The sequence below is a fragment of the Bradyrhizobium canariense genome (assembly GCF_019402665.1).
Lineage (GTDB): Bacteria > Pseudomonadota > Alphaproteobacteria > Rhizobiales > Xanthobacteraceae > Bradyrhizobium > Bradyrhizobium canariense.
In genome coordinates this window covers 1-45,612 of sequence record NZ_VSST01000097.1, presented here as the reverse complement: position 1 = coordinate 45,612, position 45,612 = coordinate 1, and the positions used below count along the sequence as shown (strand labels likewise).

Annotated in this window: 44 protein-coding genes; 23 read left to right on the top strand and 21 right to left on the bottom strand. The window is 64.2% G+C overall.

Annotated features, from left to right (window positions below):
* Window positions 1-117 precede the first annotated feature (117 nt).
* Window positions 118-480: a hypothetical protein gene (locus FXB41_RS38695; RefSeq protein ID WP_007590660.1), complete on the top strand. Its 363-nt coding sequence runs from the start codon at window positions 118-120 to the stop codon at window positions 478-480.
* A 103-nt stretch (window positions 481-583) separates the two neighbouring features.
* Window positions 584-1,369 (top strand): 5'/3'-nucleotidase SurE, encoded by a 786-nt coding sequence (gene surE, locus FXB41_RS38690; protein WP_219685501.1) that lies wholly within the window; start codon window positions 584-586, stop codon window positions 1,367-1,369.
* A gap of 18 nt (window positions 1,370-1,387) precedes the next feature.
* On the opposite strand, the gene FXB41_RS38685 is transcribed toward surE, so the two are convergent.
* Entirely contained in the window at window positions 1,388-1,759 is a 372-nt protein-coding gene (locus FXB41_RS38685; protein WP_007590670.1) for a response regulator, read from the bottom strand.
* Window positions 1,760-1,985: 226 nt separating this feature from the next.
* On the opposite strand from FXB41_RS38685, the gene FXB41_RS38680 reads away from it, so the two are divergent.
* Entirely contained in the window at window positions 1,986-2,636 is a 651-nt protein-coding gene (locus tag FXB41_RS38680; RefSeq protein ID WP_219685500.1) for a protein-L-isoaspartate(D-aspartate) O-methyltransferase, read from the top strand.
* 109 nt (window positions 2,637-2,745) lie between these two features.
* Entirely contained in the window at window positions 2,746-4,134 is a 1,389-nt protein-coding gene (locus tag FXB41_RS38675) for a LysM peptidoglycan-binding domain-containing M23 family metallopeptidase (RefSeq protein WP_007590672.1), read from the top strand.
* 155 nt (window positions 4,135-4,289) lie between these two features.
* On the opposite strand, the gene FXB41_RS38670 is transcribed toward FXB41_RS38675, so the two are convergent.
* On the bottom strand, window positions 4,290-5,318 hold the full coding sequence (locus tag FXB41_RS38670; protein WP_007590673.1) for an ATP-binding protein: 1,029 nt from the start codon (window positions 5,316-5,318) through the stop codon (window positions 4,290-4,292).
* 180 nt (window positions 5,319-5,498) lie between these two features.
* Here FXB41_RS38670 and yajC point away from each other — a divergent pair, with 180 nt between their 5' ends.
* From yajC to FXB41_RS38640, 6 genes are read left to right on the top strand one after another with little or no spacing between them, the layout of a single operon-like run.
* The gene (yajC, locus tag FXB41_RS38665) at window positions 5,499-5,864 is read left to right on the top strand and encodes a preprotein translocase subunit YajC (protein ID WP_007590674.1); all 366 of its coding nucleotides are present in this window, start codon (window positions 5,499-5,501) and stop codon (window positions 5,862-5,864) included.
* A 59-nt stretch (window positions 5,865-5,923) separates the two neighbouring features.
* The gene (gene secD, locus FXB41_RS38660; RefSeq protein WP_007590675.1) at window positions 5,924-7,528 is read left to right on the top strand and encodes a protein translocase subunit SecD; all 1,605 of its coding nucleotides are present in this window, start codon (window positions 5,924-5,926) and stop codon (window positions 7,526-7,528) included.
* Between the two features lie 16 nt (window positions 7,529-7,544).
* Window positions 7,545-8,570, top strand: a complete 1,026-nt coding sequence (gene secF / locus FXB41_RS38655; protein ID WP_007590676.1) for a protein translocase subunit SecF — start codon at window positions 7,545-7,547, stop codon at window positions 8,568-8,570.
* Between the two features lie 60 nt (window positions 8,571-8,630).
* Window positions 8,631-9,014 (top strand): Mth938-like domain-containing protein, encoded by a 384-nt coding sequence (locus FXB41_RS38650; protein ID WP_007590678.1) that lies wholly within the window; start codon window positions 8,631-8,633, stop codon window positions 9,012-9,014.
* Window positions 9,011-9,874, top strand: coding sequence for a phytoene/squalene synthase family protein (locus FXB41_RS38645; protein WP_007590680.1), 864 nt, complete (start codon window positions 9,011-9,013; stop codon window positions 9,872-9,874). The genes FXB41_RS38650 and FXB41_RS38645 overlap by 4 nt, the downstream gene beginning before the upstream one ends.
* 45 nt (window positions 9,875-9,919) lie before the next feature.
* A complete protein-coding gene (locus FXB41_RS38640; RefSeq protein WP_007590682.1) occupies window positions 9,920-11,164 on the top strand; it encodes a threonine ammonia-lyase in 1,245 nt (414 codons plus the stop codon).
* Window positions 11,165-11,181: 17 nt separating this feature from the next.
* Here the strand turns inward: FXB41_RS38640 and FXB41_RS38635 are convergent, their stop codons facing one another.
* The 8 genes from FXB41_RS38635 to FXB41_RS38600 all read right to left on the bottom strand — a co-directional run bounded on the left by FXB41_RS38635 (window position 11,182) and on the right by FXB41_RS38600 (window position 18,701).
* Complete coding sequence (locus FXB41_RS38635; protein WP_035992621.1) at window positions 11,182-12,360, bottom strand: aminotransferase class V-fold PLP-dependent enzyme; 1,179 nt, start codon at window positions 12,358-12,360, stop codon at window positions 11,182-11,184.
* Window positions 12,361-12,389: 29 nt separating this feature from the next.
* On the bottom strand, window positions 12,390-12,803 hold the full coding sequence (locus FXB41_RS38630) for a GFA family protein (protein WP_007590685.1): 414 nt from the start codon (window positions 12,801-12,803) through the stop codon (window positions 12,390-12,392).
* A 92-nt stretch (window positions 12,804-12,895) separates the two neighbouring features.
* Window positions 12,896-13,453, bottom strand: coding sequence for a CAP domain-containing protein (locus FXB41_RS38625; protein WP_007590687.1), 558 nt, complete (start codon window positions 13,451-13,453; stop codon window positions 12,896-12,898).
* Window positions 13,454-13,557: 104 nt separating this feature from the next.
* A complete protein-coding gene (locus FXB41_RS38620; RefSeq protein ID WP_219685499.1) occupies window positions 13,558-14,652 on the bottom strand; it encodes a serine/threonine protein kinase in 1,095 nt (364 codons plus the stop codon).
* Between the two features lie 7 nt (window positions 14,653-14,659).
* Complete coding sequence (gene trmFO, locus FXB41_RS38615; RefSeq protein WP_007590691.1) at window positions 14,660-16,087, bottom strand: methylenetetrahydrofolate--tRNA-(uracil(54)-C(5))-methyltransferase (FADH(2)-oxidizing) TrmFO; 1,428 nt, start codon at window positions 16,085-16,087, stop codon at window positions 14,660-14,662.
* A 125-nt stretch (window positions 16,088-16,212) separates the two neighbouring features.
* Window positions 16,213-16,365 (bottom strand): DUF1127 domain-containing protein, encoded by a 153-nt coding sequence (locus FXB41_RS38610; protein WP_007590701.1) that lies wholly within the window; start codon window positions 16,363-16,365, stop codon window positions 16,213-16,215.
* A 472-nt stretch (window positions 16,366-16,837) separates the two neighbouring features.
* On the bottom strand, window positions 16,838-17,662 hold the full coding sequence (locus tag FXB41_RS38605) for a lytic murein transglycosylase (RefSeq protein WP_035992624.1): 825 nt from the start codon (window positions 17,660-17,662) through the stop codon (window positions 16,838-16,840).
* Window positions 17,663-17,792: 130 nt separating this feature from the next.
* Entirely contained in the window at window positions 17,793-18,701 is a 909-nt protein-coding gene (locus FXB41_RS38600) for a DUF2189 domain-containing protein (RefSeq protein WP_219685498.1), read from the bottom strand.
* Between the two features lie 333 nt (window positions 18,702-19,034).
* Here FXB41_RS38600 and FXB41_RS38595 point away from each other — a divergent pair, with 333 nt between their 5' ends.
* Window positions 19,035-19,424 carry a DUF3597 domain-containing protein gene (locus tag FXB41_RS38595; RefSeq protein WP_219685497.1) on the top strand — a complete coding sequence of 130 codons (390 nt, stop codon included), beginning with the start codon at window positions 19,035-19,037 and terminating at the stop codon, window positions 19,422-19,424.
* A 53-nt stretch (window positions 19,425-19,477) separates the two neighbouring features.
* Here the strand turns inward: FXB41_RS38595 and FXB41_RS38590 are convergent, their stop codons facing one another.
* Window positions 19,478-19,753 carry a GNAT family N-acetyltransferase gene (locus tag FXB41_RS38590; protein ID WP_219685496.1) on the bottom strand — a complete coding sequence of 92 codons (276 nt, stop codon included), beginning with the start codon at window positions 19,751-19,753 and terminating at the stop codon, window positions 19,478-19,480.
* Between the two features lie 103 nt (window positions 19,754-19,856).
* Here FXB41_RS38590 and FXB41_RS38585 point away from each other — a divergent pair, with 103 nt between their 5' ends.
* Entirely contained in the window at window positions 19,857-20,786 is a 930-nt protein-coding gene (locus FXB41_RS38585) for a tetratricopeptide repeat protein (protein ID WP_219685495.1), read from the top strand.
* 63 nt (window positions 20,787-20,849) lie between these two features.
* Here FXB41_RS38585 and FXB41_RS38580 read toward each other — a convergent pair whose 3' ends face one another.
* Window positions 20,850-21,206 carry a hypothetical protein gene (locus FXB41_RS38580; RefSeq protein WP_007590711.1) on the bottom strand — a complete coding sequence of 119 codons (357 nt, stop codon included), beginning with the start codon at window positions 21,204-21,206 and terminating at the stop codon, window positions 20,850-20,852.
* A 179-nt stretch (window positions 21,207-21,385) separates the two neighbouring features.
* Here FXB41_RS38580 and FXB41_RS38575 point away from each other — a divergent pair, with 179 nt between their 5' ends.
* Both FXB41_RS38575 and FXB41_RS38570 read left to right on the top strand, forming a co-directional pair.
* A complete protein-coding gene (locus FXB41_RS38575; RefSeq protein WP_219685494.1) occupies window positions 21,386-22,993 on the top strand; it encodes an acyl-CoA synthetase in 1,608 nt (535 codons plus the stop codon).
* A gap of 9 nt (window positions 22,994-23,002) precedes the next feature.
* Window positions 23,003-23,863 (top strand): PCC domain-containing protein, encoded by an 861-nt coding sequence (locus FXB41_RS38570; RefSeq protein ID WP_007590713.1) that lies wholly within the window; start codon window positions 23,003-23,005, stop codon window positions 23,861-23,863.
* Window positions 23,864-23,879: 16 nt separating this feature from the next.
* On the opposite strand, the gene FXB41_RS38565 is transcribed toward FXB41_RS38570, so the two are convergent.
* The gene (locus FXB41_RS38565) at window positions 23,880-25,952 is read right to left on the bottom strand and encodes a DUF1217 domain-containing protein (RefSeq protein WP_219685493.1); all 2,073 of its coding nucleotides are present in this window, start codon (window positions 25,950-25,952) and stop codon (window positions 23,880-23,882) included.
* A 1,158-nt stretch (window positions 25,953-27,110) separates the two neighbouring features.
* Here FXB41_RS38565 and FXB41_RS38560 point away from each other — a divergent pair.
* Both FXB41_RS38560 and FXB41_RS38555 read left to right on the top strand, forming a co-directional pair.
* Window positions 27,111-27,692: an SRPBCC family protein gene (locus FXB41_RS38560; RefSeq protein ID WP_007590716.1), complete on the top strand. Its 582-nt coding sequence runs from the start codon at window positions 27,111-27,113 to the stop codon at window positions 27,690-27,692.
* A gap of 2 nt (window positions 27,693-27,694) precedes the next feature.
* Window positions 27,695-28,648 (top strand): YVTN family beta-propeller repeat protein, encoded by a 954-nt coding sequence (locus tag FXB41_RS38555; RefSeq protein WP_007590717.1) that lies wholly within the window; start codon window positions 27,695-27,697, stop codon window positions 28,646-28,648.
* Between the two features lie 48 nt (window positions 28,649-28,696).
* On the opposite strand, the gene FXB41_RS38550 is transcribed toward FXB41_RS38555, so the two are convergent.
* The 5 genes from FXB41_RS38550 to FXB41_RS38530 form a co-directional block, all read right to left on the bottom strand.
* Window positions 28,697-29,371, bottom strand: coding sequence for an HAD family hydrolase (locus tag FXB41_RS38550; protein ID WP_007590720.1), 675 nt, complete (start codon window positions 29,369-29,371; stop codon window positions 28,697-28,699).
* 18 nt (window positions 29,372-29,389) lie between these two features.
* Window positions 29,390-29,953, bottom strand: a complete 564-nt coding sequence (locus FXB41_RS38545; RefSeq protein WP_007590721.1) for a DinB family protein — start codon at window positions 29,951-29,953, stop codon at window positions 29,390-29,392.
* A gap of 47 nt (window positions 29,954-30,000) precedes the next feature.
* Complete coding sequence (gene uvrA, locus FXB41_RS38540; protein ID WP_219685492.1) at window positions 30,001-32,982, bottom strand: excinuclease ABC subunit UvrA; 2,982 nt, start codon at window positions 32,980-32,982, stop codon at window positions 30,001-30,003.
* 278 nt (window positions 32,983-33,260) lie between these two features.
* Window positions 33,261-33,950 (bottom strand): outer membrane protein, encoded by a 690-nt coding sequence (locus FXB41_RS38535; protein WP_035992628.1) that lies wholly within the window; start codon window positions 33,948-33,950, stop codon window positions 33,261-33,263.
* Between the two features lie 227 nt (window positions 33,951-34,177).
* Window positions 34,178-34,960 (bottom strand): outer membrane protein, encoded by a 783-nt coding sequence (locus FXB41_RS38530; RefSeq protein ID WP_007590725.1) that lies wholly within the window; start codon window positions 34,958-34,960, stop codon window positions 34,178-34,180.
* Window positions 34,961-35,419: 459 nt separating this feature from the next.
* On the opposite strand from FXB41_RS38530, the gene FXB41_RS38525 reads away from it, so the two are divergent.
* On the top strand, window positions 35,420-35,917 hold the full coding sequence (locus tag FXB41_RS38525; RefSeq protein ID WP_007590726.1) for a single-stranded DNA-binding protein: 498 nt from the start codon (window positions 35,420-35,422) through the stop codon (window positions 35,915-35,917).
* A gap of 372 nt (window positions 35,918-36,289) precedes the next feature.
* Window positions 36,290-39,034 (top strand): DNA gyrase subunit A, encoded by a 2,745-nt coding sequence (gyrA, locus tag FXB41_RS38520; protein WP_007590727.1) that lies wholly within the window; start codon window positions 36,290-36,292, stop codon window positions 39,032-39,034.
* Window positions 39,035-39,171: 137 nt separating this feature from the next.
* On the opposite strand, the gene FXB41_RS38515 is transcribed toward gyrA, so the two are convergent.
* Together FXB41_RS38515 and FXB41_RS38510 are read right to left on the bottom strand one after the other, a co-directional pair.
* Window positions 39,172-41,025 (bottom strand): potassium transporter Kup, encoded by a 1,854-nt coding sequence (locus tag FXB41_RS38515; protein ID WP_051058391.1) that lies wholly within the window; start codon window positions 41,023-41,025, stop codon window positions 39,172-39,174.
* A gap of 199 nt (window positions 41,026-41,224) precedes the next feature.
* Window positions 41,225-41,482, bottom strand: coding sequence for a hypothetical protein (locus FXB41_RS38510; protein WP_007590731.1), 258 nt, complete (start codon window positions 41,480-41,482; stop codon window positions 41,225-41,227).
* Between the two features lie 248 nt (window positions 41,483-41,730).
* Between FXB41_RS38510 and coaD the strand changes: the two genes are divergently transcribed.
* The 5 genes from coaD (at window position 41,731) to queA (ending at window position 44,937) form a co-directional block, all read left to right on the top strand.
* Window positions 41,731-42,225, top strand: coding sequence for a pantetheine-phosphate adenylyltransferase (gene coaD / locus FXB41_RS38505; RefSeq protein ID WP_007590732.1), 495 nt, complete (start codon window positions 41,731-41,733; stop codon window positions 42,223-42,225).
* 41 nt (window positions 42,226-42,266) lie between these two features.
* On the top strand, window positions 42,267-42,830 hold the full coding sequence (locus FXB41_RS38500; protein ID WP_007590733.1) for a peptidylprolyl isomerase: 564 nt from the start codon (window positions 42,267-42,269) through the stop codon (window positions 42,828-42,830).
* Window positions 42,831-42,838: 8 nt separating this feature from the next.
* Window positions 42,839-43,264 carry a UCP034077 family protein gene (locus FXB41_RS38495; protein WP_007590735.1) on the top strand — a complete coding sequence of 142 codons (426 nt, stop codon included), beginning with the start codon at window positions 42,839-42,841 and terminating at the stop codon, window positions 43,262-43,264.
* Window positions 43,261-43,725, top strand: coding sequence for a peptidylprolyl isomerase (locus FXB41_RS38490; protein ID WP_007590736.1), 465 nt, complete (start codon window positions 43,261-43,263; stop codon window positions 43,723-43,725). The genes FXB41_RS38495 and FXB41_RS38490 overlap by 4 nt, the downstream gene beginning before the upstream one ends.
* 141 nt (window positions 43,726-43,866) lie before the next feature.
* A complete protein-coding gene (gene queA, locus FXB41_RS38485) occupies window positions 43,867-44,937 on the top strand; it encodes a tRNA preQ1(34) S-adenosylmethionine ribosyltransferase-isomerase QueA (protein ID WP_007590737.1) in 1,071 nt (356 codons plus the stop codon).
* Window positions 44,938-45,033: 96 nt separating this feature from the next.
* Here the strand turns inward: queA and FXB41_RS38480 are convergent.
* On the bottom strand, window positions 45,034-45,612 hold a 579-nt coding region (locus tag FXB41_RS38480; protein ID WP_283843504.1), incomplete at its 5' end, for an aspartate-semialdehyde dehydrogenase.

Here is a 45,612-nt window from a genome sequence, read left to right as displayed (position 1 = left end):
GAAGGTGGTCGCACGCGACTAGGCGTGCTGCCAATCTGAAACGGTCGAAACGTTTGGTTGCGAAGATCGGGCGGCCGGTTATCCTGCCGGCCACCCGACAACGCGAACCCCTCGTTCATGGCCTTGCACCGCGACATCTTCTGGGTCGGCAGACAATGGGCGGTGACGGGTGCCGGCATCCAGGCTCTCGATCAGCGGCTGCGTGGCGTGTTCGACATCGGGATCACGCGGCTCTGGGACGACGATCTGGTCCAGAGCCGGCGGGCCAAGCCCGGTGTGAATGCCGCGGATTTCGACCAGGCACTGTCGCTGGCACGCGAACGCTTTCCGCAGGCGTCGGTAGCGGACCCGTTCGTCGCACAGCTGGAGACGCTCGGCGTCATCGAGGCGCCGATCGTGAGCCCGGTCGTGCCGGCGATGAAATTGCACGCCGAGGGCCGGCTGGCGCGCTTCCTGCCGCAATGGCGCGTTCGCCGATAGCCGGCCAAGCCGGTACCGGCAGCCGGCCCCGATCGGCCGGTTTGCCTGATCGGCCCCGGCCGGATAAGACGGCTGAGACCCGCTTCAGGAATCGACCTTTCCCATGCGCATTCTCTGCACAAATGACGACGGCATCCACGCCCCCGGCCTCAAGGTCCTGGAGGAGATCGCGCGCGCATTGTCCGATGACGTCTGGGTGGTCGCGCCTGAACTCGACCAGTCCGGCGTGTCGCATTCGCTGTCGCTGAACGATCCGCTGCGGCTGCGCGAGGTCGGCCCGCGGCACTTTGCGGTGCGCGGCACGCCGACGGACTGCGTCATCATGGGCGCGCGCCACATCCTCGGCGCCAAGCTGCCCGATGTCGTGCTGTCCGGCGTCAACAAGGGCCGCAACGTCGCCGAGGACGTGGTCTATTCCGGCACCATCGCCGGCGCGCTGGAGGGAACCATCCTGGGACTACCGTCTTTCGCCCTGTCGCAGGAGTTCAGCGTCGAGACCCGCGACCGACCGCTGTGGGACACCGCGCGCAAATTCGGGCCCGACATCCTGCGCAAGGTGATCGCCGCCGGCATCCCGAAGGACACCGTCATCAACGTCAACTTCCCGGCTTGCGCGCCGGAGGATGTGCTGGGCATTCGCGTGACGCGGCAGGGCAAGCGCAATCTCGGCTTCCTCAAGATCGACGAGCGCAAGGACGGCCGTGGCAATCCCTATTTCTGGATCGGCTTCGAGCGCACCGCGATGATTGATACACCCGCCGATGGCACCGATCTCGCGGCGCTGCGCGAACGCTACGTCTCCGTCACGCCGCTCCGGCTCGACCGCACCAACGAGGCGTTTTCGGAGGCGCTGAGTGCGACGCTTGAAGTAAGTCCGACGCTGAAGTAATCCGACTTGGAACGGGGCCTAGCCGCCGCGAAGCGCGGCTTCGATGGTCTTGCCGAGGGCGTCGAGCTGAAATGGTTTCTGAAGCGCCGGCCGATCGCGGTACTGCTCGGGCAGGCCGGAGGAACCGTATCCGGTGGCGAAGATGAACGGGCAGCCCTTTGCCTTGATGACGTCGGCGACCGGCGAGATGACCTTGCCGTTGACGTTGACGTCGAGAATGGCGATGTCGAACTCGGTTGCCTGGGCGAGCCGCATGGCTTCGGTGATGTCGCCAGCCTCGGCTGCGATCTTGTAGCCAAGCTCTTCGAGCATGTCCGCGACCATCATCCTGATCATCACCTCGTCTTCGACGAGGAATACAGAGCGGCCGGTAAGCCCCGTCGCGGTCATGGTCGAGTCCTTGCCCATTGTCAAAAACGTTCGCAGATAACATGAATCGACGCAATGCGCGTTTTGACGAACGGATGCATGAAAATGGCCGTCGCGGCTTGCCCGTTGCAAGCCAATTTGTGGTCAACTACTCCCATCCGAAGCCTATCATGGGTTCCCTGAGCCGGAACAAGAATCTAGCGCCCCAGCTCGGCGTCCCGGACCGCAAAGACAGCACAAGCAGGCAATGACTTCCCATCAGCACCCGCCGGAAAAGATGATGTTTCAGCTCACGCTGAGGCGTCGGGGCATCAGCGACCAGGCGGTCCTGCGGGCCATGGAGGAGGTGCCGCGCGATCAATTCGTCGACGACGCCGATCGCGACGGCGCGTATCGCGACAGCGCGCTGCCGATCGCCTGCGGGCAGACCATCAGCCAGCCCTTCGTCGTCGCCTACATGACCGAGCAGCTCCAGCTTCAGAAGAGGCACCGCGTGCTCGAGATCGGTGCCGGCTCGGGCTACCAGGCGGCGGTGCTGTCGCGGCTCGCCGCCCAGGTGTTGACGGTCGAGCGCTACCGCAAGCTTGCGGATGCCGCACGGATCAGGCTTGAAAAGCTCAACTATCACAACGTCGAGGTGATGCTGGGCGATGGCCTCAATCTGCCTCCCAATATCGGCCCGTTCGACCGCATCATCGTCACGGCCGCGATGGAGCAGCTCCCGGAGAACCTGGTCGAGCGGCTGGAGGTGGGCGGCATCCTGATCGCGCCCGTCGGTCCGCATCAGGGGGTGCAGACGCTGATCCGCCTGAGCCGGACGGAAGCCGGGATCGAGCGCAAGGAACTCGTCGAAGTCCGCTTCGTGCCGGCGCTGCCCGGCGTGGCGCGGGAGCTGTAGAATTCCGGATTGGCTGTGCTGCCAACATCTTATTGGGAGGGTTAAGCCGTTATTTACTCGGCGCGTGTTTACTTAAAACACCAGTTCTGTTGCGTACGAGTGAGTAACCATGTCCGTTGCCGCCGAGTTGCTTTACTCGCGCCGGGTGCCGCAGGTCGCGGTGCTGGCGCTGATCTCCTTCAGCTTCGCAGGGTGCAGCGCCGACATGTCGTCGCGCATGTCCCAGTCGAACTTCTCCAATCCCTTCGCGCAGGAATCGACCGGTTCGGTGCAACAGGCACCGCCGCCGCAGCGTGAGTTGCCGCAATATTCGCGGCCGCAGACCCAGTCCGGTTATTATCAGTCGCAGCCTTTGCCGCCGGCGGTGTCCGCGCCGCAATCCTACCCCGTTGCGGCAGGCGGCGTGTCCGGAGGCGGTCGCGGTGTCGGCTCCTACGCACCCCCGGCGCAGCCGCATCTGGAGACCACGGCCACCGTGCCGCCGCGCTCGGTCGCAGCCGCCCAGCCGGTCGGTGGAACCAAAATCATCGTCGGCACCAGCGATACGCTCGACCTGCTTGCCAAACGCTATCGCGTCACGCCGCAGGCGATTCTCGCCGCCAACGGCTATAAGGGGCCGCGCGCGCTCTCGCCCGGCCAGCAACTGATCATTCCGCACCAGGCTACGGCCGCTGCGCCCGCGCCGCTCATGGCTCCCGTTGCCGCTGCCCCCGCGATGGCGCCTGCTGCGAAGCCGGTTGCAGCCGTTGCCGCGCCGTCAAGCACGCACTTCGTGAACCACGGCGACACGCTCGCCAGCATCGCCCGCAAGAACCATATCTCGGCGGCTGAACTGGCCCGCGCCAATGGGCTCGATCCCTCTGCGAAACTGAAGCTCGGCACCAGGCTGGCCGTGCCCGGCGCCAAGACCGCCGCCGTCGCAGCACCGCTTGCCGCGGCTCCGGTCGGAGCCGCTCCCGTTGCCGGAACGCTGCAACCCGTTGCGGCCGCGCCTGCGCCCGCCACCAAGATGGCGGCCGTCGCGCCGGTGCAAAGCGCGCGCCTGGCCCAGGCCACTGCCAATGTCGAAGAGAAGACCGCTGAAGCTCCGGCGAAAGCTGCGGAGACCACCAGCGCGCTGCCGACTTTCCGCTGGCCGGTGCGCGGCAAGGTGGTCACGAGCTACGGCGCCAAGACCAATGGCAAGTCCAACGACGGCATCAATCTCGCGGTGCCCGAGGGTACGCCGGTCAAGGCGGCTGAAGACGGTGTCGTTGCCTATTCCGGCAACGAGCTGAAAGGTTATGGCAATCTCGTCCTGGTTCGGCACTCCAACGGCTACGTCACCGCATATGCCCATGCGAGTGAGCTGATGGTGAAGCGCGGCGATACCATCAAGCGCGGCCAGGTCATTGCCAAGTCGGGTCAATCCGGGGAGGTGGCGTCGCCGCAGCTCCACTTCGAGATCCGCAAGGGATCGAGCCCGGTTGACCCGCTTCAATTCCTGAACGGGGCGTGAGGCCAGCGTTGCCTCGGCACGAAAGCTGTCGTCGCACGGCTTGACCGGGCGACCCAGTACGCCGCAGCGTCTCGATCGATCAAAACTGTCTCTGGAATACTGGATTCCCCGCTTGCGCGGGGAATGACAGGTGTGAGTGCGGCTCTTAGCTCCCGCTACGTCGCCGTCAGCTTGACGCCGAGCCGTCCCGCAAGCTCCTGCACGAACTGCCAGGCGACGCGGCCGGAGCGCGAGCCGCGCGTCGTCGACCATTCAAGGGCCTCGCGCTCCAGCGCGTCATCGTCGACCTTGACGCCGAAATGGCTGCAATAGCCCCGCACCATCGCGAGATATTCGTCCTGGCTGCAGCGGTGGAAGCCGAGCCAGAGACCGAAGCGATCCGATAGCGAGACCTTCTCCTCGACGGCTTCGCCGGGATTGATCGCGGTCGAGCGCTCGTTCTCGATCATCTCGCGCGCCAGCAGATGGCGGCGGTTGGAAGTGGCGTAGAGGATGACGTTCTCCGGCCGACCTTCGATGCCGCCTTCGAGCACCGCCTTGAGCGATTTGTAGGACGCATCATTGCCGTCGAAGGAGAGATCGTCGCAGAACACGATGAAGCGGAAGGATGAGGCGCGAAGCTGCTCCATGAGCGCGGGCAGGCTCTCGATGTCCTCGCGATGGATCTCGATCAGCTTCAGTCTGTCGGCCGGTTTGCGCTCCGTGTTGATGCTGGCATGCGCCGCCTTCACGAGCGACGACTTGCCCATGCCGCGCGCGCCCCAGAGCAATGCGTTGTTGGCGGGCAATCCGTTGGCGAAACGCTCCGTGTTCTCCATCAGGATGTCGCGCATCCGATCGACGCCCTTAAGCAGGAACAATTCGACGCGGCTGACCCGCGGCACCGCGGCAAGACGGCCGTCCGGGTGCCAGACGAAAGCGTCCGCCGGCTTGAACGACTCGCGTTCGACGGCGGGCTTGCCTTGCGCGGAGAGGTGCGCCGCAATCGTCTCCAGCGCGCGAACGATGCGCTCCTGGGAGACGCTTTGGTTGGCCTTGGAAGTCGCCTTGGAAATCGTCTTGAAAGTCGCTTTGGAAGCAGCTTTGAGGGCTGCCTTGGGACGTTTTGCCGCGACGCGGGCTGGCTTCGCGGCAGGGGTGCGGGGGCCTTTGCCGGCCGGGCTTTTGCTTGGTTTTTGGGGCATGTCCGAAGTTCCTGAGAATGCAGCCTTATCGGGCCTGAGCGCGCGCCGCAAGGTGGCTAAAAGGGCGGTCTGGCAGCGTTGCAATTGGGGCAATGGCCGCTATAGTCCGCGCGAATTTGACCGAACCGGTCGCCATTTGGGCCTGACCGGTTTTCCCCCGTTCTCACGAGGATCGTCCGAATGTTGATTACCCCTGCGTATGCCCAGGCTGCGGGCGCCGGCGACACCAGCGGCATGCTGATGTCGCTGCTGCCATTCGCCCTGATCTTCGTGATCATGTACTTCCTGATTCTGCGTCCGCAGCAGAAGAAGGTCCGTGACCACGCTGACCTCGTAAAGAACATCCGCCGCGGCGACACCGTCGTGACCTCGGGCGGTCTCGTCGGCAAGGTCACCAAGGTCGTCGACGACGACCAGATCGAGTTCGAGATCGCCGATGGCGTGCGCGTGCGGCAGATGCGCTCGATGGTCTCCGGCGTGCGCGCCAAGGGCGAGCCGGCCAAGGAATCCAAGGAAAGCGCCAAGGACGACGCCGCGGCGAAGTGAGCGCTTCCGCGAGTCTCTCAAGTCTTCCTGCAAGTCTCCTGATCTGACAGGTCCAGTCGATGTTGTATTTCACGCGGTGGAAGGCGCTCGGGATCATCCTGACGGCGCTGATCGTGTGCCTCTGCGCGGTCCCGAACTTCTTCCCCGAAGCGCAGGTCAAGACCTGGCCCGCCTGGGCGCAGCGGCGGCTGGTGTTGGGTCTCGACTTGCAGGGCGGCTCCTCTCTGCAGCTCGAGGTCGATTCCAACTATGTGAAGAAGGAAAAGCTCGACCAGATCCGCGACGACGTCCGTCGCGTGCTGCGCGAGGCCAAGATCGGCTTCACCGGTGGCGTCACCGTGCGCAACGACGCGGTCGAGGTTCGCATCACCAAGGACACCGACGCGCAGCCGGCGCTCGCCAAGTTGCGCGAGCTTGCGCAGCCGATTGGCGGCCTGATGGGGTCCAGCGGTCAGCGCGACCTTGAGGTCGCCGATGCTGGTGGCGGATTGATCCGCCTCAGTATTCCAGAGGCCGCGATGCTCGACCGCATGCGCAAGACCATCGAGCAGTCGATCCAGATCGTTGAGAAGCGCGTCAACGAGCTCGGCACCGTCGAGCCCATCATCCAGCGTCAGGGTAATGACCGCATCCTGGTGCAGGTGCCGGGCTTGCAGGATCCCACCCATTTGAAGGAACTGTTGGGCAAGACCGCGAAAATGGAATTTCGCATGGTCGATCCCTCGGTGCCGCCGGACCAGGCGCAGCAGGGCCGGATTCCACCGGATTCCGAACTGCTGCCGGCGGCCACGCCGCCGCCGCCCAACTATGTGGTCAAGAAGCAGGTGCTGGTTGCTGGCGGCGACCTGACCAACGCCCAGGCGACCTTTGACCAGCGTACCAACGAGCCGGTCGTTAGCTTCACGTTCAATACCTCTGGAGCGCGCAAGTTTGCGCAGGCCACGCAGGAGAATGTCGGGGTGCCCTTCGCGATCATCCTCGATGGCAAGGTGATCTCGGCGCCGGTCATTCGCGAGCCGATCACCGGCGGCCAGGGCCAGATCTCCGGCAGTTTCACCGTGCAGTCGGCCAACGACCTCGCGATCCTACTGCGCGCCGGCGCCCTGCCTGCGCCGCTCACGGTGGTCGAGGAACGCACCGTCGGTCCGGGTCTCGGCCAGGACTCGATCGAGAAGGGCGAGCTTGCGGCTTACGTCGGCTCGATCCTGGTCGTCATCTTCATGCTCTTGACCTACCGGCTGTTCGGGGTGTTCGCCAACATCGCGGTGGCCATCAACGTCGCAATGATCTTCGGCCTGTTGTCGCTGCTCAGTGCCACGCTGACGCTTCCCGGCATCGCCGGCATCGTGCTCACCGTCGGCATCGCGGTGGACTCAAACGTGCTGATATATGAGCGCATCCGCGAGGAGTTGCGCGGCGGGAGAAGCCCGATCTCGGCGATCGATGCAGGCTTCAAGCGGGCGCTTGCGACCATTCTCGATTCCAATATCACGACCTTCATTGCCGCTGCCGTGCTGTTCATGATCGGCACCGGACCGGTGCGCGGCTTCGCAGTGACGTTGGGCATCGGAATCATCACCACGGTCTTCACCGCCTTCACCATGACCCGCCTGATCGTCGCATGGTGGGTGCAGTGGACGCGGCCGAAAACTGTGCCGATTTGATCATTCGAGGCCGGCTGTGACCACTACTCAACTCGTTCTCATTTCTCTCGGCGTCCTGATTGCCGTGCTGACCGTGGTCAGCGTGCTTGGCCTCCTGCCGTCGCTGCGCATCGTGCCAGACGAGACGCATTTCGACTTCACGCGCTTCCGCCGTATCAGCTTCCCGATCTCGGCGGCGCTGTCGATCGTCGCCATCACGCTGTTCTTTACCCATGGCCTGAACTTCGGCATCGACTTCAAGGGCGGCACCTTGATGGAGGTGAGGGCCAAGTCGGGCTCCGCCGATCTTGCGCAGATGCGCACGACCCTTGGCAGCCTGGGACTCGGCGAAGTCCAGCTGCAGCAATTCGGTGGCCCCGCTGACGTGCTGCTTCGCGTTGCTGAGCAGCCGGGCGGCGACAAGGCGCAGCAGGCAGCCGTGGACAAGGTCCGCACTGCGCTCGGCGAGTCCGTGGAGTATCGCCGCGTCGAGGTGGTGGGGCCGCGTGTCTCCGGCGAACTGCTGAGTTGGGGCATGCTCGGCCTGATGCTCGCGATCGTCTCGATCCTGGTCTACCTCTGGTTCCGCTTCGAGTGGCAGTTCGCGCTCGGCGCCATGATCGCTAACGTGCACGACATCGTGCTGACGATCGGGTTCATGTCGATCAGTCAGGTCGATTTCGACCTGACCAGCATCGCGGCGCTTCTGACGATTTTGGGCTATTCGCTCAACGACACCGTTGTCATCTACGACCGTATCCGTGAGATGCTGCGGCGCTACAAGAAGATGCCGATGCCGCAGCTCCTCAACGAATCGATCAACTCGACGCTGTCGCGCTCGATCATCACCCACTTCACCGTGACGTTGGCGCTGCTGGCTCTGCTGCTGTTCGGCGGCCATGCCATCCACAGCTTCACCGCGGTCATGATGTTCGGCGTGGTGCTGGTCGGCACTTATACCTCGATCTTCATTGCAGCCCCGATCCTGATCTATCTCGGCGTCGGCGAGCATCGCGAAGATGCGGTCGATAAGGCTACGCCGGCGAAGAAAAGCAAGGCATGATCCGAACCGCATGCCCTCGCAGGAGTTTGCGAGGGCAGTAAGCTCATTCGGACGAAGCTCATGGCCGGCGATCCCAACGCACCGCATTTCCCCCGCTCGGCGCCGATCGAAGCCTATGGCAAGGGCGGCTTTGCCTTTGCCGGCATGTCGCATCGGGGATCGCTGCTTTGCCTGCCCGACGCGATCTGGGCCTGGGACATAACGGACCCCGCGAAGATCGACCGCTATTCGCTGGATCGAGTCTTCAAGTCCGCCAACAGCATCGACACGCTCCTGATCGGCACCGGAACCGGGGTCTGGCTGCCGCCGGCGGAACTGCGCCAGGCGCTTAAAGCGGCGAGGGTGGTTCTGGACACGATGCAGACCGGTCCCGCCGTGCGTACCTACAACATCATGATCGGCGAACGGCGGCGCGTGGCGGCCGCGCTGATCGCCGTGCCATGAGCGGCTCCGCGCCGCCGCCGGATTCTGCCGCGTTCTGTGCTGACCTCGTGCGCAGCCACGACTTTGCTCGCTATGCCGCGACCCTGTTCGCGCCCGCTGCCGAGCGCCGCGCGCTGCTGGCGCTCTATGCTTTCAATGTCGAGATCGTCCGCGTCCGTGACCAGGTAAGCCAGCCCTTGCCTGGTGAAATCCGCCTGCAATGGTGGACCGACATGCTGTCGGGCCAAGTCCATGGCAGCGCCGAGGGCAATCCGGTGGCGGCGGAGCTGCTCCGCGCAATCCGTGATTTCGACCTGCCGGTCGAACCGCTGTCGCTGCTCGTCGACGAGCATCAATTCGATCTCTACAACGACCCAATGCCGACCATGACGGCTCTCGAAGGCTATCTGGCCGCGACCTGTTCGGCGTTGTTTACTCTTGCGGCGCGGATCATGGCGTCACCCTTGGACCCAGCCGAGCATCTCGCGCGGCATGCGGGGTTGGCTCAAGGCATCGCGCAAGTCATCACGAACTTGCCGCGTGATGCGGCGCACCGGCAATTGTTCCTGCCGCAGCAAGTTCTGGCAAGCCACGATTGCAACATGGAGGACGTGTTCGCCGGCAAGGAGACGCCGAATTTGCGCGCCGTCCTGGACCAGCTCGTGGGCGAGGCCGGGCAGCATTTGACCACGGCCTTGTCGCTGTTGCCCGAGGTGCCGGTGTCGGCTCGGCCAGCGTTTCTGCCGCTGAGCCAGGTAAGGGCCGACCTTGAGCGCCTGTCGCAACCCGGGCGCAATCCATTTGCGCCGCAACCGTCATCGCGGCTGCGTACGCTGTGGACGCTTTGGCGGGCTTCACGTTCGCGGGAATTTACCAAATAGCGGTTGGCTTATCGCCGGAGCCGGGCAAATGCTCTATGCTGTCCTATGGCTGAGTTGTCCCAAACCATATCTTCCGATCTGGGCGGCCTTCCGGTCGCACCGGCCGACATCCATGCCGCCGCCGAGACGATCCGCGGCGCCGTCGTCGAGACGCCCTGTAGCTACAGTCGCACGCTGAGCAATATCTGCGGCTGCGATATCTGGCTGAAATTCGAGAACCTCCAGTTCACCTCCTCGTTCAAGGAGCGCGGCGCGCTCAACCGCCTCACGGCGCTGACGCCGGAGGAGCGCGTGCGGGGCGTCGTCGCGATGTCGGCGGGCAACCACGCGCAGGGCGTCGCCTATCACGCCAAGCGGCTCGGCATTCCCGCCACCATTGTCATGCCGGTCGGCACGCCCATGGTGAAGGTCGAGAACACCAGGCATCACGGTGCCGAGGTGGTGGTGACGGGCGCCACGCTAGAGGAGGCGGCCGCGTATGCGCGCAGCCACGGCGAAGCGCGCGGCATGATCTTCGTCCATCCCTATGACGATCCGCTTGTCATCGCGGGGCAGGGAACGGTCGGGCTGGAAATACTCAAGACAGTGCCGGAGCTCGATACACTGGTCGTCCCGATCGGCGGCGGTGGTCTGATCAGCGGGATCGCCATTGCCGCGAAATCGATCAAGCCGTCGCTGCGGATCCTCGGCGTCGAGGCCTGGCTCTACCCCTCGATGTACAACGCCATCCACGACGGCAATCTGCCGGCACGTGGCGACACACTCGCCGAAGGTATCGCGGTGAAAACGCCCGGCAAGATCACAACCGAAATCGTCCGCCGCCTCGTCGACGACATTGCGCTGGTCAACGAAGCCGAACTCGAGCGCGCGGTGGCGACCCTGATCTCGATCGAGAAGACGGTCGTGGAAGGCGCCGGTGCCGCTGGCCTCGCCGCGCTGATGTCCGACCCGTCCCGTTTCGCCGGCCAGAAGGTCGGGCTGGTGCTGAGCGGCGGCAATATCGACACACGGCTGATCGCATCGGTCCTGACCCGCGAGTTGGCGCGCGAGGGGCGGCTCACCCAATTGTCGCTCGACATCCCCGACAGGCCCGGCCAACTGGCTGCTGTCGCGGCACTGCTGGCGGAGGCCGGCGCCAATATCATCGAGGTCTCGCACCAGCGCACCTTCTCGGATCTTCCGGCCAAGGCGACGTTGCTGCAATTGGTGATCGAGACCCGCGACAGCGCCCATCTCGACGAGGTCATGGCGAAGCTTGGCGCATCCGGATTGAGTGCGCGCTGTACCTGAGCTGTGCGCGCCCGCCGCTATCGCGGCGTCAAACCCGCCAAATGGGCGATCAGCCGATCGATCTCGGCTTCCGTATTGTAGTAGTGCGGGGAGGCGCGCACCACCGGCGGCAGCGAGCGAATTTCGGCATCGATGCGCGTGCTCGACGGATCTGAGGCGCCGATCGTGATGCTGGCTGCGGCCGCGCCGCTGACGACCGCCTCCGCCTCGTAGCCGTCCACCGTGAAGCTGACGATGGCTCCCGGAGTGCGTCCGAGGTCGCGAATTCTGATGCCGCGAATGGACGCAAGGCTGCCCCTCAGGCGGTCCGCCAGCATGCGGCACCGCTGCTCGATCGGGCCGATCCCGATGTCCAGGGCATAATCGACAGCCGCGCCGAGCCCAAGCCGGGCTGCGTAGTTGTTCTCCCAGGTCTCGAAACGGCGCGCATCGTCACGCAGCCGATAAGCGTCCCGGGAGACCCAGGGTGCGGCGTAGTGGTCGATCATCGGCGGTTCGAGCCGCTGCAGCATCGCCCGGCGGACGTACAGGAAGCCAGTGCCGCGCGGGCCGCGGAGGAATTTACGGCCCGTCGCCGACAGCATGTCACAGCCGATGGCCTCGACGTCGACCACCATCTGTCCGACCGCCTGGCAGGCGTCGAGCAGATAGGGGATGCCGTGCGCCCGCGCGATCTTGCCGACGGCTGCTGCGGGATTGACCAGTCCGCCATTGGTCGGAACCCAGGTGATCGCAATCAGCTTCACGCGCTCGTCGATCATGCGTTCGAGCGCGTCGACGTCGAGTTCGCCGCTGGCATCACTCGGCACGATGTCGATCGCGGCGCCTGTTCGCTTGGCGACCTGAAGAAAAGCGACATAGTTGGCCGCGTACTCCGCCTCGGCGGTCAGGATCCGGTCGCCCTTGCTAAATGGAAGCGCGTAGAAAGCCATCTGCCAGGCAACCGTCGCGTTCTCCATGAGGGCGATCTCATCCGGCGCGGCATTCAGCAGGCGGGCCACAGAGCCGTAGACTGAATCAAGCCGGCGCGACTCCCGATCGGCTGCCGCATAGCCTCCGATCTCGCACTCCAGATCGATATGCTGCTTCATGGCTTCGACGACAGCAACGGGCATGAGAGCAGCTCCCGCGTTGTGCAGGTACGCCAGCCGGGAGGTGGCTGGCGTGTCGGCACGTATTCGCTCGATGTTGATCAACTAAATCTCCGGCTCGGACTATCGTCGCGTCAGTGCGGCATTTCCTCGAACTGCGGCAGGTTGAGCGGCATGTTCCACGACATGCGACGCTTGGTGAACATCTCGAGCTTCGGTGCCACGAGGTCGGGCCGGTCGAGGCTGCCCAACTGGACGAAGACCGTCTTGGGGAAGCTATCGAGATTAGTGGTAAAGACCCGCGAACCGCATTCCGGGCAGAAATTGCGATCCAGGCCTTTGCCGGAATTGGCGATGTAGTGAAACGCCTTCGGCTTGCCGCAGAGAAGCGTGAAATCGTCCTCGGGTACCGCGAAGAAGGTCGCCATCTCGCCGCCCGAAGCGCGCTTGCAGTCGTTGCAATGACAATTGGCGATGAAGGACGGATCGGTGCTGAATTCGAACTTGATGGCGCCACAGGCGCATTGAGCGGTGTACTTCTTGGCCATTGATCGCCTCAGGTTGGTTGAGGATAGCGGCGCGATCATAATGGCCGGTCGGAGAAGCGCGTGCAACAATGCTTCCGGCGCGGCGTCACGCCTCAGATGCAGAGGCCGAGCAGCTTGATGTGGCAGCCGCCGGATTTCGGCTTGCTTGCAGGAACGGCTTCGCGTTTCACGGCAACGAGGGGCTCTCCGTCTTTCTTGCCTTTGCCTTTGCCCTTCGGCTCGTAGTCGCCGGCGATCACCATTGCCCAATAGGTGCGCTTGCCGCTGGCGTTTTTCGCGCTCGCGATCCCGACGCGGGAAGCGTTGTGCAGCAGCAGGTTCTTGCGGTGTCCGGACGAGTCGATCCACTGCCCCAGAGTCTTCTCGAAATTGTCGTAGCCGTAGGCAATATTCTCGGCGGCGCGGCCTGCGCCGGCAGGTGCGACCCGGCGGTTGAACGGACCGAGGGCGTCGTGACTGAGGTCGTCCTTTGTCGCCATCGCGTGCGCCTGGTCCATGGCGATGCGGTCGAGGGTCGAATCGCGGACGACGCGGACCTCGCCATGCTTGAGGCGGAAGCTGGAGATCAGTTCGGCGGGAGACTCGGCCATTACGGGCGCGGTGGCGAGCAGCAGAAGGCCGGCGATCAGGCCGCCTACCACACGATGCATCATCGTCCCCCGAGTGCCCATGACCCCGCCAAGTCCCCCACCAAGCTCGAATTATCGGATCGCTTCTCTATCGCCAATGTGGACGCTTCAAGGCGTGATCCACGCTAGCCCGCCGGCAGGTCGGCCTCGAAATTGAAGCGGTCGCGCAAGTTCTTGCGCTGCTCCAGGATGTCCTTGAGGAAAGCACGGTCCTGGTCGTTCTTCATCATCGGCTCGATCAGGTCGAGCTGGTTCATGGCGACCAGTTGCAGGATCTCCGTGCGCGGCTTGCCGTCGGCGTTGCGTGGCAGTGCGTGCACGACCTGGATGTGTTCCGGGGGCTTCGGCCCCTTGGCGGCGCTGAGTTCGTTCCGCAATTGGCCTTCGAGCGCGGCCTGATCGGCTTCGACGAAGGCATAGAGGCCGACACCGGAGCGGCGGTCGGCAAACGCGACGATGGCGGTGTCGCGCACGGCGGGGTTCTTGCGGATCAATTCCGCCAGCACCGGCGCGTCGTTGACGAGCCTTCGGCCGCCGCCTTCACGGTCGGTGAAGTTGAACAGGCCGCGCGTGATTGCCCGATAGACCTTCTTGCCGGTGGCGAGCCACAGGCTGGCGGCGAACGACTTCTTCGCCAGGATCTTGCGCTCGCGCGGCGTCAGCGCCTCGGGCGCGTAGGATCGCTTGTGCTTGAGCAGATGCCGGAGATCTTCATACGCCAGGATCCGGTAAAGCCGGCCGCGACGGTCGAAGCAGGCCGCGAGCTGGAAGTCGGTCACATAGGCGCGACCGTCGCGGCCGACCAGCCAGTTCTGTTCCTTGGCAAGATCGTTGTGGCAGATTCCGGCGCGGCGCAGCCGTCGCAGCGCGGCCTTCGCCGAGCGAAAATAAGCGAGGTCGCCATGCGGTTTCGCCAGATGCAGTGCGACACCATCGACGAAGCTGCGCACCAGCGCGCGGCGTCCGGCCCACAGCAGCTCCGGGCCGACATCGAGTCCCTTGGCGAGTGCCAGCGCATGCGTCTCGCGGGCGAACAGATGGCGCGCCAAAAGGAATGACCACCACGGCACCTCGTCGAGGCGGCGCAGCACCGCGTCGACCTCGCCGTCATCGTCGCGGAATCGGCCGCGCTCGACGGTCGAGAACACGTCGCGCTTGAGCAGCACGCCCTCGGTCCAGCGCGCCGAGAGTGTTGCGGCGTCGTCTTTGGGAAGGTTCATCGAAAACTCACGCCGCGGCGGCAATGCGCAGGTGATCGGCGATCCAGCGATCGAGATCGGCGAGCGCCAGCGCGCTCATCGCCTGCTTTTTGGCCACCGTCTTCTCGTTGCCGCGCAGTCGGCTTCCGTCCGGCTTCTTCGTCGGTACACTGGCGAGCGGTGGGAATAGGCCGAAATTGATGTTCATCGGCTGGAACGAGCGCGTGCCGGGCTCGATGGTCTCGATATGGCCGCCGGTGATGTGGCCGAGCAGGGATCCGAGCGCCGTCGTAGCAGGCGGACCCGCAAGCGTCTCGCCGCGCACCTCCGCTGCCGCATAGAGGCCGGCAATCAGTCCGACGCTGGCGGATTCCACATAGCCCTCGCAGCCCGTCATCTGGCCGGCAAAGCGCAGCCGCGGCTGCGCGCGCAGGCGCAACTGGCCGTCGAGCAGCTTTGGCGAGTTGAGAAAGGTGTTGCGATGCAGGCCGCCGAGGCGGGCAAATTCGGCCTTCTCCAGCCCCGGGATGGTGCGGAAGATGCGTTGCTGCTCGCCGTATTTCAGCTTCGTCTGGAAGCCGACGATGTTGTAGAGCGTGCCGAGCTTGTTGTCCTGGCGCAGCTGCACGATCGCGTAGGCCTTGGTGCTGGGATCGTGCGGATTGGTGAGGCCGACCGGCTTCATCGGCCCGTGGCGGAGGGTCTCGGGGCCGCGTTCCGCCATGACCTCGATCGGCAGGCAGCCGTCGAAATAGGGCGTGTTGGTCTCCCATTCCTTGAACTCAGTCTTCTCGCCGGCGACCAGCGCTGCGACGAAGCCGTCATACTGCTCCTTGGTCATCGGGCAGTTGATGTAGTCGGCGCCGGTGCCGCCGGGACCGACCTTGTCGTAGCGCGACTGGAACCAGGCCACCGACATGTCGATGGATTCGCGGTGCACGATCGGCGCGATCGCGTCGAAGAAGGCGAGGGCGTTCTCGTCGGTCAACTCGCGGATCGCATCCGCCAGCGGCGCCGAAGTGAGGGGGCCGGTCGCAACGATGACGTTGCTCCAATCGGCCGGCGGCAGGCCTGCGACCTCGCCGCGGGCGATCTCGATCAGGGGATGATCGTTCAGCGCCTTGGTGACGGCCGCTGAGAAGCCGTCGCGGTCCACCGCCAGCGCGCCGCCGGCGGGCACCTGGTTGGCGTCGGCTGCGCGCATGATCAGCGAATCGAGGCGGCGCATCTCGGCATGCAGCAGGCCGACGGCGTTGTTGGCGGCATCGTCCGAGCGGAACGAATTGGAGCAGACGAGCTCGGCAAGCCCGTCGGTGCGATGTGCCTCGGTCATGCGGGTCGGCCGCATCTCGTGCAGCACCACGGGCACGCCGGATTTGGCCACCTGCCAGGCGGCTTCGGAGCCGGCAAGGCCTGCGCCGATGACGTGCACGGTATTTGATTGGGGTCCTGTCATGGGGCGGACAGGTAGCGCTTTTCGGCGGTCAGTGGAATCGCCGAGATCGAGTTTTCTGCCTCCGGATGCGACAACGCCCGCACGAGGCGGGCGCTATCGGTTCGTCCGGTTGAGGCTGAACGATATCAGCCCTGATACTGACCGGCGGCAACGCGCGGGATGTCCGAGCGATCGAGGCCGATATCGGCCAGTTCGCGATCGCTAAGCTGGGACAGCTCGGCAACATTGCGCTGATAGTCCCGGAAAGCCTGGATCATGCGGATGAGCGAGAGCAGCATTGGTAGTCTCCTGTAGTTCGATTCAGCTCTTGCCCGAGCCTCATCGTTGAAATGAATATAGGTGAGAGTGGTGCAGTGCGAAAGTTCCGATGTTGCGATGCAGCTAAGCGCTGGGTGCATGGCATCGGTAACGGTCGATTAACCCAGGAGCACTCCCGCCCAAAGGGTAGGCGGAACGGGAAAAAGGGTGCTGAAAATGCCCGTGAATTCACGGATTTACTGCGGATGAGGCGGTTCCACTCAGGGCCAGATAAGTTGCTTTGTGGTCGTCCGCAAGTTGATCGAATAGCTTCTATACCCAAGTCTCGCGTGCGCGAATCGCATGATGATCGGGCATTAAGAGTGAACTAAGATTCATTAACAAGCGAGAGGGTACACTTTTGCCAGCCCTGGGCCAGCGGTGCGACTAAACCCTGGCGGATCGACATAACGCGGCGCTGGTGCAGTGCACACACGCCGAACCGTGGGGCTTCTAAGGGGCGCGCGCGAGCTGGGTGGCGAAATAAGCGACAGTCTTCGAGTAGACCTCGCTCTTGTTCCACTGCTGTAGCACCGCGAAATTCGGACTGCCCGGCTGCCAATCCTTACCCTTTTGCCAGCCATAACCGGCGAGATAGTTCGCGGTGGAGGCGAGCACGTCGGGGGCGTTGTGCAGGAGATCGCGCTTGCCATTGCCGTCGAAATCGACAGCGTATTTCATCCATGACGACGGCATGAACTGGGTCTGTCCGAGCTCGCCGGCCCAGGCGCCTTTCATGTCGGCCGGTGCGAGGTCACCGCGCTGGACGATGCGGAGCGCATCCAACAGCTCGGCGCGAAACTGCTCGGCGCGGCGGCAGTCATAAGCCAGCGTCGCCAGCGAGCGGATGGTTGCGAACTTGCCGGTATTGACGCCGAAATCGGTCTCGAGACCCCAGATCGCAACCAGCACCTCGCCAGGCACGCCGTAGGTCTGCTCGATACGCGACAACACCGAGCCGTATTGCTTCATCATGTTGGAGCCGCGCGTCAGGCGCGGCGGCACCATGCGGCCGGAAAACTCCTCGAAGGTCTGGCTGAAGACCTTCTGCGAGCGGTCGCGGTTGAGCACGCTCTGATCGAGCGTTACACCGGCGAGCCCGGCGGAAATGGCCTGTTGCGAGACGCCTTTGGCCGCGGCGTCCGTTTTGAAGTCTGCAAGCCACGCGTCGAAATTGCCCGAACCGCAGGCAACAGCGGCGAGCGCTGGCTGGGCGGATAGGATGGACGCGGTGAGGGCTAAGGCTGCGAGGGCGAGACGAGAAATCGTCGGGGTCATTCGAGCAAATAAATTCCGTGAAGTGATCTGAACGGCGGGTGCAATCTCGATGGAAACCGCGGCCAAAGCAAGGCGCATGACAGTGCGCGATCCTGCCCGCGCCGGAGCAGGATCGCATGTCACGATATCGTCAGCCGTCGGTCCGATTGCGCCAGGGGAATAGGTTGGCGGGGAAGTCGGCGGCCGGCTTGCGTGGACGATGCGGCGGAGGCGGCACCGGACGCGCGCCCGGATCGGCTGCGATTACCTTGCGATAGAGATGCCAGGTGGCATGGCCGAGCACGGGGACCACCACGGCAAGGCCGAGGAAGGCGGGAATCGTGCCCAGCGCCAGCAGGACGGCCACGATCAGGCCCCAAGCCGCCATCGGCACCGGGTTCTTCGCGACAACGCGCAGCGACGTCACCATTGCCTCGAACGCGCCGGCATGGCGGTCGAGCATCAGCGGGAACGACACGGCGCTGATGCAGAGCGCGGCAAGGGCGAACAGGAAGCCGGTGCCGCAGCCGACCACGATCAGCCACCAGCCTTGCCGGCTCGTGAGCACGCGCGTCAGAAAATCCGAGATCCCGGATGCGCCTTCATAGCCGAAAGCGGCAACGTAGATCGCCTGCGCGGTCGCAACCCAGGTCACGAACAGGGCCAGCAGCAGCGCGCCGAGACCGAGCATCGCGCCGAAGGAGGGCGAACGCAGCACCTCCATGGCATCCCAGGCGCTGGCCTCCTCATGGCGCTCGCGCCGGCTGGAGAGCTCGTAGAGACCGAGAGCAGCGAACGGGCCGATCAGCGCGAAGCCAGCGGCCAGCGGAAATAACAACGGCAGCACTGAATAGCCCATCACCACGCGGGCAAGCACGAGGCCCAGCACAGGATAGATCACGCAGAGGATGATGGCGTGGCTCGGCACCGCCTTGAAATCGTCCCAGCCGCGCTTGAGCGCATCGTGCAGATCGGAGAGTTGGATGGTTCGGATCACCGGTCCAGCCGCTTCTGCGGTCTGGGCCAAGGTGGGGACATTGCCCTGGTAGAGTGTGGCCATGGTCGCTAGCTCCCTTGCCATGCAGCCGCATCTGGCGCCAGCAAACGGCGCAAGCGGCCGCTATTCTAAGTTTCACGATCCCCAACCAGACGCGAATTCCGGATGGCATCGCTAACTGAACGTCAAGCCTACGCCCATTTGCGAGTCCTGTCCCTCACGCTTGGGTGAGATTCGATGCCGCAGCGCAACCCCGATGATGTCGTTCGGTCGTCATTTCGCCGCAGATAAGCTGATGCTGCGTGCTGGTCCGCGGAACTTTGCGGGCGCAACGACGCAACTTGGTCTATAAGTGCCACTCAAGGCCCTCCAGCGGGTCCTTTTCGGGGAGCAGACATGAGCATTTTCGGGAAAATTATGGGCGCGATCTTCGGTAGCCAGCCAGCTTCCGCCGCGCCCGCAGGCAGCGCACCGTCGGGCAGCGCGCCCGCAGGGCCCGCGCCGGGCGGATCGGCGCCCGCGGCGACGGTGGACGTTGCCTCGATCGTCGACGCGGCGGCCGCCGCGCACAAGGGCGAGAAGCTGGAATGGCGTACCTCGATCGTCGACCTCATGAAGGCGCTCGACATCGATTCCAGCCTCGCCGCGCGCAAGGACCTCGCCAAGGAGCTTGGCTACAGCGGCGACACCAACGATTCCGCGACCATGAACGTCTGGCTGCACAAGCAGGTGATGTCCAAGCTCGCCGCCAATGGCGGCAAGCTGCCGCCGGAGATCAAGCACTGACCGGTCCCCCGGTCGTAACCCAAGGGCCCGCGATCGCGCGGGCCCTTTTGCATTCAGGCGACGAGATCCGCATCTTCCGGATGCCTGTCGAGATAGTCGACGACGAATCCGCAACCGGCGATCACCTTCTTGCCGTCGCGGCGGATCAATTCCAGCGCGCCCTTGACCAGCTCGGAGCCGATGCCGCGGCCGCGCAGCGCGCGCGGCGTCTCGGTGTGGGTGATGATCACCGCCGACGGCGTCAGCCGGTAATTGGCGAAGGCGATTTCGCTGCCGACATCGAGCTCGAAGCGGCTTTTGTCCTTGTTGTCCCGTACCGATGGCGCCATGCAAAATCCTTCCGACCTGCTGCTTGCCTCTGATCTAGGCGCCTGAACCGGCCCTTGCCAAGGTGCGACCAAGAGGGATTGCCGCAGGGGAGATATCCGGAAAATGCGTGTCCCGCTCAGCCTCCTGGCGCTGCTCGCCGCGCTGATCTCGCCGGCTCCGGCGTCCGCGGCAGGCGGTCCGGCCTGGGAGGCCTGCGTCGGATTGGCCAGCACGCCGGACGAGCGGATCAAGGCTTGCTCGACTGTGGTCGATACCAAGAGCGAAACCGGACCTCGGCTCGCCGGCGCTTATTGCAATCGCGGTCATGGTCTGACGGAGAAGCGCGAGCTCGACGCGGCGCTGTCCGATCTCGACGATGCGGTCAGGCTCGACCCCGGCTATGCCTGCGCCTACAACAATCGGGGCCGTGTCTACAGTTTCAAGCGCGACTATGATCGCGCCATCGCCGATTACGACTTGGCCATCAAGCTCGATCCGTCGCTGGCGCTGGCCTACAGCAATCGCGGCGAGTCGCGTTTCAACAAGGGCGATCTCGACGGTGCGTTCGCGGACTTTGACGCCGCGATCAAGCGCGATCCCAAATACGCCATGGCCTACGCCAATCGTGCGTTGGTGTCTTACCGCAGGCGCGACATGGCGCACGCCATCGCCGACTATACCACGCGGATCAAGCTTGCGCCCGATCTGCTCGCCTATATCGATCGCGGCAACGTCTATCGCGATAGCGAGCAGCTCGATCGCGCCGCCGCCGATTATGGCGAGGCGATCCGCGTTGCGCCGACCGACGCGCGCGGTTGGCGCAATCGCGGCATGATCCGGCTCTATCAGGGCGACAGCAAGGGCGGCCTTTCCGACTACGACAAGGCGCTGCAATACGATCCCTCCGACGTGTTCTCGTGGAGCAACCGCGGACAGGCTAAGCTGCGGCTCGGCGACAAACAGGGCGCGATTGCCGATTTCAGGAAGGCGCTGGAATTGAAGCCGGGCCTGCCGACCGCACAGGAGTCATTGCGGAAGCTCGGGGCGTTGTAGCTCCCGGTCGCTTCTCGCGACGACGGGGCCGGACTTCCACCAGGTCCTGATCGTCCGGATGTTTCAATCGGTCGCCTTGGCGAGCCTGGAATCCTCGGACTGCGCCTGCGGGCGCAGGCATCCCTGGCAGATGACGAGGGAACGGTTGACCCTGGCGTCCTGTTCCGCCTCGATGCCGTCCTGCGCCTGCCACCATTCCTTCGAGTAGGGCTTAAGCCCTGCTTGCGAGCTGTTGCGCTCGGATCGGGCCGTGCGTGCTGGTCCTGAGGGAGCGCGCGGGTGATTGGGATTTTCGCCAGCGCCGTCCCAGGCATAGCGCGCAGGCGTGAAGGCGGGACCGGAGGCGAGGTGCGCTTGTGGGCCCACGGCACATCCGGCAAGCGCCAACGACAACAGGAGGAGGGCGGGCGCTTTGACCATGATGCGGCACTCTGTACGCGAGAACTGAGCGAGGTTGCGCCGATCATGTTTAAAATTTCCTGAACGATTGGATAGGCTGCGCTGCGCCCGGCAGCCTTGCAGGGGTCCTGGCGATGGCGATAAATGGGCCGCAATGAGCGGGCGGCTTGCGTGCCGTCCGCCGCCGAAGAGGAAGCCCGATGCAGCCCCTGCGCATGTCCCGCCGCGTCATGAATCTCGCTCACATGCTGACCCAGAATGCGCGGCGGCATAGGGCGCGTCCCGGTTTCGTCTGGGGTGACAGATCCTGGACCTGGCGGGAGATCGACGCGCAGGTCTCGGCGCTGGCGGCGGCGCTCGCGGCGCGGGGCATCGCCAAGGGCGACCGCATCCTCGTCCATTCCAAGAACGGCGACGAGATGTTCTTCTCGATGTTCGCGGCGTTCCGGCTCGGCGCGGTCTGGGTACCCACCAATTTCCGACTGATGCCGGACGAGGTGACTTATCTTGCGCAGGCCTCCGGCGCGAAGGCGTTTCTGTGCCACGTCGATTTTCCTGAACACGCCGCGGCCGTGAGCGGTGGCGCGCTGGAATTCACCTGGAGCATCGACGGTCGGGCGCCATTTGCCGAGACGTCGGTTGCGGATGCCGTTGCGTCGCGCGCCGGCACGGTGGTCGAGAACGTTGCGGTCGAGCACGACGATCCCTGCTGGTTCTTCTTCACGTCGGGGACCACCGGCCGCTCCAAGGCTGCGGTGCTCACCCACGGGCAGATGGGTTTTGTCGTCACCAACCATCTCGCCGATCTCACGCCCGGCGTCACCGAAGCGGATGCTTCGCTGGTGGTGGCGCCGCTGTCGCATGGCGCCGGCGTGCATCAGCTGGTTCAGACCGCGCGTGGCGTTTGCACCGTGCTGCTCCCGACGGAGAAATTCGATATCGACGAGGCGTTCCGCCTGATCGAGACGCATCGGGTCAGCAATCTCTTCGTGGTGCCGACCATTCTGAAGATGATGGTCGAGCATCCCGCCGCCGACAAATACGACCATTCCTCGCTGCGCCAGGTGATCTATGCGGGTGCGCCTATGTATCGCGAGGACCAGAAGGCTGCGCTGAGGAAGCTCGGCAAGGTCATCGTGCAGTATTTCGGTCTCGGCGAGGTGACCGGCAACATCACCGTGCTGCCGGCGGCGCTGCATGATCCCGAGGACGGGCCGCACGCGAAGATCGGCACCTGTGGCTTCGAGCGTACCGGCATGCAGGTCTCGATCCAGGACGACGAGGGCCGCGAACTCGGCGCCAACCAGAGCGGGGAGATCTGCGTGATCGGCCCCGCCGTGCTTGCCGGCTACTACGACAATCCCGAAGCCAATGCGAAGGCGTTCCGCAATGGCTGGTTCCGCACTGGCGATCTCGGCCACATGGACGAGGAGGGGTTCGTCTACATCACCGGACGAGCCTCCGACATGTACATCTCCGGCGGCTCCAACATCTATCCACGGGAGATCGAGGAGAAAATCCTGACCCATCCTTGCGTCGGCGAGGTCGCGGTGCTCGGTGTGCCCGATGCGACCTGGGGCGAGGTCGGCGTTGCCGTCTGCGTCGCCCGCGAAGGCGCAAAGCCGGTGAGCGAAGCGGAGATGGCGGCATTCCTCAGCCCCAAGGTGCCGCGCTACAAGATGCCGAAGCGGTTCTTCTTCTGGGAGGCCTTGCCGAAATCCGGCTACGGCAAGATTCCCAAACGGATGGTTCGCGACGAGCTCGAGGCGCGCGGGCTGCTCGATCTCGACAAGACGCGGGCGGGCTGAGCGAAAGTCATGCGCAGCATCAAGCAGCCCGGCGCGCCGGTCGCCGAACGCATCCAATGGGTGGAGGCGAGGGGACGCGCTTTCTCCTTCACGCTTCGAGCAGGTCTGCCGCTGTTGGAGGCGGCGCGCCGCGGTTTTGCCGCGGAGGGATTCGCCGGCGGCGTGCTCAGCTTCGGGCGCGGCGCGCTCGGGCCGTTCGCCTATGTCATGCCGGCGCTGTCGAAGACCAGCGAGAACGCCGCGTTCTATAGCGACACTTTCCGGCCGGGCGGCGTGACGCGCACCAGGCTCGGCAGCATGACGCTGGGCACGCGCGATGGCGCGCCGTTCTTTCATTGCCATGGGCTGTGGACGGAGCCCGATGGCCGCGACAGTGGCGGCCACATGCTGCCGGACGAGACTGACGTCGCCGAGCCGTTCGAGGTCGAGGCCTTCGGCATCGATGGTGCGATGTTTGCCGCCGAACCCGATCCCGAGACCAACTTCAAGCTGTTCGGGCCGGTGCCGGCTGCGAGCACCGGCGCACGCACGACCAGCCGCGCTTTCGCGCTGCGGCTGCGCCCCAATCAGGATTTCGCCATCTGTCTCGAAGACTTCTGCCGCGCGCAAGGCATCGCGCGCGCCAGGATCCACGGCGGCGTCGGCTCGACCATCGGCGCCCGCTTCAGCCATGGCGGCGTGACCGAGCCCTTCGCGACCGAGCTTGCGGTCACCGGCGGCACGATTGCGGCCGGCGCCTCCGGAGCGCTCGAAGCCGCACTCGACGTCGCCCTGATCGACTACACCGGCGGCATGGCGGAGGGCCGTCTGGTCCGTGGCGACAATCCCGTGCTCATGACCATGGAGCTGGTGCTCGAGGTGTTGGACTAGTCCCGGCGGGCGACCGTCAGTGAGTGCGTAGCTTGGCAATGGCCAGATATGTGGAGTCACTGATCCCCGAACCGGATCCCTGAAAGAGGTTGAGCAGGGGGGATTGACCCTGACCGGTGCTCTGGCTGTTTCTGATGTCATACATGGCGGAGAAACGGTTCAGCAGCTTTGTAACCTTCGCGGGATCGGACAGGTCCTTGATCTTCATGAATCTGTCCACGAACTTGGCCTGCTGGTCGATCGGCATCGCCGCCATCGAGTCAGGCAGATCGAAGGTGGTCCTGAACACCTCCGAAAGAGCCTTGTCGGCAAGGATGTCGTACGCGGATGTGATGTCCCCCGCCTTTCGCTGGAAATAGAGCGCCAGGCGCACGCCGGGATTCGCATCGCCTTGCTGCTGCTCCAGGCTTTGCTCGACATAGTTCGCCTGTGTTTCCCGAAACTGATCCCGCTTCTGCGGCCCCATCATCGGAAGACGCGCGACGTTGCCTTGACTGTCGAAATTGAACGACGCCGCGATTTCGGCAAAGCGAGGATCGCTCTCGGTGTTCGCGAAGCTCTTTGGATCGTTCAGATCGGAGGCGAAGATCTTCTTGAGAAAATCGGTGCTGACCTTCTTGGGATCCAGACCCTTGGCCAGGAGAATGAAATCGACCATCGGCCTGTTTGCGAGAAGATCGGAAACACTGTCGATGCCGGCGATGGCCTGCTGATATTCCGACGCATCCTTCGTGGCCTGTGCCCGAACTGCGGCCTGCTGCTGGGGAGTTGCCGTGCTTGCGCTCTTCACCGCTCCAATGACGTAGTCCTTGGCGATCTGGAGGACTTCAGCAGAGTCCTGAGCCACCAAGGGGGTCGTCAGATTGCCTTTAGCGTCGAAGTTGAAGGCGCGCGCCAGCTCCAGATATCGATTGTCCTTGAGGGTATAGACGTAGCTTTTGGGGTCGTTGATGTCGCTTTCGAGCACGGCCTTGACAGTCGCCGGCGAGACGTTTGCGGGATCGAGGCCGACGGCTCCCAGCGCAAAATCATAAACGCCCGGTGTCGATACGAACGCCTGGACTGAATTGATCTTGAGGATGGCGGTTCTGAATTGCCTGATTGCAAAGGCTTCGTTCAACGGGCTTGCCGCCGAATAGACGGCGGACTTGCTGTCGTCGAACCTCTGTTTCGTGATGGTGACATTTGCAGCAGTCTGCGCGGACACGCCTGACGGAAGCGACCCGTCGGGCGAAAACTCGAACGCACCGGCCAGGTCGACGAACCCGCCAATCGTCCCTATCTGGTCGCTGAGGCTGGAAATGCTGCTCGCATATGACTCCAAATGATGCTTTTCGACCAGGATCTGCACGTTCAACTGGGTCACGTTCGCGCCCGGCTGCGATAGCTGGGTGGTGTAGTCGGCGATCCGTGAATTGGCCGCGGTGACATCCGATCGGGCCTGAGCAAGGTCGGCGTTGAGGCCACTCAACTGAGAGGCGAAAGTGGTGTTGACGTAGCTGTTGGGATCGGATGGATCGCTGCGCAAGACCTGGCTTATCGTGTCACGCGACCACTTGGTTTGATCGATTCCGTATGCCGAATAGACATAGTTGCGAAGACGGTCGTTGTTCAGGAGCTGGTCTGCACTGCTGATGTTGCCGATTTCGGCGCTGTAGTAATTGGAGTCGCCGGTAAGTGCATCGACCTGGCTCTTCCTGGTCGCCGTGTACAGACCGATCATCTCGTCGGTCTGGTTCTCCGATTGCGCAACCGGCGTTGCACTGCCGTTGAAGGAAAATGCCGCGGCGAACTCGCGGTAACGCTTGTCGACCAGCTTGTTGACAAAGCTGTTTGCGTCGGAGAGGTCGCTCTCCAGCACCTTTTTCATGAAGGCCTTGGCGTAGGCCATGTCTTCCAGGCCATATGCCTTCGTCGCATAATGATAAAGGCGATAGTCTTTCATGAAGTCGTCGACGGACTTCACCTTGCCGATGTGGGCTTTGTAATAGGCGGCCTCTCGCGCCACGTCCTGTTGCTGTTCGACCCGCGTCAGGGACTGCTTGAGATTGCGCGTGATGTAGCTGTAACTGAAATACGTTGATACCATCGCGCACTCCTCGCGGCTCTTACGGTCCCGGACATCCGTCAATCATTGCGGGGTCGCGAGATGGGGGCTGGCCTCATGCCGGCAAACTGTCTCAGCTGGGTCTTCCCAGGAAGATTCCGGTTAACAACTGAGATTTCAATTTGCGTCCGATGCCGCATGACGAGTTTTGTTGCCGTTTGTTTCTGTCTGTTTCCCAGATGCAGCTTTCGCGAGGCTTTCGTGCTTGGCATGTTGCGGTCGCCAGCGCGCCAGATAAAGTTCCACGCTCGTGTCCCGGACAAGCTGCAACGCGTAAGCGTTGCGGCGTAGAGCGGGGACCCAGAAGCCGTGCATTTGCCGCTGCGTGGGCCCCGGCTCTGCGGCGCACCGCCGAAGGGGCGTTGCGCCGCGTCCGGGGCACGCGCCCAAAATCCATCTTCGTATTTCAATCCACAGAGTCCGCGCACCTTCGCCTTCTCGCGGCCTGTGCGGCCCGAGCTTTGCGGCATTCTTTGCCCCCAAAAATGCCGAGGGCGCAGGGAAGGCCGGGTGCCGGCTGGCACCCACGGTCCACTGTGCGAAGGTTGCGCTACAAGAGGCTGCACAGCGGCATACAGGTGAAGCCCAACACACGGCCTTCCCTGCGCAGTGGTTTGACGGCTTATGTCGTGATCTCCCCGGGGAGCGATGCACTATTGCCCCCGTCGCCTTGCGGATGGCTGATGCGGATGCCCGGTCGGGCCGCCCACATCACCACAAGACTTGACGCACAGACCCCGGGCGTCAGGACCACACGATTTTGCCGTACGCGGATCACACCGGTCGTGTGCGCGACGCCTTCGTTCACGGTTGCCCGCCCTGCGAAGCCTTCGCGCCGGTGTGGCCCACGTCCACCACGTCCCATCCCGCGTTCGTGACGATCGCGATCCGCCCCTCGGCCGGGTTGGGATGGCTTTCTATACGATAATCCGAAATACGGATAAAGAGAAATATTTTTGCCGATCGTGGTTGACCCGCTTATCGGGTGTTTTGCCCGCCGGGCGGCAAGGGGTTGTGGGGCGCGCGGACGCCTGCCGCAACGTGGCCACGAACGGGTCTCCCCTCGGCCGCAAAATGCGCTACCATGATCCCAGCGCGCATCAAGTCGCGCATGATCAATGAGACGCATGAGGAAACGAGATGAGGGTGACGATTGGACGCCGCACGGTCTTGGGCGTAGTACTGACTGCTGCGGGCGCGGCAGCTTTGACGGCGGCGTTTGGCCCGGCTTCGACATCGGCCTGGGCCCACGGGCCGACCCGGCAGAAGGTCCGCGAATCCATCGAGATCACCGCCGCCCCGGCCAAGGTGTGGGCCGCAATGGGCAATTTCCAGGACATGAGCTGGCTGCCGCCTGTTGCCAAGACCGAGGGCGAGAAGGGCAACGAGATCGGCGCGACGCGGAAGCTGACGCTGACGGGAGGCGCGACCGTCGACGAAGAGCTCTACAAGTTTGACGCCGCCGCGATGAGCTATTCCTACCGGATCACCAATGTGGACGTGAAGGTGCTGCCGGTCACCAATTATTCCTCGACGCTCACCGTCACGCCGAGCGCCGACGGCAAGGCCTCGACCCTGGAATGGGCCGGCGCGTTCTACCGCGGCTTTCCCAACAACGATCCGCCGCCGGAGCTGAGCGACGAGGCGGCTAAGACTGCGGTGAGCGGGCTCTACAAGGCCGGCCTCGAGTCGTTGAAGAAGAAGATCGAGAGCGGAAGCTGACCGTGCGGGCGTTGGTCCTGGCGGCGCTCGCTGCCAGCCTTTACCGTGCCGCTCTCGGCAGCGCGTGCGCCGACGAGGCGTTCGTGACCAACCAGCTCAGCGACGATTTGATGGTGGTGGACCTCGCCACCGCGCGCAGCGTCGCGACCATCCCGATCGGCGGCAAGCCGGCGGGCGTGGCCGTTAGCGCGGACGGGCGCTTTGCCTATGTCACGAGCCCGGACGCCAAGGCCGTAACGGTGGTGGACGCAGCAACGCGGCAGATTGCAGGGCGGATCGAGGTCGGCGGCGGGCCGCTTGGCATTGCCGTCGCGCCGGATGGCCGCACCGTCTATGTCGCGGACTGGTACGCAGCCGCCGTGCGGGTGATCGACGCTGCGAGCCGCAGCGTCACGGCCAGCATCGCGGTCGGCGCCTCGCCGTCGGGGCTCGCAGTGACGCCAGACGGCAAGCTGCTGCTCTCGGCCGACCGCGACGACGACAGCGTCTCGGTGGTGGACATCGCGACCCGCCAGCGCAAGGCGACCATCAAGGTCGGCACCCGTCCGTTCGGCGTCACCATCGATGCCGAAGGCAAGCGGGCCTACACCGCCAATGTCGGCTCCAACGACGTCTCCGTGATCGACATCGCCGCTGGGTCCGAGACCGGCCGCGTGCCGGTCGGGATGCGCCCCTATGCGGTGGCGCTGGCGCAGGGCCGCGGCTTCGTCACCGACCAATATGGCGGCACTGTCAGCGTGTTCGATCTGGCGACCTTGAAGCCGATCAAACGCATCAATGTCGGCGATTATCCCGAAGGCATCGCCGCGACCGCCGACGGCAAGCGCATCATCGTCGCCTGCTGGGAGAGCAACACGCTCGACATCATCGACGCGGTCGAGCTAAAGGTGATCGGCGAAGTCAAGACCGGCGACGGCCCGCGCGCGTTCGGGGCGTTTTTGCGCAGGACGGAGTAGGGGCGTCGTAGCCCGCATGAGCGGAGCGACTTGCGGGACAGGCTCTCCTCATCCACCGCCGTTCCCGGATATCGCTTCGCTCATCCGGGCTACTGCACCGGGGCACAGCGTCCATACAATCTCATCCATCTGCTCAAACATGTGATCCGGCGCCTGCGCCCGCAGCGCCGCCGGCGCCGCATAACCCCAGCCCACCGCGCCGCAGGCGATCCCCACGGCCCGCGCCGCCTCGATATCGCGCACCTCGTCGCCGATCGCGATGACCTTGCCCGGCTCCACGCCGGCGCGGCGGATGACCCGTCGGAATTTCGAAGGCTTGCCAAAGATCGACGCGGCGCAGTCGAAATGCGCGAACAGCGCGGCGGCCTCGCCGAGTTTTTCGCGCGCATTCGCTTCGCTGTCCGATGTCACCAGTGCGAGCTGCACGCCGTTACCGGCCAGTGTTTTCAGCATCGTCTCGACGCCCGAAAACAGCGAAATCTCGGCGGCCGCCTCAGCCTTCAGCCGCCGCGCATGCCGCGCGATCGCCGGCAGCTTCCACAAGGGCACCTCGAGCCGGCTGAGAATCTCGCGCGACGAAGCATGCCGCAGCCCCTCGACATCCTCATCGGCGACGCGGCGGAAGCCGAAGCGGTCGGCGACGTCGTTGATGGTGCGCAGGAACCACGGGAAGCTGTCAGCCAGCGTGCCGTCGAGATCGAAGATGGCGAGGGAGTAGGGCATGGAGACGAAGCTACACCGCTAGGCTTTCCACACCGCTTCCTCGGTCCATCCGAGTTGGTCGAATTCGGTGGCCCTGAGCGGCGCCTCTCCCTCGGCGAAGAACTCGTCTAGCTGGGGCGGGGTAACGTGCGTTTCGGAAAGCATCGCGTGGGCTTGTCCGCGATGATGAATTTGATGCTGGAACAGATGCATGAGCAGCCGGTCGCGACGTTCGATCTGCACGCGGGTGTCGCGGTTGATCCGCACGAGACCGTCGAGAAGCTCGGGCGTCAGTCCATCGCAGACGGCAATCAAGCGCTTGTCGATCGCGGCTTGCTCGGGCTTCAGCGCGGCAAGTGAAAGGTGGGGCACCTGGTTCTTCCAAGCCGCCGGTCCCAGCCATCCGCCCTCCAGCGCATCGACATAGAAGAGGTCTATGACATGGATGTGGTTGAGCGTGCGCTGCAGGCTTGGAAAGAAGCCGGTTCGTGCGGCTTCGAAGTCAGCCTGAGACAGCGCGGCGCAAGCAGTGAGCAGCCGGTGGTTCGCCCAAGCATTATTGTGGGCGAACGCACGATAGGTTTGCAGAAGTCCTGCAGGCAAAAGCGACCTCCCTCAGACAATGTGTCGGCACGCTCCCGCTGCGTAACCTACTCCGCCGCCTCGCTCGCCGCGCGTCTCCGCTTCGGCTTCCGCGCCTTCGCCAGCACCGGTGCCAAAAACTTCCCCGTGTAGCTCCGCGGCGCTTTCGCGATGTCTTCCGGGGGGCCCCAGGCGACGATCTCGCCGCCGCCGTCGCCGCCTTCGGGGCCGAGGTCGATGACCCAGTCGGCGGTCTTGATGACTTCGAGATTGTGCTCGATGACGACGACCGTGTTGCCCTGCGCGACCAGCTCGTGCAGCACCTCCAGGAGCTTCTTGACGTCGTGGAAATGCAGGCCGGTGGTCGGCTCGTCCAGGATGTAGAGCGTGCGGCCGGTGGCGCGCTTTGACAGCTCCTTTGCGAGCTTGACGCGCTGAGCTTCGCCGCCCGAGAGCGTCGTGGCCTGCTGGCCGACATGGATGTAGTCGAGGCCGACGCGATGCAGCGTCTGGAAGGTCTCGCGCACCCGCGGGACCGCCTTGAAGAACTCGGCCGCTTCCTCGACGGTCATGTCGAGCACGTCGGCGATGCTCTTGCCCTTGAACAGGACCTCCAGCGTCTCGCGGTTGTAGCGCTTGCCCTTGCAGACGTCGCAGGTGACGTAGACGTCGGGCAAGAAGTGCATCTCGATCTTGATGACTCCGTCGCCCTGGCAGGCCTCGCAGCGGCCGCCCTTGACGTTGAAGGAGAAGCGGCCGGGTTCGTAGCCGCGCGCCTTCGACTCGGGCAGGCCGGCGAACCATTCGCGGATCGGCGTGAAGGCACCGGTATAGGTCGCGGGATTGGAGCGTGGCGTGCGGCCGATCGGCGACTGGTCGATGTCGATGATCTTGTCGATGTGCTCGAGGCCCTCGATGCGGTCGTGCGGCGCGGCGCCCTCGCTGGCGTTGTTCAGCTTGCGGGCGATCGCCTTGTACAGCGTGTCGATCAGCAGCGTCGACTTGCCGCCGCCGGAGACGCCGGTAACGCAGGTGAACAGGCCGAGCGGGATTTCGGCCGTGACGTTCTTGAGGTTATTGCCGCGCGCATTGACCACCTTGATGGTGCGGCGATGGTTCGGCGGGCGCCGCTCCGGCACCTCGACCTCAAGCTCGCCGGTCAGATATTTGCCGGTCAGCGAGTTGGGGTTGCGCATGATCTCGGCGGGCGTGCCTTCGGCGATGATGTTGCCGCCATGCATGCCGGCACCGGGGCCGATGTCGAGCACGTGGTCGGCGAGCAGGATCGCGTCCTCGTCATGCTCGACCACGATCACGGTGTTGCCGAGGTCGCGAAGTCTCTTGAGCGTGTCGAGCAGGCGCGCGTTGTCGCGCTGGTGCAAGCCGATCGAGGGTTCGTCGAGCACATAGAGCACACCTGTCAGGCCCGAGCCGATCTGCGAGGCCAGGCGGATGCGCTGGCTCTCGCCGCCGGAGAGCGTGCCGGAGGAGCGGGACAGCGTGAGATAGTTGAGGCCGACGTCGAGCAGGAAGGTGAGGCGCTCGCGGATCTCCTTGAGGATGCGGCCGGCGATCTCGTTCTGCTGGGTGTTCAGCGCCTCCGGCACGGTCTCGAACCACGCGCCGGCGCCCTTCACTGACATCTCGGAGATGTCGCCGATATGCTTGCCGCCGATCTTGACGCAGAGCGCCTCGGGCTTGAGCCGAAAGCCGTGGCACGCCTCGCAGGGCACGTCGTGGAAGTACTTCGCCAGCTCCTCGCGCGCCCACTCGCTCTCGGTCTCGCGATAGCGGCGGTTGATGTTGGTGATGACGCCCTCGAACGGCTTCTTGGTGTCATAGGAACGGACGCCGTCCTCGTAGGAGAACTTGATCTCGTCCTCGCCGGAGCCATGGAGGATCGCGTTCTGCGTCTTCTTGGGCAGATCCTTCCATTTGGTGGTCAGCGTGAACTTGTAATGCTTGCCGAGCGCAGTCAACGTCTGAATGTAATAGGGCGACGAGGACTTGGCCCAGGGCGCGATCGCGCCCTTGCCGATGGCTAGCTCCTTGTCGGGGATGACGAGGTCCTCGTCGACATGCTGCTCGACGCCGAGGCCGCCGCAGGCGGGGCAGGCGCCATAGGGATTGTTGAACGAGAACAGCCGGGGCTCGATCTCGGGGATGGTGAAGCCGGAGACAGGGCAGGCGAACTTTTCCGAGAACAGCATGCGCTCGGGTCCGCTCTTGTCGTGGATCTTGGCCGTCTTCTTTTTCTCTTCCGCGGGGGCTGCTGCAGCCGGCGCGTCCGCGAATTCGATGACGGCGAGGCCCTCGGCGAGCTTGAGCGCGGTCTCGAAGCTTTCGGCGAGGCGTTGGCCGATGTCGGGGCGCACCACGATACGATCGACGACGACGTCGATATCGTGCGGGAATTTCTTGTCGAGAACAGGCGCTTCCGCGAGCTCATGGAAGGCGCCGTCGATCTTGACGCGCTGAAAGCCCTTCTTGAGCCATTCGGCGAGCTCTTTGCGGTACTCGCCCTTGCGGCCGCGCACGACTGGCGCAAGCAGATAGAGCCGCGAGCTCTCCGGCAGCGCCAGCACGCGATCGACCATCTGCGAGACGGTCTGGCTCTCGATCGGCAGGCCGGTGGCGGGCGAATAGGGCACGCCGACGCGCGCCCACAGCAGGCGCATATAGTCGTAGATTTCGGTCACCGTGCCGACGGTGGAGCGCGGGTTCTTCGACGTCGTCTTCTGTTCGATCGAGATCGCCGGCGACAGGCCGTCGATCTGGTCGACGTCGGGCTTCTGCATCATCTCCAGGAACTGGCGGGCATAGGCCGACAGCGATTCGACGTAGCGGCGCTGGCCCTCGGCATAGATGGTGTCGAACGCGAGGGAGGATTTGCCGGAGCCTGACAGCCCCGTGAACACGACGAGCTTGTCGCGGGGAATTTCGACGTCGACGTTCTTGAGGTTGTGCTCGCGCGCGCCACGGATCGTAATCGCGCGCAGGTGTGCTCCCGCGTTCTGTTGTTGGCGCTTCGCCTTGATCACTTCATCCATCCTGGTGGTCCTCAGGGAATCCAAAAGCGCACGATCGCGCCAACTTGAAAGGCGCGCATCGCCCGGAACCGGGATCGGCGCCGATGGGTAAGTAAGCGAACGTAGGAAGAACAGGGACGGATTTCCAGTGGCGTTTGCGAATCGTCAACGGATTGTTGGCGCGCTGGCGGCATCTGGCAGGAGCACGGCTTGCGGAACTGCGCGTGACCGGTCCCGTTCAAACAAAAAGGCCGGCGCGAGGCCGGCCTTTCGTAACACGATGGCGTCGATAGCGAAGATCAGTACTTCGCGACGATCGGGCCCCCGAAGTGATAGTTCACGCCGACCTGCACGGTGTGAAACTCGAGCGTGCCGGTGGGCAGGGCGCCCGAGAAGTAGGTCTCGCCGCCGAGGCTGCGAAAGAGGTACTCGCCCTTGACCGACCACTGCGGAGCGAAGAACGCTTCGACGCCCGCACCGACGGTCCAGCCGGAGTGCCACTTGCTGTCGGAAGCGGTCACGCCGAGCGCGCTGATGCTGAGCTTGTTGTCGATCCAGGCGTAACCACCGGTGCCGTAGAACAGGACGTTGTTGACGGCGTAGCCGATGCGGCCGCGCACGGTGCCCATCGCATCGGTCTTCGAGCTGAGGGTGGTGCTGACGAGGCCGAAGCCGGGGACGGCAACGGGGCCGGTGACCGACGCGCTGACGTCAGCCCAGGAACCATCGGCCTCGATGCCGAACACGACATTGCCGGTCTGCCAGTTGTAGCCGGCAGTACCGCCGACGAAGCCGCCCTTCATCTTCGGGTCGGTCGAGGAATTTTCCCAGGCGCCGCCACCGACGATACCGAGGTAGAAGCCGGTCCAGTTGTAGACCGAAGCCATGGCCACCGGAGCCTTGGTGTAGGGGCGCGCCGCCAGATCAGCGGCCGAAGCCGGGGCAGCGAGTGCGAACAAACAGGCCGAAGCCAACCAAATCTTTTTCATCTTCAGTAATCCCAGTCCCAGTTTCTGTTGTCCCTCCCTGTTCCGGAAGAGCATCGGACGCCGTGGTCCAACTGATATCGTCCATACACCGGTGAAGCCGCAAGTTGTGTCACTGAAAAGCAACAGCGATCGGAAAACGGAACGGCTATTGACCTATTGATATCGCAGAACCGCACAGCAAAAGGCCGGCACGAGGCCGGCCTTCGAAGTGCTCTATTCCAGCGCGATCAGTACTTTGCGATGACCGGACCGCCCCAGCGATAGTTCAAGCGGACGAGGCCCATGTCGACGTCCTGGCGAATCCGGTCGCTGCCGAAAACCGCACCCGCGGGCGTTGTGAAGCCGATCGTGCGATCGCCAAGGAAGATGTGGTCGTATTCAAAGCCCAGCGACCAGTTGGGAGCGAAGCCGAACTCCAGACCGGCCCCGACCGTGCCACCCCAGCGAGTCTCCCGCGCCGAGGCCAGCAGCGCGCCCGCGCCGGGCGTGCCCGCCGCAGCGTAGATGTCGTATTTGTCGCCGACGACGGCGGCGCCGCCCTTCACGTAAAGCAGCACGTTGTTCCAGGCGTAACCGATCTGACCGGTGATGAGCCCGAAAGAGTCGATGCGGGAACGGTTGCGATCACCCGTGACCAGGGCGGTGCCGGGGAAAAGTGTGCTCACGTTGTCGCCCCGGAAGTCGGCCCAGTTGCCTTGGCCTTCGAGGCCGAACACCCAATTGGTGGACTGCCAGCGATAGCCGATCTGGCCACCGACCGTGCCGCCGACCGCGTTATGGCAGCCTTCCCCGACCAAAACGCCGGTCGCGGGCGTGACGAAGTCCCAGCACGTGTGGCTCGAGCCACCGCCGCCGTTGATGCCGATGTAGAAGCCGCTCCAATCGTAGATGGTGGCAATCGCCGGCGCCGGAGCCTTGGTGTAGGGACGCGCGGCAAGATCCGCCGCGCTCGCGGGAGCCGACAGGCCCATCGCCACTGCACTGATTGCACCAATAAGAAGCTTATTCATTGCCAGTCTCCCCAGGTTCGTCCGCTTCTTTCTTCCCCGAAGCGGTTGATCAGGCACGAGGGCCCATATGATTTAAGTCCGAGGAAACCGTAGCTCTGCGGAGCGGCAAAGTCCGTCTCCGAAATGCAACAAGAACGGGGCCGTGCGAGGACCCACAACTTGCTGAATGTTAAGTTCTTTCCTTCGCTTTTGGGAACCTACAAAGGTTCCAATCGACGCGTGCCTTCCCGCAGTACATTGGCCGATCGACGCCACATATTCGATGCGGAAGTTCGCCAAGAACAAATCTGGAACATGCCGGAGGTCGATGCTATATGTGGGGATAACCGGAGGGGCGACGGACTGATCGTCGTCCGCAAGCGTTCGGCGAGCGTATAGGGTCGCCTCAACAGGCACGGTGGAGCGCGGGGAGCGGACCGGCCTTCTTGAATTCAGTGGCATTCGGAGCGGAGAGCGGAGATGGCGGGAAGCGTCAACAAGGTCATTCTGGTTGGAAATCTCGGCAAGGATCCTGAAATCCGCCGCACCCAGGACGGGCGGCCGATCGCCAATCTGAGCGTCGCCACCTCGGAGACCTGGCGCGACAAGGCGACCGGCGAGCGCAAGGAAAAGACCGAGTGGCACCGCGTCGTGATCTTCAATGAAGGGCTCTGCAAGGTCGCCGAACAGTATCTGAAGAAGGGCGCCAAGATTTACGTCGAGGGTGCGCTCCAGACCCGCAAATGGACCGACCAGAGCGGTGTTGAAAAGTACTCGACCGAAGTCGTGCTGCAGGGCTTCAACTCCACCCTGACGATGCTGGACGGCCGTAGTGGCGGCGGGGGAGGCGGCAGCTTCGGCGACGAGCCGGGCGGCGATTTCGGCTCCTCCGGTCCGGTCAGCAGCGCGCCGCGGCGACCCGTTGCCGCCGGCGGCGGTGGCCGCAACAGCGACATGGACGACGACATCCCGTTCTGAGCGATTCCGTTCTGAGAACGAGGCATATCGATGCGGAGGCGCCGGCCGCGTGGGCGGCGCTTCTCATCTCGTGTCAAAAAATCCCACTAATCGGCAGGACGGGCTCGGGATTTCCGGGCCCGCTTCATGTTTGGGGTGAGCTCGGATTGCGGCTTGGCAAACGCGCTGACGGGGCAAGCTCGCCGGTCGGTTTTCCACGTGTTACCGGCGATTTTGCAAGGCCGATGCGGGGGCTGCCCGAGGCACCGCTCGCAAGGGCTTAAGTTGTTGGAAAAATAGGCGGAAAAAGCGCTTCCCAGATCCCCGCGAGGGTGGTTATCAGAGGCTCGATGCGCTATATGATTCCCAGATAAAACCTCATCGGATTTCCCCTTGGCTGACGACGACGACAAGCCCGGCGACCAGCCGGCGCAACCCTCGGATATTCGCCCCGTCTCCATCTTCGAGGAGATGAAGAAGTCCTATCTCGACTACGCCATGAGCGTGATTGTGGCGCGTGCGCTGCCTGACGCCCGCGACGGCCTGAAGCCGGTGCATCGGCGCATCCTGTACTCGATGAACGAGCAGGGGCACACGCCGGACAAGAAGTACGTCAAGTCCGCCCGCGTGGTCGGTGACGTCATCGGTAAATATCATCCGCATGGCGACCAGTCGATCTACGACGCCATGGTCCGGATGGCGCAGGACTTCTCCATGCGCGTGCCGCTGATCGACGGTCAGGGCAATTTCGGCTCGGTCGACGGCGATCCTCCGGCTGCCTATCGTTATACTGAAGCCCGATTGACGAAGGTGGCGCTGGCTCTGCTGGCCGACATCGACAAGGACACGGTCGACTTCCAGCCGAACTACGACAACAACGAGACCGAACCGTCGGTCTTGCCGGCCAAGTTCCCGAACCTGCTCGTCAACGGCGCCGGCGGCATCGCAGTCGGCATGGCGACCAACATCCCGCCGCACAATCTCGGCGAAGTCATCGACGCCTGCGTCGCGCTGATCGACAACCCCGCGCTCACCATCGACGAGCTCATCAACATCGTGCCGGGACCGGATTTCCCGACCGGCGGCGTCATCCTCGGACGGCAGGGCATCCGCGCCGCCTATCACCTCGGGCGCGGCTCGGTCATGATGCGCGGCAAGGTCGCGATCGAGACCATCCGCAAGGAGCGCGAGGCGATCATCATCAGCGAGATTCCCTACCAGGTGAACAAGGCGACGATGGTCGAGCGCATCGCCGAGCTGGTCAAGGAAAAGAAGATCGAAGGCATCGGCGACCTGCGCGACGAATCGGATCGCGACGGCTACCGCGTCGTCATCGAACTGAAGCGCGACGCCGTGCCGGATGTGGTGCTGAATCAGCTCTACAGGTTCACGCCGCTGCAGACGAGCTTCGGCGTCAACATGGTGGCGCTCGACAGCGGCCGTCCGCGGATCATGCATCTGAAGGACCTGCTGGCGATCTTCGTCGACTTCCGCGAGCGCGTCGTCACGCGGCGCACCAAGTTCCTGCTCGCCAAGGCCCGTGATCGCGCCCATATCCTGGTCGGTCTGGCGATCGCGGTCGCCAATATCGACGAGATGATCCGCGTCATCCGGACCTCGCCCGACCCGACCACCGCCCGCGACACCCTGATGTCGCGCGACTGGCCGGCCCGGGACGTCGAGGACATGCTGACGCTGATCGACGATCCGCGCCACCGCATCAGCGAGAACGGTACGATCCGGCTGTCGATGGAGCAGGCGAGGGCCATTCTCGATTTGCGCCTGCAACGCCTCACCGCACTCGGCCGTGACGAAATCCGCGAGGAACTCGACAAGCTCGCCGGCGAAATCGCCGACTATCTCGACATCCTGCGCTCGCGCGACCGCGTGCTTGAAATCATCAAGTCCGAGCTCGCCGAGGTGAAGGCCGAGTTCGCGACCCCGCGCCGCACCGTCATCATCGAGCAGGAAGGCGAGGTCGAGGACGAGGACCTGATCCAGCGCGAGGACATGGTCGTCACCGTCTCGCACGCCGGCTACGTCAAGCGCGTGCCGCTGTCGGCCTACCGTGCCCAGCGCCGCGGCGGCAAGGGCCGCGCCGGCATGCAGACCCGCGACGAGGATTTTGTCAGCCGGCTGTTCGTGGCGTCCACGCATACTCCGATGCTGTTCTTCTCCTCGCGCGGCCAGGTCTACAAGATCAAGGTCTGGCGCCTGCCGATGGCCGCGCCGAACGCGCGCGGCAAGGCGCTGATCAACATCCTGCCGCTGGAGCAGGGCGAGCGCATCACCACCATCATGCCGCTGCCGGAGGACGAGTCCACCTGGGGCAATCTCGACGTGATGTTCGCCACGACAGGCGGCAACGTCCGGCGCAACAAGCTGTCCGACTTCGTCGACGTCCGCCGCTCCGGCATCATCGCGATGAAGCTCGACGACAACGAAGCTATCGTCGACGTGCAGATCTGCACCGAGCACGACGACGTGCTTTTGACCGGCGCCGGCGGCCAGTGCATCCGCTTCCCCGTGACCGACGTGCGCGTGTTCACCGGGCGCACCTCGATGGGCGTGCGCGGCATTGCGCTTGCCGAGGGCGACAAGGTGATTTCGCTAGCGATCCTGCGCCACGTCGAGACGACGTCCGACGAGCGCTCGGCGTATCTGAAGATGCGTCGTGCGGTTGCCGGCGAAGCTGCGGCCGAGGAGCCGGCGGCGGACGCCGAGGCCGAGGAGACCTCCGGCAGCTTCCAGCTGGCTCAGGAGCGCTATGTCGAAATGTCGGCGGCCGAGCAGGTCGTGCTGACCGTCTCCGTCAACGGCTACGGCAAGCGGACCTCGTCCTACGAGTACCGCACCACGGGCCGCGGCGGCAAAGGCATCGTGGCCATGAGCGTCAACAACCGCAACGGCAACCTGGTGGCGTCGTTCCCCGTGGAAGACGCCGATCAAATCATGCTGGTCACCGACAAGGGCCAGCTGATCCGCTGCCCGGTCGAAGGCATCCGCGTGGCCGGCCGCTCAACCCAGGGCGTGATCGTGTTCGACACCGCCGAGGACGAACACGTCGTCTCGGTCGAGCACATCACGGAAGAGGCCGAGAGCGGAAACGGGGCGAATGGGGAGTCGAACGGGGAGTGATGCGTCACCCCTCGTAGCCCGGATGGAGCGCAAGCGAAATCCGGGTTCTTCATTCGAACGGCTGTCCCGGATTGCACTTCCGCCTTCGCTCTCCGAGCTACGGCGGACAAGTCGCTCCATCCGGGCTACGAATTGCGCTAAATCTCCAGCTCCGTGCCGAACTCCACCACCTGCTTGGTCGGCACGCCGAAGAACGCGGCGGAGCGTTCGGCGTTGCGCTGCAGGAAGGCGAACACGGTTTCGCGCCAGACCCACATGCCCGGCACGTCCTCGCGCGGGATGATGGTCTCGCGGCCGACGTAATAGGTGATGTCGGAGAGGTCGATGCCGGGCAGCTTGCCGTGGCGGCAGGCGAAGGTCAGCCCTTCGTAGATCGTCGGGTTCTGCATGAACCCGTAATGCAGAACGACGCGGGTAATGCCGGGAATGATTTCGATCACCTCGATGCGGTCTTCGTCGTCGATGTGAGGAAGCTCCTCGATCAGCACGGTGACCAGGACGATGCGCTCGTGCAGCACGTGGTTGTGCTTGACGAACTGGGTCAGCGCCAGCGGCACGCCGCGCGGCGCCGACGCCAGGAACACGGCGGTGCCGGGCAGCCTGGCGCTGCACTTGTTGACCGCGGTTTCGATCAGATCCTCCTCGGGCTGGCGCAGCTTCGCGCGTGCCGCTTCGACGAGCTTCACGCCGCTGCGCCAGGTCAGCATCAGGAAAGCGACGAAGCCCGCGAGCATCAGCGGAAACCAGCCGCCCTCGAACAGCTTGATCGAATTGGCCGAGAAGAAGATCACGTCGATCACGAAGAAGAAGCCGTTCACGGCCACCACCAGCCACGGCGAATAGCCCCACTGGATCGCGACCAGGGCAGCGAGCAGCGTGGTGATCGCCATCAACAGCGACACCGCGATGCCGTAGGCGCCGGCCAGCGCCTCCGAGCTGCCGAAGCTCAGCACGGCGCCGAGCGTTGCGGCGGCGAGCAGCCAGTTCACCAACGGCACGTAGATCTGGCCGATCGCTGCGCTCGTGGTGTGACGGATCTGCATGCGCGGCAGGAAACCGAGCTGAATCGACTGCTGCGTCAGCGAGAACACGCCCGAGATGATGGCCTGCGAGGCGATCACGGTCGCGACCGCCGAGAACGCGACCAGCGGATAGTGCAGGGCGTCGGGGCAGAGTTGGAAGAACGGATTCTCGATCATGGAGGGGTCGGTGATCAGCAGCGCGGCCTGGCCGAAATAGTTCAGCACCAGCGCGGGCAGGCAGATCGCGAACCAGGCCAGCCGGATCGGCAGGCGGCCGAAATGCCCCATGTCAGCATACATGGCTTCGCCGCCGGTCACCGCGAGGAAGGCGGCCCCCAGGATCGCGAAGGAGACATGAAAATCCTGGTGGATCAGGAAGTCGAACGCATAGAGCGGGCTCAGCGCCGCCAGCACCGCCGGCGCCTTGACGATGCCGTGGATGCCGAGCGCTGCCAGCACGAAGAACCAGGCCAGCATCACCGGTCCGAAGATGCGGCCGATGAAGCCGGTGCCCTGTTTCTGCATCATGAACAGTCCGATCAGGATGACGACGGTCACGGGCACCACCGCCGGCGCGAGCGAGGGTGCGTCGACCTTCAGACCTTCGATGGCTGACAGCACCGAGATCGCCGGCGTGATCGCCCCGTCGCCGTAGAGCAGGGCGGCGCCGACGAGGCCGACGACCAGCAGATGCGCGCGCCAAGTACCGGGTTGGGCGTTGCGGGCATGCAGCAAGGCCAGCAGGGCGACGATGCCGCCTTCGCCGCGGTTGTCAGCGCGCAAAATCAACAGCGCATATTTCAGCGAGATGATCAGCAACAGCGCCCAGAGGATCAACGAGGCAACGCCCAGAACGGCATCGTTCGTCAATGTGCCGCCGTGGGCGGCGGCCTTGGCGGCTTCCTTGAGGGCGTAGAGGGGACTGGTGCCGATATCGCCATAGACCACCCCGAGGGCGCCCATGGTCATTGCAAGCGGCAGTGGATCAGGTTGATGGCCGGAGGCGACTGCAGGCGTACTGGACAATGGCGACCCCTCGATGGGATCGCGGCCGACGGGTCATTCCGGCGGGCGCGAGCATCGGGCAGTCTGCGACGGGACGTCGCAAATATCCATGGGGTTTATCTATGGGATTTGTCGCTACCTGACGCGAAACTGACAGACGCCGCTACGGAGTGCGGTTTGCGGTCACGAGGCGAGCCTCGCGGATGTCGGCTTTGGTGCCGGCCTGGCGAAGGCAGGACGCCTCGAAATTCGGCCAGGCCTGCTGCGAGCAGTCCTTGCCGATGGTGCGGATGTCGAGCCGGTCGCTCTTGGCGAGCGGTTGCGGCACGCTCGCTTCGACGGTGGGGGCGAAGCCGGGCAGGAGGGTGAGAGCGGCAGCAACACACCCAGAGATGGCGATCGCCGAAAGAGCTTTGATCATGACAGTCCCCTGTGATGCGGCCGCTACGCCCAGTGTGCGGCCCGTCGTTCGTTGGCCGGATTAGTAACCATGGCCAGTTTCCGGACGTCTTCGCGAACCCGGGAAATGGTTTCGTTCGCGCTCCGTTTTGTTTCGTGGCCGCCCTCAGGACGAAACAATTCGGCCCATTCCGACACGGTTTTGCGGAAAAACCGCCAGGGAACCTGACCGGCTTGCCGGGCCGGGCCGGGCGCGGTAGGACGTTGGCCATGCCGCGCATTGCCTTCTATCCAGGTTCCTTCGACCCCATCACCAACGGCCATCTGGACGTGGTCCGGCACAGCGTGTCGCTGTGCGACAGGCTCGTTGTGGCGATCGGGGTGCATCCCGGCAAGAAGCCGCTGTTCTCGACCGAGGAGCGGTTGAAGATGCTCCATGACGTCTGCGGGCCGGTGGCGGCCCAGGCCGGCTGCGTGCTCGAAGCGGTGACGTTTGACGACCTGTCGGTGACATCGGCGCGCAAGTACGGTGCGACGATCATGATTCGGGGCCTGCGCGACGGCACCGATCTCGACTACGAGATGCAGCTCGCCGGCATGAACGAGGCCATGGCGCCCGAGGTGCATACGGTCTTCCTGCCGGCTTCTCCCATGGTCCGCCCGATCACCGCCACTTTGGTGCGCCAGATCGCTGCCATGGGCGGGGACGTCTCGGCCTTCGTCCCGCCGCTGGTTGCGGCCCAGCTCAAGGCAAAATTCGCCTGATAACGGCGCGTTTCCTTTCTCATCTCTGATCCGGAGTTATCATGATCCGAATTCTCGCAGTTCTTGCCGCGGTTCTGTTCGCGGTGCCGGCCTTCGCGCAAGCCTTGCCGGCCGGCCTCGACAAGGCCAACGCCATCGTCATCGACTCCACCAAGGGCCGCATCGTCATCAAGCTCAGGCCGGACCTCGCGCCCCAGCACGCCGAACGCATCAAACAGCTCGCGCGCGAGGGCTATTACAACAATGTGCCGTTCCACCGCGTCATGGACGGCTTCATGGCGCAGACCGGCGACGGTCAGAACTTCAACGGCACCGGCGGCTCGAAATATCCGAACCTGAAGCAGGAATTCTCCAAGGTGCATTTTGCGCGTGGCATCGTCGGCATGGCCCGGCGCGGCGACAGCGTCGACACCGCCAATTCGCAGTTCTTCATCATGTTCGCCGACGGCGGCAGCCTCGACAACCAGTACACCGTGATCGGCGAGGTCGTGCAGGGCATGGACGTCGTCGACAAGCTGAAGAAGGCGCCTCCCGGATCAAGCGGCGGCACCGTCACCGATCCCGACAAGATGGTGAAGGTGCAGGTCGCTTCCGACATCAAGTAGGAGAGGCGATGGCGCGCGCCTGTGGCAAGCTCCTGCTGGTTGCCGCGGTGCTGCTGCTCGGCGTCCCCGGCGCAATCGCCGAGGACGCACAGGTCAACACCATCCAGGACATCTTCCGGCATCTGCGCACCTGCTGGAAGCCGCCGCCCGCCGCCAAGGCCCGCCCGATCGACATCACCGTCGTCGTGAGCTTTAACCGGGCTGGAAACATTCTGGGCCACCCGAGGATTACCTATGAATCCGCGGAGGCTTCCGACGAGGACCGGCTGCAATACCGGGTCGCGGTGATGGAGGCATTGCAACGTTGCACGCCGATGCCATTTACCGATGCGATGGCCGGCGCCGCTGCAGGGCGTCCATTCGCGATCCAGTTTCGCAACCGCAAATCTTCACCTGACAGGACTTCACCCCCAACCCAAGAGAGACGAGCATGAGCGCCACCGAAAACACACTGATCCTCGAGACCACCCAGGGCCCCGTTACCATCGAGATGCGGCCTGATCTGGCGCCCGGCCACGTCGCGCGCATCAAGGAGCTCGTGCGCGAGGGCTTCTACGACGGCATCGTGTTCCATCGCGTGATCGACGGCTTCATGGCGCAGACCGGCTGCCCGCAGGGCACCGGCACCGGCGGCTCCGGCAAGAAGCTGAAGGCCGAGTTCAACAAGGAGCCGCATGTGCGCGGCACCACCTCGATGGCGCGCGCCGCCAGCCCGGATTCCGGCGATAGCCAGTTCTTTATCGTGTTCGACGACGCCCGCTTCCTCGACAACCAGTACACGGTGTGGGGCAAGGTTACCGAGGGCATGGAGAACGTCGACAAGATCAAGCGCGGCGAACCCGTGCAGAACCCCGACAAGATCGTCAAGGCGCGGATGGCGGCTGACGCGGAGTAGGCGTTTCTCCTCATGGTGAGGAGGCGCGTAGCGCCGTCTCGAACCATGAAGGCCGAGCTGCAGCAGCAGGGCCTTCATCCTTCGAGATGCGCGTTCCGCGCTCCTCAGGATGAGGAGTGACTGTACGGCCGTGAGCCCGAGATGCGCACCGATCTCTTCGATTTCGACCTGCCCGCCGAGCGCATCGCATTGCGCCCGGCGAGCCCGCGCGACTCCGCGAAGATGCTGGTCGTCGATCCCGGCACGCTCCGCGACCAGGTCATCGCCGATCTGCCGCAATGGCTGAAGCCGGGCGACCAGCTCGTCGTCAACGACACCAAGGTGATCGCGGCGCAATTGAAGGGCCGTCGCATCGGCCGCGAGACCGAGCCGAAGATCGAGGCGACGCTGATCAAGCGCCTCGACGGCTCGCGCTGGCAGGCGCTGGTGAAGCCCGCCAAGAAACTCGCAGCCGGCGACCGCATCCGCTTCGGCAATGAGGGCAAGGTCTGCCTGCTTGGCCATCTCGACGCCGAGGTCGAGGCCAAGGGCGCGGAAGGCGAGGTGACGCTGTCATTTTCGTTCCACGGTCCGACGCTGGATCAGGCCATCGCCGATCTCGGCAGCCCGCCGCTGCCACCCTACATCGCCTCGAAACGCACGCCCGACGATCAGGATCTCGCCGACTACCAGACCATGTTCGCGGCGAACGAAGGCGCCGTTGCCGCGCCGACAGCCGGCCTGCATTTCACGCCCGCGCTGGAGCAGGCGCTGCACGCGCGCGGCGTCGGCATCAACCGCGTCACGCTGCATGTCGGGGCAGGGACCTTCCTGCCGGTGAAAGTGGACGACACCGAAGGCCACAAGATGCACGCCGAGTGGGGCACGCTCTCGGCCGAGACGGCGGAGCGGCTCAACACCGCGCGCAAGACCGGCGGCCGCATCATCGCGGTTGGCACCACGTCGTTGCGCCTGCTCGAAAGCGCAGCCAGCGAGGACGGCACCCTTGAGCCGTTCGCCGCCGAGACGTCGATCTTCATCACCCCGGGCTATCGCTTCCGCGCCGTCGATGTTCTGCTGACCAATTTCCATTTGCCGAAGTCGACACTGTTCATGCTGGTGTCGGCGTTCTCCGGGCTCGATGCGATGCGGCAGGCCTATGCGCATGCGATCGCGACCGGCTATCGGTTCTATTCCTATGGCGATGCGTGTTTGTTGTTTCGGGCGCCGTAGGGTGGGTTAGCCGTAAGGCGTAACCCACCGCTTCTGTTTACGCGGTAGAGACAGTGGTGGGTTACGCTGTCGCTAACCCACCCTACGCACCTCCCGTTACGCCATCACCCGCTGCGGCAAGAGCTCCGCGATCTGCACTGCATTGAGCGCAGCGCCCTTGAGCAACTGGTCCGCTGCCACGAACATCGAGATCGAATGCCCGGAGGGGTCGCTGAGGTCCTTGCGGATGCGGCCGACCAGGACGTCGTCCTGGCCCGTGGCGTCGATCGGCATCGGGAAGTAGTTCTTGGCACGGTCGTCGACGACCTTGACGCCGGGCGCTCGCGCCATGATGGCACGGACCTGATCCTCGCTGATCGGCTTCTCGCATTCGAAGGTGATGGCTTCGCAATGAGCCCGCAGCACCGGCACACGGACGCAGGTGACGCCGATCGCGATCTTGTCGTCCTCGAAGATCTTGCGGGTTTCGTTGATGACCTTGGTCTCTTCGTCGTTGTAGCCGGTGTCGGGGTCGATCGCCGTGTTGTGGTTGAAGAGGTTGAAGGCGTAGGGATGCGGCATCACTTTCGGCGTATAAACCTGGCCGTTGAGGTTGGCGCGGGTGGACTCGACCAGCTCGTCCATGGCGGCGGCGCCGGCGCCGGAGGCGGCCTGGTAGGTCGAGATGATCACGCG

Excerpts from the sequence above, each read along its gene's own strand:
- FXB41_RS38695 (WP_007590660.1), top strand. The coding sequence starts at position 118 with ATGGCCTTGCACCGCGACATCTTCTGGGTCGGCAGACAATGGGCGGTG.
- surE (WP_219685501.1), top strand. The coding sequence starts at position 584 with ATGCGCATTCTCTGCACAAATGACGACGGCATCCACGCCCCCGGCCTC.
- FXB41_RS38685 (WP_007590670.1), bottom strand. The coding sequence starts at position 1,759 with ATGACCGCGACGGGGCTTACCGGCCGCTCTGTATTCCTCGTCGAAGAC.
- FXB41_RS38680 (WP_219685500.1), top strand. The coding sequence starts at position 1,986 with ATGACTTCCCATCAGCACCCGCCGGAAAAGATGATGTTTCAGCTCACG.
- FXB41_RS38675 (WP_007590672.1), top strand. The coding sequence starts at position 2,746 with ATGTCCGTTGCCGCCGAGTTGCTTTACTCGCGCCGGGTGCCGCAGGTC.
- FXB41_RS38670 (WP_007590673.1), bottom strand. The coding sequence starts at position 5,318 with ATGCCCCAAAAACCAAGCAAAAGCCCGGCCGGCAAAGGCCCCCGCACC.
- yajC (WP_007590674.1), top strand. The coding sequence starts at position 5,499 with ATGTTGATTACCCCTGCGTATGCCCAGGCTGCGGGCGCCGGCGACACC.
- secD (WP_007590675.1), top strand. The coding sequence starts at position 5,924 with ATGTTGTATTTCACGCGGTGGAAGGCGCTCGGGATCATCCTGACGGCG.
- FXB41_RS38650 (WP_007590678.1), top strand. The coding sequence starts at position 8,631 with ATGGCCGGCGATCCCAACGCACCGCATTTCCCCCGCTCGGCGCCGATC.
- FXB41_RS38645 (WP_007590680.1), top strand. The coding sequence starts at position 9,011 with ATGAGCGGCTCCGCGCCGCCGCCGGATTCTGCCGCGTTCTGTGCTGAC.
- FXB41_RS38640 (WP_007590682.1), top strand. The coding sequence starts at position 9,920 with ATGGCTGAGTTGTCCCAAACCATATCTTCCGATCTGGGCGGCCTTCCG.
- FXB41_RS38630 (WP_007590685.1), bottom strand. The coding sequence starts at position 12,803 with ATGGCCAAGAAGTACACCGCTCAATGCGCCTGTGGCGCCATCAAGTTC.
- FXB41_RS38625 (WP_007590687.1), bottom strand. The coding sequence starts at position 13,453 with ATGCATCGTGTGGTAGGCGGCCTGATCGCCGGCCTTCTGCTGCTCGCC.
- FXB41_RS38620 (WP_219685499.1), bottom strand. The coding sequence starts at position 14,652 with ATGAACCTTCCCAAAGACGACGCCGCAACACTCTCGGCGCGCTGGACC.
- trmFO (WP_007590691.1), bottom strand. The coding sequence starts at position 16,087 with ATGACAGGACCCCAATCAAATACCGTGCACGTCATCGGCGCAGGCCTT.
- FXB41_RS38610 (WP_007590701.1), bottom strand. The coding sequence starts at position 16,365 with ATGCTGCTCTCGCTCATCCGCATGATCCAGGCTTTCCGGGACTATCAG.
- FXB41_RS38605 (WP_035992624.1), bottom strand. The coding sequence starts at position 17,662 with ATGACCCCGACGATTTCTCGTCTCGCCCTCGCAGCCTTAGCCCTCACC.
- FXB41_RS38600 (WP_219685498.1), bottom strand. The coding sequence starts at position 18,701 with ATGGCCACACTCTACCAGGGCAATGTCCCCACCTTGGCCCAGACCGCA.
- FXB41_RS38595 (WP_219685497.1), top strand. The coding sequence starts at position 19,035 with ATGAGCATTTTCGGGAAAATTATGGGCGCGATCTTCGGTAGCCAGCCA.
- FXB41_RS38590 (WP_219685496.1), bottom strand. The coding sequence starts at position 19,753 with ATGGCGCCATCGGTACGGGACAACAAGGACAAAAGCCGCTTCGAGCTC.
- FXB41_RS38585 (WP_219685495.1), top strand. The coding sequence starts at position 19,857 with ATGCGTGTCCCGCTCAGCCTCCTGGCGCTGCTCGCCGCGCTGATCTCG.
- FXB41_RS38580 (WP_007590711.1), bottom strand. The coding sequence starts at position 21,206 with ATGGTCAAAGCGCCCGCCCTCCTCCTGTTGTCGTTGGCGCTTGCCGGA.
- FXB41_RS38575 (WP_219685494.1), top strand. The coding sequence starts at position 21,386 with ATGCAGCCCCTGCGCATGTCCCGCCGCGTCATGAATCTCGCTCACATG.
- FXB41_RS38570 (WP_007590713.1), top strand. The coding sequence starts at position 23,003 with ATGCGCAGCATCAAGCAGCCCGGCGCGCCGGTCGCCGAACGCATCCAA.
- FXB41_RS38565 (WP_219685493.1), bottom strand. The coding sequence starts at position 25,952 with ATGGTATCAACGTATTTCAGTTACAGCTACATCACGCGCAATCTCAAG.
- FXB41_RS38560 (WP_007590716.1), top strand. The coding sequence starts at position 27,111 with ATGAGGGTGACGATTGGACGCCGCACGGTCTTGGGCGTAGTACTGACT.
- FXB41_RS38550 (WP_007590720.1), bottom strand. The coding sequence starts at position 29,371 with ATGCCCTACTCCCTCGCCATCTTCGATCTCGACGGCACGCTGGCTGAC.
- uvrA (WP_219685492.1), bottom strand. The coding sequence starts at position 32,982 with ATGGATGAAGTGATCAAGGCGAAGCGCCAACAACAGAACGCGGGAGCA.
- FXB41_RS38535 (WP_035992628.1), bottom strand. The coding sequence starts at position 33,950 with ATGAAAAAGATTTGGTTGGCTTCGGCCTGTTTGTTCGCACTCGCTGCC.
- FXB41_RS38530 (WP_007590725.1), bottom strand. The coding sequence starts at position 34,960 with ATGAATAAGCTTCTTATTGGTGCAATCAGTGCAGTGGCGATGGGCCTG.
- FXB41_RS38525 (WP_007590726.1), top strand. The coding sequence starts at position 35,420 with ATGGCGGGAAGCGTCAACAAGGTCATTCTGGTTGGAAATCTCGGCAAG.
- FXB41_RS38515 (WP_051058391.1), bottom strand. The coding sequence starts at position 41,025 with ATGACCATGGGCGCCCTCGGGGTGGTCTATGGCGATATCGGCACCAGT.
- FXB41_RS38510 (WP_007590731.1), bottom strand. The coding sequence starts at position 41,482 with ATGATCAAAGCTCTTTCGGCGATCGCCATCTCTGGGTGTGTTGCTGCC.
- coaD (WP_007590732.1), top strand. The coding sequence starts at position 41,731 with ATGCCGCGCATTGCCTTCTATCCAGGTTCCTTCGACCCCATCACCAAC.
- FXB41_RS38500 (WP_007590733.1), top strand. The coding sequence starts at position 42,267 with ATGATCCGAATTCTCGCAGTTCTTGCCGCGGTTCTGTTCGCGGTGCCG.
- FXB41_RS38495 (WP_007590735.1), top strand. The coding sequence starts at position 42,839 with ATGGCGCGCGCCTGTGGCAAGCTCCTGCTGGTTGCCGCGGTGCTGCTG.
- FXB41_RS38490 (WP_007590736.1), top strand. The coding sequence starts at position 43,261 with ATGAGCGCCACCGAAAACACACTGATCCTCGAGACCACCCAGGGCCCC.
- queA (WP_007590737.1), top strand. The coding sequence starts at position 43,867 with ATGCGCACCGATCTCTTCGATTTCGACCTGCCCGCCGAGCGCATCGCA.